Origin of the sequence: Halobacillus sp. K22, from assembly GCF_052246795.1 — a bacterium.
Classification (GTDB): Bacteria; Bacillota; Bacilli; order Bacillales; family Halobacillaceae; genus Halobacillus.
In genome coordinates, this window is sequence record NZ_JBQQCN010000016.1 from 1 (window position 1) to 57,671 (window position 57,671).

Below are 57,671 nucleotides of genomic sequence, written 5' to 3' on the forward strand. Positions count from 1 at the left end.
CTACGACTACTTCACTTGCGCTGGCTGTAATGGTTGTTGTCCCTATAATTGCAAAAGTTGCTGCTATTGAAAGAATGGTTTTTTTCATGATATTTGCCTCCTTATTTGCTAAACAGATCTCGTCTCTGTTTAAAATCACATCTCCTACCTTAACACCTCACAGTTGTATCTCAATAACAGGACGACAACAATCATTTTTCAATGATTACATTTGTTTCACACACATGTAATATTTTCCTTAATTACTAAAAAAATAATACGGCTGTGCCCATAAGGACAGTGCCGTATTATTTCTTTAGTTATTTAGTTTGTTAGTCGATATTATTCATATACGGTTACTTCTACGTCTTTACGACCGAAGTCTAATGCATCATCCTGGTTAGGAATAAATACGTCAATGCGATCATTCTTAATAGCGCCGCCAATATCTCCGGCTACGGCTTTTCCGTATCCTTCAACATACACTTCAGAACCTAGTGGAATAACGTCCGGATCAACAGCGATAACCTTGCGATCTGGATTCGCTCTTAGATCAATGCCTGTATAAGTCGTACCTGAGCACCCTTCACAGAATGCTGTATATGCGGTAGCTTCCATCGTTAGTGTTTTAGCTACGTCATCACCAGAGGACTCTTCAGAGCCAGAGGCTTGTACATCTTCGGATTCTGAATGATCTTCTTCGTTTTCTTCTGTATTATTCTCTGTGTCACCGTTAATTGTAAGCGTCTGGTCCGGGAAAATCAGGTTAGATGATAAATCATTTGCGTCTTTAAGCTGCTCCACAGAAACCCCTTTTTCCTGACCAATGCCCCAGAGGGTGTCACCTTTATCTACGACTACTTCACTTGCGCTGGCTGTAATGGTTGTTGTCCCTATAATTGCAAAAGTTGCTGCTATTGAAAGAATGGTTTTTTTCATGATATTTGCCTCCTTATTTGCTAAACAGATCTCGTCTCTATTTAAAATCACATCTCCTACCTTAACACCTCACAGTTGTATCTCAATAACAGGACGACAACAATCGTTTTTCAATGATTACATTTCTTTCACATGCATGTAATATTTTCCTCGATAATGAAAAACCTAGTTAAACCTCCCTGGTGACTTTCCAGTAAAGCTCCCATTACTGGAAGACTCAGTTTCGAGACTTTTGTTAGAATTAGGTCCTGCGGGGGACGATTCCGCTTTCCGTGGGCATGGGGTAAGCTTCCTCAGGCTTCGCCTTCCGGGATCTTACCGATCATGTTCATCCCACAGGAGTCTACATCGTCCCCCTCCGGACCTTGCGATATATGGAGCTCGAAATCTTGTTCAAAACGCCCGGTATATGATGGAGATAAACTTTTAACAATGAGCGTATACAGTGGATAATCCCCGCTATATAAGCGTTTGAGAGGGCCAAGCACCTTCTAACGCTTATAAAAGGGTCCGTTCGTTTTTCAACCATAGGCTGGCGAAGGGAACGACGAGACTCCCGCGGGAGAAGGAGTTAGGCGAGACCCCACAAGGAGTGGTAACGACTGAGGAGACTTGCCAGTTCCCCCGCAGGAAAGCGAGTTGTTCCCGTAGTCAGCCACTCTCTTTATTAGCAACGGACCTGGAATATCTCGAAATCGAGCCTTCAACTAACCGGCCCTTTAGTTTAAGAAGTTGAAAAATTAACAATAACGTTTAATAGAAACAATTAAAAAAGAAAAAAACGATGCCCAAAAGGACATCGTTGTATTATTTTATTAACTATTCAGTTGTGTGTAGTCATCATTATTCATATACGGTTACTTCAACGTCTTTACGGCCAAACTCAAGAGCGTCGTCCTGGTTAGGAATAAATACGTCAATGCGGTCATTCTTAATAGCGCCGCCAATATCTCCGGCTACGGCTTTTCCGTATCCTTCAACATATACTTCAGAACCTAGTGGAATAACGTCCGGATCAACAGCGATAACCTTACGATCTGGATTCGCTCTTAGATCAATACCTGTATAAGTCGTACCTGAGCACCCTTCACAGAATGCTGTATATGCGGTAGCTTCCATCGTTAGTGTTTTAGCTACATCATCACCAGAAGTTTCATTTGATTTAGAAGTTTCTTCTTTCGTTTCTTCTTTAGCTTCTTCTTCCTCTTCAGAAGATTCAACATTTGTAGAAGCTGCCTGCGTTCCTTCAACAACTAATTCTTGTCCAGGATGAATAAGGTCAGAAGATAGATCGTTCCAGGATTTCAATGAATCTACTTTTACTTCATAATCCTGGCCGATACCCCATAAAGTGTCTCCAGAGTTAACTGTGTATAGTTCATCACTTGATGTTGATTCATTTGATTCATTGCTTTCTTCTTGTCCACTGATTTGAATAGTTTGTCCAGGATGGATCAAGTTAGAAGATAGATCATTGATGTCTTTAATGTCTTCAACAGACACCCCATACTCTTGACCAATGCCCCAAAGTGTATCTCCTCTATCAACCACAGTTTCCTGTGCGCTAGCTGTAATTGTTGTAGATGCCATAATCATTAAGATCGCTGCTATTGAAAATAATGTTTTTTTCATAATTAATGCCTCCCTGAGTTAACAGTCGAATTTTTTCTCTCTGTCTTAAATAACAACTCTAACTTTACCCACCTGGGAGGCAAACAACAATAACAGGACGACAACAATTATATATCAAATGTTACACTTTTTTTACACGGTTGTAATAATTCCGGTTATATTGGCGAAACACCCTATCATAACGGGATTTTTCCACCAAATATTGTAAGCGCTGTCATTGTTGTTTATAATAAATAAAACTATTCTGACAAAGGCGGGGGTTTCATGTTACAAGAAAAGACACGAGCACATAATTACGCAAAACCCTATTCTGAAGATGATATAGGATCTACTTATCTGCACCGTCAGTACCGTACCGATCTACGTCAACTCTCTGAAAAAGACTACAATAAGTTTGTAACTTTAAGTACGGTCAGGGACTGGTCTCAACTGTCCTGGAAGGATGTAGGTAAACCCTATGAAGTAGATGCTTCTGCCAAAGAAAGACAGGAGTGGGAGGCAAAAAACAAGCGAGATATGGATCCTCACACTTCCTGGACGCTATTTAACAAATCCTTTCATGAATGGTTTATTAAAGATGTTCCCAAGGAGATGGGGAATTCTAAACATCATTTCCTAAAAAGCCTCGGTACTTTTAAACCTTCCGAAGTTAAGCAAGCCCTTGGAGAAGTCGTTCAACTTCAACTTTGGAATTATATCCACCGTGTTCAGGATGGAATTTGGGATCCCAGAGGGAAACGTGCACTATTTGAAGGACTTCACTTAAACAGCCCTCGCCTATTATTTTTAGGGGCCGCTGAAGGGTACGAAGCCATGCAGCTTGGAGCGATGTATCCAGGAGCAGAAATTGTAATGGTGGATTACGACGAATATTGCAAGACGACTAGGTTTAAAGAATTTCCTGATAGCTATCCATTTTTAGGTGAGAATCCACGTACAGGACACCCTGCTGTCTATTATAAAGATGACTTAAACATAGAGTATACCGTTGAGGATATTCGCAGGCTTGATTTCAATAAGGAGTTTGACATTGTGCTTTCTGTTGGACTGCTTGAACACTTTCCAGACGAATATAAACATGAGGTTGCTGATTGGCACCGACGTTTCCTTAAGCCAGGTGGTTACGCCATTATGACAACTCCTAGAAATCAAATTCGGTCGCGATTATACTACCGTATAATGGCGGATGTTATGAATCATACGTACCGTGAGCTTATGACAGTAGAGCAAATGGGTTATATATGTACGAAAACGGCTTCGATATTTTAAGGCATGGTTATATAAAAGTTCATAACGGGCTAGTTTGTCAGCCTCGTTAAGCTATACAAAAAAGGACCTTTAGCGGTCCTTTTTTTGTAGCTATTCTTTCACCCTATTGCAGTAGATATACATTGCTCTCTGTAAAAAATCTGCATATCCAGCCTTCATTTGATCGATATTCTTAGTGAACCTCGGGTCACTTACATACATATCCGCAAGGCCCCTGAATATATCTAAGTGACATTCATAGAAATATTTTGATATATGCTTGCGCTTTTCATCTATAAGGCGTTGCACTTCTAAATCGGCTGGCCCTTGGTCCATCCGTGCTATAATTTTCCTGTCAATTTCCGCTCCTTCTTCCTGAATGTTTTTCCAATCCTCTTCCGAGTATGACTTTGTTCTATTTTTAGATTCCTGGTAGGCTTCAGTTTCTCCCCACCGCTTTTTAACTTCTTGCTCGTACATTTTCTCATGTTGTTCAATTTGACTTTTATCAAATGGCTGGAAACGGTCACGGTTTGTCATATGATTTCCTCCTTCCAATGATTGAAGTGTCTGATCTACTGATAAAATGATGCGTTCCAAACGTCTGCTTTTCTCTAATAGGATCTTCTTATGGCGCCTTAAAACCTTTTCCTGATCGAAATCAGGAGCTTCTAAAATTTTTTTGATTTTAGATAATGAAAAGTCCATTTCTCTAAAGAAAAGAACCTGCTGCAGTCGTGCTATATCTTTTTCACTATAATAACGATAACCGTTCGACTTCACTTCCGACGGACTTAAAAGCCCTATATCATGATAGTGGTGCAGAGTACGAACACTAACACCTGCAAGACTTGCTACCTCCTTAACTTTATACATGGTGATCACCTCAATTCAGAGTCTATGGTATGACGCAGCGTAAGGGTCAATGATTTATTTATATATCTTGAGAAAAATTCACGGCCCACATCTTCTCTGTGTCGCGGGCACAAAACTTTGAGGAAGTTTTAAAAAAAGTTATAATAAGTGTAAGTAAACAAATGAGGGCGGGGTATTTATGCAAATCCATAAGGTCATTCAACCAGCTAAATTAAATAGCATCCATATTCACCATACATCCCCGGTTTATAAAGTTTATTATGACTATTTGAAAGAAAAAAGCAGCACCGAAGCAGCAGGTTTCACCAGGGAGTTCTGTCACCACTCCAGGCCTTCCCGCTTGGAAGACCAACTGGCATTGGCAGAATTTCTATACATGAATGATTTCTTCAAGGAACTGGAACATCACTTGAAAGAAAATTATATGCATAAAGACGTTAAAAAGCTCTACCGTATAATTCTAGACCGAAAAAAGCGGCCCTTGACTGTTCACGATATTAAGCCTATGGAAGAGCTTTCTTTCGAACATCCTTCTCTAAAATGCCTTCATCTTTTCCTTCTTGTTTACGCACACTATGATATTAAAAAATATGCTGGAATGGATAAGTTCACAGAAGAAATTCAAACCGCTTTATTTACGATCAATGAACCACTTTTTCACTATTACATGAAACTACGGTTCGATGAACTAGCTTTCCAACATTATTGGAAAGCCAACCACTTGGTTCTGGCAAGGAAATTTGCTTACAAATATATAAATTCCGGGCTTGCTCCAAGAAAAAAAATAATGATGCACCACAATCTAGCTTTATGTTATAGCTTTGAGAATTACGAAGCATCTATGGATTATGCAGAAAAGACGGTAAGTATTGCGAAAACTAATGGTTACCCTCATGCTGCTCAAGTGACTCGTGACCATACCATTCCATTTATCTCTGCGTTTCACCAAAAGTCTGCGCAAATGACTTCCAATGATCCTACCGAGAATGCTCATTTACTACTTTCACGTGGTCAACGAGAGGAAGCTATTAGTATTCTTTCCACATTACCTTCCTTAACCCCTTTCCAACAGTCTTATTTAGGTTTGGCGGAAAGGAATTTACCACTTTTACGTAAAGCAAAAGATAGATTTATTAATGACTACAACGATCATTTCTTTGCCCAATTACCGGATCATTATATGAAACGGGTACTTAAGATCGTATAGAAGCTGAGTGTATCCAGACAGCTTCTTTTTTTATGTAATAAACAATATAGACTATTTATCCTTTAAAGGGATTTATTAGCAGAGTGTAGAATAATTGAAGTTACAATAAATTTACTAAAGAGGTTGGATAATATGAATATGTATTGTCAAAGCGCCTTTCATCAATTAGAAGTAGTCATTGCGTCTATTTCTGAAATAGCTGGACAGTTAACAGAAGAAGAGCTTACTTTAAGGCCAACAGAAGAAAAATATTCAATTGGAGAACTATTGGAACATCTATCGCTCATTCCGGCAGCTGATGGAATGATTGCTGAGAGCGCTTCTGAGGAAGAAATGAACGCCTTCTATCAATCCTATTCTTTACATTCAAAAGAGGAGATTCTTGAAAGATTATTCGATCACTTTTCGCAATTGAAGACACAATATGAGAATTATACTGACGAGGATCTCCATACGGAAAGCGTCTCATGGTGGGGAGTAACTTACACCCGGTATGAATGGCTTCTTCAAATCATTGCCCATATGTATCATCACCGGGGCCAGCTTCATGCTATGCTCGTTCATTCCTACCATAAAGATCCCGAAATCTTGCTATTCGAATAAAGGTATATAATAACACCTCAGCCCATCCAAAATCTGGATGGGCTGAGGTGTTTATTTTTAAGATAAATAAGTAATTGGGAGCTTTTCTTCTATAGCTCTTCCATTTTCATTGTGAACATAGTAGGCTTGCGCGTTTTTTCTGGAACTGATTGCCCTTGTTACATCTGTATCCAAGATATGAAGTGCTGCACCATCATCCAATGCGTATCCCGGTTTTATATTCTTGTTAATAATATTATTTGTATAAGCCTTACGTCGGTTTACTTCTCCATCATAATGAGGACAGCAACTCCCTTCAATAAACCCGAGACAATCCAGTGGTCTAAGTTTGTCTCCATAAGAGTCCGTCAATCCCTGCTGGAACCAGCAGATAGCTCCCGCACTTAATCCGGCCAGGACAACCTGTTGTTCCCAAGCTTCTCTGAGGATTTTCTCCAATTCCCATTCTTTCCAGAGCGCCAGCATATTTTTAGTCGAGCCTCCACCCACGTAGAGAATATCTTTGGTTAATATAAATTCTCTTAGGTTATGTGGAGGATTAAACAATGACAAGTGACTTGGGGTACAATCCTCGTTCTCAAAAAATTGATAAAACTTTTCAATATAATTTTCCGAGTCTCCACTTGCAGTAGGAATAAAACAAATAGAAGGGTTCTTTACTTTGGACTGTCGTAATATGTATTGGTCCAGACCAGGATTATCATCTTCCATAGAAAATCCTCCGCCGCCCATTGCAACGATTTGTTTCATACCTGTCCCACCTTTAACACTTTTATCCACCTCAGGTCATCCAGAATCTGGATGACCTGAGGTGGTGGTTTAATTACTTTCTTCTTTTGTTTTTCGGCTTGCCTAAGGATGTTTGAATATCTTCTTTATAAGCGTAGGAGAACAATAATGACACCAGGATTCCTCCGCCAATTAAGTTACCTATACTTGCTGGTATAAGGTTAAAGAAGATGTATTCATACCATTCATACTTATCAGAAGAGAGGATTCCCACACTAAAGTACCCCATGTTAGCGGCACTGTGCTGGAAGTTACCGGCTACGAATAAAACAACAGGCAGCATGGTTCCCAGAAATTTACCTGTAATATCACGAGCCGCCGTAGTTAGAAAGGCTGCCATACCAATCAGCCAGTTGGCTATAATACCTGAGACTAAAATTTCAAACCATCCCTTGATTCCATGATCCATGAACTTCATCTTTTTATCCAAATACAACGAAAGCTCCGTATAGAATGGATCTGATAATGATGCGGACAATTGAATAAGCCCTGCTACCATAAATGCCCCAAGTATATTCCCTATATAAGCAGAAGCCCAGAATTTATAAATATTGGCTTTCATTAAACCTGCTTTATTAAAAAGATAAGAGGGAAGCAATACGTTGATTTCCGTAAATAATACGGAACCTGAAATGAACACCATCGCATAACCGGCAGCAAACCCCAAACCGGAAAGCAGATGATATACGCCCTGCGTTTCTACCCCCATAGCAAGCAATACTGAAAATATTGCTCCAAATGTCATAAACGATCCTGCTGTGATCGCCAGTAAAAATTGGGCGCGAAATGGTTTATTTAAATGGTCCCGGCCTTTCTCCCCAAACTCATCTACGATTTGAGATGGAATATAAAACTGCCGGCCAGGCCGATCAATTTTGCCATTGGAAGAAGTATCTGTTTCTTTAGTTTCATGTTCTTCTTCTATTTTTTTCTCATTGTTAGCCACATATATCCCTCCAATGATTCTGATATTCCCATTATCTCTCCTAAATAATCCTACTCCGAATAACTTTTATCATAGTGGTGCACATTAAGGTTAAACCATAATTGTGCAAAGGAGTATGGATATGCCGAGAGATCAATTTTGCCTTGCTTGTGATGGAGAAGGTTTGCTCATGGATGATGAAGAGTGGAAATATACATGTAAGGTCTGTGGAGGAAGTGGCTATAGACCTCAAGAGGGATCAGTTTATAATAGAGAACCTGCAGACGTTGACGTAATGAATCGATACCTGGATTAATTGAAAATAGCGCTGGTAATCCAGCGCTATTTTCATGACTGCAGCCATTTATGTTAAATCCATCTTTAGGCTCGTAAGCTAAAAAAGGACAGGCCCTTAATCCCCGTTCTTTTTCAACCATACTTAATAACTTTCAATACTGCTTTCCCCATCTGTAGGTTTCTTTGATTTTCTAACCAGTGCAACAATACCTGCTATCAAGTAAGCTACCCCGGCAAATATACCAAGACCTAATGTTCCAAATGTCATAATAATCGCTGTGACAATTAATATGATGCCTGCCGCTTTTGGTTTCTTATCTCCTTTAAGAAATACAATTGATAAAATCCCTAAAGCAATCGCTACTAGAGCGGCTACCATGACGACTATCGTAAAGGTTCCCATTGCATCAAGCATCTGATTAACATTAATTGCCCCGTTCCCCTCCATTTCAGGGGATGAATTCATAACGTTCTCCAGTTCCTGCCTAAATTGAGGGTTATCTTTATTACTTAAGAAAATACCGCTCAACAGAATAGGAAGACCATATAGTACGATTCCAATAACAGTAAGTACAATTTCAGCTGTTCGTTTCATTTTTTTCTCTCCTTTATTTGGTTAATTGCTTGCCACATCTCTTTTCGTGAAAAAGGTCCAGGCAAGTATAACAAAAATTACGTAGTACACGACTAAAACAGCTACAGAAAATCCTAGTGTTTGTTCATTGAACATAGGATTGCCTTCCAGATACATAGTTAAGTCCGTGTTAGCAAATAGAATGTATTTTGCCCATTCCCTTTCCATTAAAAAGAGCACAATGGAGTTTCCAGCCATCATTAAGAAGATAGCAACACCTATGGCTAATGAACTATTTCTAAAGACCGCAGAGATCATAAAAGCAAAAGTTGCCATTACTAATAAGTTTACAGAACTAAGTAGATACATTGAAACGGTATGCTGAAAAATTGACGCTTGTTGAATCTCTCCTGCCTGGCGAAATAAATAAGTCTGTGAAATGCTGTCAATCCCAAACAGCGCTGCCCCTACAATAAATGAAAGAGCATACAAACAGATAAGCATCGTTCCAGCGAATAAGAGCACAGAAACATATTTAGACAGCAAAATTTTGGTTCTCGAAATAGGTCTAATCAATAACAGCTTTATAGTTCCCCACTTAAACTCATTAGCTATCATGCCGGCTGCAACGATAATTGTAAACAAGCTGATGATTGATATTAAGTTCCGGTTGGTTTGCACGAAATCCCAAACATCATATCCGGAAGGCTTAATGTCGTTTTGAATGCGGTATTCATTCATTTCAATATCTGTGTACCCTGGATATTGAATCTGTTCCCTTTCTTCACCTGGCTCGGGCGGCCCCTGCTGCTCCTCTTTCAACTGCGTATTCTGTTCCTGCAACTCTTGCTTCCAATTTTCCCCTGTAGGACCTTCTCCACTAATCATCGTATTATCAACTTTCATAAGAACACCGAACCCAATAACCAATACCCCGAGAATAATGAGCATAATCCAAGTAGCTATTTGAGAATAAAGCTTCATTTGTTCATTTCGTACTAATTGTAAAAAGTTATTCAATGGAATTCTCTCCTATCAAGTCCAGGAATTTGTCCTCTAATGTCGAACGATTGACATGGACACTATAAATATTCACCCCTTCTTTAACCAGTCCGCTTATAATTCCCGGTATTTCTTCACGTGTACTGTTAAAGGTCACTGTGTTACTATTCAACTGGACAGGCGAGTCCAGCTTTTGTTTCAAGAATTCATAGACCCGGTCCACTGGGGAGGCTTCAAGCGAAACTTCTTTTGTATCTGTTTGCTGAAGAGCATCCTCAACAGACTGGATAGAAATTAATTCTCCATTTTTGATAATTCCAATCCGGTCGCACATCATTTCCATCTCTGAGAGGATGTGACTGGAAACAATAACCGCTACGTCTTCTTCAGCAGCCATGCGACGTATATAAGCTCTAACCTCCCGAATCCCTGCAGGATCTAATCCATTAGTCGGTTCGTCTAAAATAAGAATGGAAGGGCTATGTAAAAGTGCTTGCGCAATGCCGAGACGCTGCCTCATTCCTAAAGAATATTTACCTACTTTGTCCTTGATTCTGTTTTCAAGGCCAACTAGGCGAATGACTTCCTGAATTCGTTCCTTTGTAATTCCGGGAATCATGCGGGAATAGTGTAATAAGTTTTTCCAACCACTCATAAATGGGTACATTTCTGGATTTTCCACTATTCCACCCACGTGGCGTATAGCTTTTTTAAAATCCTTATTTACACTGTGCCCCTGTATGATGACGTCTCCGTTTGTCATATCCATCAAACCAACCATCATTCGAATAGTGGTCGTCTTACCTGCTCCGTTAGGACCCAGGAAACCGAATACTTCTCCGCTGTAAATTTCAAAATCAAGCCCTTTAATAATCTTTTTATTTTTTATTGTTTTACTGACATTCTTCAACTGCATGACAGATTGAGACAAATAAACCCCTCCTTAATTATTCTCACTTTTGTACTACGTAAAAAACAGACAAGTTGTTTCATATTTTTATAATTTATTACAGAAACTCAATGATATTTCCCGGGAAATTTCGAGAATTACTGCAACTCAGGCATCTTTCTTTTACCTCCTGCGCTTACAATTATACGACTTACACCCATTGAATAGACATTCCACTCACTTCCCCTTTCTTCCTTAACAATGGATGGAGTTTCTTATTTTTGATAAACTAGAGATTAACGGAGTATGGAGGGGGAATCGAAATGAAGATTGTATCAATTGAACCAACGCCCAGCCCAAACTCAATGAAAATCAATCTGAATGAGCACTTACCTGACGGTGAAACTCATAACTATAAGAAAGGGGACGACTTGGATGGCGCCCCGGATTTTATAAAAAGATTATTTGAGATTGAGGGGGTAAAAGGCCTTTACCATGTGACTGACTTTATTGCACTTGAGCGAAATGCCAAGATCTCCTGGGAACAGATTCTACCGGAAGTAAGAAATACACTTGGCTCATCTTCAGAAATCGAGACACTAAATGAAAACGCATCGTCAGAGAATCTCGACGATACGTTTGGAGAAGCCAAAGTATTTATTCAAATGTTTCGTGGTATTCCTATGCAAGTTAAGCTTGAAGATGGCGAAGAAGAGAAACGTGTGGGTCTTCCGGAGAGATTTATGGAGGCAGCAATGAAAGCAGCCCCAGCTTCTCCAAATATGATCATGGAACGTAAATGGGCTGAACAAAGCCCCCGTTTTGGAGATACTTCAGAGATTGGCGAGCAAGTAAAAGACGAATTATCAGCAAGTTACGATCAAGAACGACTAGAATCCCTTGTTAAACAAGCGTTTGATCAAGACGCAGATTATGTGGAACCCACTGAGAAAACGTCGAGGATAACGCTGGAAACATTGGATCATGAGGACTGGAAAGTTCGTTATGCTGCTCTCGACCGTATGAACCCCACTGCCGAGGACTACGCCATTTTAGATAAAGCTTTAGATGACAGCAAAGCCTCTATTCGAAGGTTAGCTGCTGCTTACCTTGGGATGATAGAAGAAATAGAAACTCTGCCCTTTCTTTACAAAGCATTGAATGATAAGACCGTCACAGTCAGACGGACAGCAGGGGATTGTATTTCAGATTTAGGTTTTAAAGAAGCCATGCCGCGAATGATTGATTCACTGGCTGACCCTAATAAACTTGTACGATGGCGTGCTGCTATGTTCTTGTATGAACTTGGGGATGAATCTGCACTCCCTGCTTTAAGGAAAGCAAAAGACGATCCTGAGTTTGAAGTGAAAATGCAGATCAATATGGCTATTGAACGAATTGAAGGCGGCGAAGACGCTAAGGGGTCTGTGTGGCACCAAATGACTCAGGCTACAAAACAAAAACCACAATAGGAGGATTACGTATGAATCCATATGAAGCTTATATGAAAGAAATTTCCCAGCCAATGAGAGATGAACTGACCAATGCAGGCTTCACAGAATTAACGACACCAGAAGAAGTAGATGAATTCATTGCATCTACAAAAGGGACATCGCTGGTCGTCATTAATTCCGTCTGCGGGTGTGCCGCAGGTCTTGCTCGCCCAGCAGCAAGAGAATCTCTTCAAAATGATCATAAACCCGATCATTTAGTAACTGTATTTGCTGGTCAAGATCGTGAAGCAACATCACGAATGCGAGAATATTTGGAAGGCTATGAACCATCATCTCCATCTATGGCTTTACTAAAAGACGGGCAAGTACTTCATTTTATCCCGCGTGAAGAAATTGAAGATTATGAAGTAGAAGAGATCGTAGAAAACTTAACAACTTCTTATAATCAATACTGCTAATGCGTAAGGCGGCCATTTAAAAGGCCGCCTTTTTTTAGGTTGGTGTTACTGCAGGATTGCTTGAAGCTGAATTATCATCTTCAGCCTTAATGAATTTCATAACAATTATTATTAACAAGACCCCTATTATGCCCGCACTAATATAACTGATGTTTAATAATTCTTTCATGACCAGTGACATAACCGGGGGACCAGCAGCTACCCCTATAAACCTTGAGGAACTGTAAAAAGAAGTGATCGTCCCTCTTTCTTCCTTTTCAATTCCTTCTGTAATAAGGGCATCTAATGTTGGGAGCATGGCTCCTATGGCAATACCAAGAACGCTGGTGACAATGAGAAGAAGAAAAAGCTGCTTATTTACATAGCCTACAAAGATTACGCTCGCTGATATGCCGGCTAAGGACAGAAGAATGACCTTTTTCATCGTCTTTGTCTCCCCTTTTATTTTCTTTCCAGTTACGAAGGAAGCGATGCAAAGAAAAAATAAAGGGACAGCAAGAACAAAACCTTTCTTTACTCCATATATATCATGAACTTTCTCTAATATATCTGATAAGAAGAAAAGTACACCAAATAAGATAAGCATGGCGTAGATTCCTAATAAGAATACAGGATACAACCATTTCCCTTCCTGTTTGAAAATCTTTTTTGTGTTTTTTAGAAATTCCTTTAACTTTTTAGGCTCCTCCTTTTCACCCTTGGGAACCTTAATGAAAAAGAAAACCAGAAGGATAGATATTAAACTAAAAAAGGAGATAGAAAAGAATGGTAAAAACCATAAGAAAGCAGCAAACGCTGCGCCGAGAATTGGACTTAATACTTTACCAAATGTATTGGACGTTTCAATCAAACCTAGACAGGAACTGGTCTTTTCATCATCATCTTTGTACAAATCACCTACAAGTGGAAGAATAATCGGGGTAGCTCCCGCTGCTCCCATCCCCTGAAGAACTCGTCCGATAATGATCCATATAAATGGGTCACTCATTTTCCATGAGGCAAATCCTGCTATTACTCCTCCTATAAAAGCTAAAATCAAACTAGGTAATATCACAATTTTCCTTCCAAAACGATCCGATAAATAACCAGCAACAGGTATAAGAAAGATAGCGGCTAAAGAATAACTGGTAATGATTGTACTGGATTGAAAAGAAGATATCCCCACCTTTTTTTCAAATATCGGAAGCACTGGTATTAACATTGAATTTCCAAGCGTCATTACTAGTGGAATGGATGCCATACTAATGAGGCACCATCGGCTGACTTTGTTCTCCATAATTACACCTCATTTGAATTCATACTATTAGGGTATCCAAACCAAAAGTAAATATTTGCTCTAACAAATTTACTTTATTTGTAAAAATGAAGCAGAAAAACTTATAAAAATTTACCATTTTTTCATAAATCCTTTATGCACCATTTACTTCCATAGGTTACTTTTTATATGTAGTATATTTTGAAAGGGGATGTTCCTTTTGATTAAAAAATGGATGTTAGCTTTCGGTTTAGTTTCAGTACTTACGTTAGCCGCTTGCGGTGGTGAAGGTGAAGATGGTGAAGATACAGAAGAACAGTCTGAAATGGAAGATGGTTCTGGTTCTGAAGAAAACGAATCTGAAACAGAGACCGAGTCTGACTCTGAAGAGTAATTAATTATAATGCAAACTTAAAAAGGAATACCCTTTTCCGGGTATTCCTTTTTTATTATTATTTCTTCTATATAACGTTGTTATTGGTTAACACAAAAGCGTTCTCCAACTAAAGGGCCGTCATTGAAGACCCAGTTTCAAGGTATTGGTTTGCGTTGAAGGTCCTGCAGAGTACGGTTCGCCCGTCGCCCTACACGATGCCGGAACGCGAGTTAGTTCTCAACCAAGCCTCTTCCCCCTTTCCCTGGAGATGTCTCGAAGCTGAGGATTAATAAATGAAGCTTATCTTTTAAAAAAATCAACCAATAGATAGAACAGAAGTTAATTATTTAATATTCCACCGTGTTTTTTGCGGCTTTATTTTAGTGACATCTTGCTCCAGGTGAGACCCACAATTAGGGCAGATAACTGCTTGAGAGGGTATAGGCGTACAACAATAAGGGCACTCTTTTTTTGTCATGGCATGTAACGGGTGCTGATGAGGTTTTTTCCAGCGATTAATTTGCCTGACTACAAGAAATACAGCAAATAAGACGATCATAAAACGGACCGTTGCCGTAAGGAATAGTCCATAATTGATCGTTACAGCCCCACCTTCTTTAGCCGCAGACAGATTTGGATAGAACCCCCCGCTTAAATTAAGAAACATTTCTTCAAAGTTCATTTTGGCATATAGTAACCCTACAGGAGGAAGCAGGATATCTGTGACAAGCGAATCAATAAATCCGCTGAATGCCGCGCCTAGTACCATCCCTACCCCCATATCCACGGCACTCCCTCTGACTGTGAACTGGCGAAATTCATGGAACAGCCCCATCGTTTCTCCTCCTCTCCCTTCCTTTTTTATCCTATGAGATATCTGGACAAACTATGAGCCCACAAAAAAACCCCGGGCTAGCCGCCCGGGGGTACATTTATAAAATGGCTTTTTGGCATACATTAGGAACGGATCCCAAAAGATCATAGGTAAGGCAGACCGGCCGGTTCGTTCTTGGATCCTGAACGACTTCCGCATCGATTTGGAATACTTCTTCCAGAACTTTTGAATTGATTACCTCTGCAGGTGTTCCTTCCTTGATTATACGCCCTTCTTTTAAAGCTACAATATAGTCAGCAAATCGAGCTGCATGGTTTAAGTCATGGATGACCATTACAATGGTACGTCCCTCTTCCCGATTCAACTGTTCTAATAGCTTAAGGACTTCCAGCTGGTGAGCTAAATCCAAGTATGTTGTCGGCTCATCTAAAATAAGCAATTCTGTCTCTTGTGCCAGGGCCATCGCAATCCACACTCGCTGGCGCTGACCGCCTGAGAGAGCATCAATTGGGCGGTCTGCAAATTCCTCAATACCTGTAATGGATAGAGCCCACTGAATCATTTCTCTATCGTGATCATTTAACTTTCCAAAGGCTTTTTGATGAGGGAACCTTCCGTAAGAAACTAATTCAGAGACAGTCAAACCGCTTGGTGCTTTCGGCGTTTGAGGGAGCACACCCATTTTTTTGGCAATGTTTTTAGTGGATTCCTTTTTAATCGCTTTGCCATCTAAATAGACACTTCCTGAATTTACGGTGTGGATTCTGGCTAAAGCCTTCAGTATTGTGGACTTCCCGCACCCATTCGGACCTATAATGGTCGTTATTTGATTTTCGGGTATATCCAAGTCCAGGTCTTCCACAACATTGTACTCACCATAAGCGATACCGACTTTTTCTGTCATCAGTTTTGCCATGCAAAAAATCCTCCCTCAAATCTATAAACAAACTTTATATATCTATAGTAAATGCTAATAGTGAAAATCATTATCACATATGATTATAAAGATTTTATTAAAAACAAGCAAGTTAACTAAAAGTAGTTCTAATGGGCTATTTCTCTTTTTTAAGCTTGGATTATAATAAGATCATTCTTTTACTTAAGGAGATAGCCATGAAAACCCGTATGATTCACATGAGTCCGCCTCAAACGCTGATCAGCGTGTTTATGCTCTTTATATCCGCTGGCACATTAATGCTCAAACTGCCTTCCGCTACAACCAATGGAATAACTTTCATTGATGCTCTGTTTACAGCAACCTCAGCCATGACGGTTACCGGGTTAGTCGTAATAGATACAGGTACAGCATTCACCTTGTTCGGTCAGGTTATCATTTTAGTTCTGATCCAGGTTGGCGGTTTAGGAATTATGACATTTGCGGTACTGATTTACATAATGCTTGGTAAAAAGATTGGAATTAAAGAGCGATTGTTAATTCAGCAGGCATTAAATCAAACTTCCCTGGGCGGAATTATCCGTCTGGTTCGTAAATTATTTATTTTTTCAATAACTATTGAGACCTTAGCCGTAGTTTTTCTATCTTTACGATGGGTTCCAGAAATGGGAATGGCTAAAGGTATCTATGCAAGTATTTTTCATTCCATTTCAGCTTTCAATAATGCCGGTTTTTCTATCTGGTCCGACAGCCTCTCTGCATATGCAGTCGACCCGCTTGTCAATATTGTCATTACACTGCTTTTCATCATTGGGGGAATAGGATTTACGGTTGTCTTTGACTTGTGGAAAAGTAAAGAATTTTACCACCTTTCCCTTCACACGAAAATCATGCTGGTAGGTACCTTATTTATAAATGTGGTTAGCTTGTTTATGATTTTCATTTTAGAATTCAATAATCCAGCCACCATCGCAGACTTCTCTACATTCGGGAAATTGCAAGCAGCCTATTTTCAGGCAGTAACACCAAGAACAGCAGGATTTAATTCAATTGATATTAGTCAGATGGAAGAGTCTTCTCTCTTTTACATGCTGATGCTTATGTTCATCGGGGGTGGCAGTACCTCCACTGCCGGTGGTATCAAACTATCCACCGCTCTCATCATAGTCCTGGCGACTATTACTTTTTTCAGGCAGAAAGAGCACGTGACCCTATATCGAAGAAGTTTCCACTTTCACCTGATCATGCGTGCCCTTGCTCTCACAGTCGGCAGTGTAGGTGTGATATTTACCGGGGCTTTTATTCTAAACCTATCTGAAGATGCCCCTTTTTTAATGATCGTGTTCGAAACTATATCTGCATTTGGCACTGTTGGTTTATCTATGGGACTTACAAGTAATTTAACTCTAATAGGAAAATTGACGCTGATCTTCATCATGTTGATTGGAAAGTTAGGACCATTGACCTTTGCTTTTGCTTTCGCTCGTTACAAACCGGATCCAGTTAAATATCCGAATGAAGACGTATTAACCGGCTAGTCTGCAAGCCCTCTCCTCTGCCTATTAGAGAGAGGGCTTATTCAGCTTTAATGGAAGGAACTGAATAGCCGGATATTATTTCTTCAAGACACTTCACGAGTCTATGTATATCCCCTCTTGTCTGTTCATGGCTAAAAGACAGACGGATAAAAGATTTCGCCTCATCTTCGTTTATTCCTACAGCCCTAAGGATTGGAGGAGAACCTTCTCTCCTAACTTGACAGGCACTGCCCGTGGAAAAAGCATACCCACGACGATTGGCTTCAAGCATTACCCACTGACCTTCTAGACCATGAATACATACCCCGATAATCGGAACCGAATTCACGGACTCGCATACTACTGTGATCCGCGATCTTATATCTTTAACAGCCATTAAAAACTCACTCTTTAAAGCTTTAATTTTAGATTGGCGGTCCTGAAGCTCTCGAATGGATTTTGAAGCAGCCGTTGTAAAGCCCGCGATCCCTGGAGTGTTTACGGTGCCTGCTCGAACGCCACCTTCATGAGTTCCATTTGGCAGCAGGGGCCGGAAAGAAACAGACGGGCTGATGTACAGGGCTCCCGCTCCTTTAGGTCCATATATCTTATGACTTGAGAGTGAGAAACTGTCCAGGTAAGGCGTAATTGAATTTAGTGGCACTTTACCAAATGATTGAACACAGTCGCTATGTAACAATGCACCCCACTTATCGCAAACCTCTCGAATTCTTTTTATAGGCTGGATTGTCCCAATGTCACCATTTACGTGCTGAATAGATACAAGCACGGTATCTTCACGCATTAGTTTTTCTAATTCGTTTACGTCAACGGTTCCCTCCTTCGACAATGGAAGCAAGCTGACTTCATACCCTTCAGCTTCCATTCTTTTGACTGAATTTTTTACAGAGGAATGTTCGGCAGCTGAAGTAATCATATGGTTTCCTTTACCTGCTTTCATTAGACCTTCTATGGCAAGCAGGTTACTTTCTGTACCTCCACTTGTAAAATAAATCCCTTCTTTTATAACCTCTAGAAAATCCGCAAGTGTCTCGCGGCAATGAGATAGCAGCACTTCAGCTTTTGTTCCCGTGTCGTGCAGACTGCTGGTGTTCCCGTAGAATTCGCGGGAAGCTTTGATATAAGCTTCCAGGGCTTCCTCATCGATTGGGCACGTGGCTGCATAGTCAAAATAGTTAGACATTCCTTTTATCCTCCCTTTTTCAAGTAAACCACTTGTCATAAGTTTAATTCTGTGTAAATATAAGTGTCAATACACCTGTAAACAACCAGGAGGCTGAATATGAAAAAAGCAGACGTGATTATTGTAGGGAGCGGGATTGCCTCCTTACAGTTAGCCAGACACTTAACTAAGGATTTAAATGTGATTGTTCTCACAAAGTCTTTCTTGAAACATAGCAATTCAACTTGTGCTCAAGGAGGAATCGCAGCAGCAATCGGACCTCGCGATAACTCTTATCTTCACTACTTAGATACACTTGAAGCCGGCTGCCACTTAAATCATCCGCAGACTGTGATGCAATTAGCAGAAGAAGCTCCCGCCCTCGTTGCGGAACTCATAAAGGATGGATGTCGGTTTGATACTGATGAAACCGGGGCCCTACTCCTCGGTAAAGAGGGATCTCACAGCCACCGCAGAATCGTTCATGGAGGTGGAGACCAAACCGGAAAGCGGATCGTAGAAGGACTTATTCAACACTTATCAACTAAGATCTCTATCTATGAAAATGAGTTTGTTTTCGAGCTGCTTCTTGATGACCAGGGCCGCTGTTATGGTGTTAAAAGTAAAGATATAGAAAACGCTGTACATACATTCACAGCTCCCTATGTCGTTCTTTCAACTGGCGGCTGTGGCCAGCTCTATTCCTTAACCTCTAACGAGGATACGATTACGGGAGATGGCTTGGCTTTAGCATATATGGCCGGGGCAGAGCTTGCAGACATGGAATTTATTCAATTCCATCCCACTCTTTTATACTCGAACGGAGAAACGAAAGGGCTTGTTTCAGAGGCAGTTAGGGGAGAAGGGGCTATATTAATTAATGAATTGGGTGAAAGAATCATGGAAAATGTTCACCCTTTGAAAGACTTAGCGCCAAGACACATAGTGGCGCAGAACATCTATGATTGTTTAAGGAAAGGACAACGCATTTATTTAGACATAAGCTCCATTACAGATTTTCCTGTTAAATTCCCTACGGTTACCACTCTTTGTGAGAAGCACGGTATTGATTTAAGTAGAGGACGAATACCTGTAGCACCGGGCGCCCACTTTGCTATGGGTGGTGTACAGACCGATTCCATTGGTCGAACCAATGTCCAAGGCCTATATGCTCTTGGAGAAACGGCTTGTACCGGTGTGCATGGTGCAAATCGACTCGCCAGTAATTCGTTGCTCGAAGGACTCATGTTTGGAAAACGACTTGCCCAGCACATTAACTGCTCTCCTGTGAAGCATATGTCTATTCATTCAACCAGTAAAAAGACGACACCCATCTTCCCTGTTTTACCCGAAAAAGAATTAATCCAGCGAACCATGATGGACCGGGTAGGGATTGTGCGCTCAGCTCAAGGACTTACTGAGCAAATAGAGTGGCTGGAATCATTCCAATTAGAAAAGTTTTATGAATCCAGGCTTGATTTGCTCACTATCGAACAAATCACCCGTTTCTTTATGATGCAGACGGCCTGGCTGGTTACACACTCAGCTATAGAACGGGAGGAAAGCCGGGGAGGTCATTATCGCAGTGATTTTCCTGAAGAAAGAACCTACTGGCAGAACAAAAAGATTCTTAAGCAAAGATCATTAGAAAGAAGGTCATTCAATGAACAGATTAAAAGTTAGGCGCCTGCTGGAAGATTTTTTTATGGAAGATATAGGAGATCATGATGTAACCAGTGACTTCCTCTTCCCTGATGATGCGGAAGGTGAGCTGCATTTTGTAAGCAAACAGCCCGGCATTTTTTGTGGTATGGAAATTATTCGAGAGGGTTATCAGCTGCTTGATCCGTCGATTATGATTGAACTTTATACTCACGATGGGACTGAAGTCCGTTCTGGTGATTGCATCGCTGCTATTCAAGGACCGATCGTAAATTTACTGAAAGGTGAACGGGTGATCCTTAATTTAATTCAACGAATGAGCGGAATCGCTACGCTTACTAAACGAGCAGTTGAAACTCTCAATAATCAAGAAACGAAAATTTGTGACACAAGAAAGACCACCCCTGGGCTAAGAATATTTGAAAAATACGCTGTCCGGATGGGAGGGGGAGTAAATCATAGATATGGTTTGTTCGACGCCGTCATGTTGAAAGATAATCATATAGCTTTTGCCGGTTCCATTTTAAAAGCCGTCGACATAGTAAGAGCCAAGCTGGGGCACATGGTCAAAATTGAGGTGGAAACAGAAACGGAATCTCAGGTTAAGGAAGCTATCCAGGCTGGAGCTGACTGCATTATGTTCGATAACCGATCTCCAGAAGAAATCAGCACTTTGGTCAAGTTCGTCCCTTCTCACATTACAACAGAAGCTTCAGGAGGAATTCACTTGAATAATTTAGCCGCATACCGCGAGTCGGGAGTCGATTATATTTCCCTTGGAGCACTTACCCATTCAGCTACTTCTCTTGATATTAGTGCAAATGTTTCGATTAAACAAAGGAGGCCCAACTATGAATCTATTTGAAACGATGGAAAATTCCAGCCCCACTTTACCCGAGCGTTACAAAAATAGGAGGACGGAGGAATTAGAAACGATCATTCGGCGTGTGAAAAAGACAATGGGCGCGCGACTTTTTCTACCTGGTCACCACTATCAGAAAGATGAAGTCATCCAGTTTGCCGATGTACGCGGAGATTCTCTTAAACTAGCTCAACTTTCGGCAAGTCAGCACGAAGCAGAAGCCATCGTTTTTTGCGGAGTACATTTTATGGCAGAAACCGCCGATATTCTTACCCGGGAGGACCAGCATGTGTATCTACCTGATATGAGAGCTGGCTGTTCGATGGCGGATATGGCGAACCTCACGCAAACTGAAAAAGCATGGAAGAAGCTAATGGACATCTTTAACGACACCATACTACCTCTTACTTATGTTAATTCAACTGCGGCCATTAAAGCATTTGTAGGGAAGCATGGCGGAGCCACAGTCACTTCCTCCAATGCAGCGGGCATGATCGAATGGGCTTTATCTCAAAAAGAGCGTATTATGTTTTTGCCGGATCAGCATCTAGGACGGAATACCGCCTACAACCTCGGCATCCCTCTCGAACAAATGGCCATATGGGATCCTATACAAGAAGAGTTGATTCACGAAGTACCCGTAGAAGAAGTGAAAGTGATTTTATGGAAAGGGCACTGTTCGGTTCACGAAAACTTTACTGTGCCAAACGTCAAACAGGTACGAAAAGATTATCCTAATATGAACATCATCGTTCACCCTGAATGCAGCCGTGAAGTAGTAGCTCTATCCGATTATGCTGGATCAACGAATTACATTATTAATCAGATCGAAAATGCTCCTCCTGGCAGTGCATGGGCGATCGGTACGGAAATGAATTTAGTGAACCGAATTATCCACGAACATCCGGAACAGCATATCATTTCCTTAAATCCACGAATGTGTCCTTGTCTTACAATGAATCGAATTGATCTCCCTCACCTCGCCTGGTCCCTGGAATCATTAGCCGAAGGAAAACCTCAAAACCTAATTAAAGTTGATTCTGCCATTGCCGAGGATGCCAAAAAAGCATTGGAACGGATGCTGGAAAGAGCTTAAATTTTGGGCTTTTCGGTAACCAAACAAAGGCGCCTCCCTTAACAGAGAAGCGCCTTTTTGTATGTAGATATTAATTTTTAGTATAAAGCAAAATAGCAATGATCATGAGCGCCATACCAGCTATTCTTTGACCATCCAGCGGGATCTGTTTCATACCAAGCCAGCCGAAGTGATCGATGAGTGAGCTTGCAATGAGCTGAGCAGATATCAGAGTGAAAATCGCCGCCCCCACTCCAATTCTAGGTACAGCTAAAACCATGGTCGAAACGAAGAAAGCTCCCAGTACGCCTCCAAGAAGCTGCCATTTAGGCACCTGAAACACGTTAACTAAATTCCCTTTACCAAAAAACAGCATGACTAAAAATAAAACGACTGTTCCAACTAAGAAGGATGTAAATGCTCCTTCAAATACCCCAATCTTCTGCCCTAGCCCCCCATTTACAGATGATTGGATGGCCACACCAATTCCACCTATGAAAACCAGTAACATTAATAACCACTGCATAGCTTACTTCCCCCTCTATTCTCAATCAATATATAAGCACAATTATTTCAAACTCTATCCAGGAGCTCAACTTATTGATTTCAAACGTTATGAAACCTCTCTCTTATTTAAAACGTACCTATTATCAAGGATTTATATAGAAAGGAGACAAATGCTTCAAATGATTATTGTGTATATGCTTTTATTGTTTCTAGTTTTTGCCCTCCTATTTGTTATCGGTAATTTGATAGCGGTTAATTATAAAATTTCGAACAGTGAGCTTATGCTTACTCGAGTTTTTGGCCGGGAAACGACTCGGCTCCCCATTCAAGAAATAGATACAATTTACGATGCACAGTGGGGTCAATTTCCTAAGGAAGCCATCCAAATTGGTACGGTAGATAGGAGGTATAGCGGGTTGGTGTTTAAAATGAACAGTGGAAGAAAATATTTGGTTCACATTAGAAACTGCGGCAAATTGCTTGGTAAATTGAAAGCTGAAAATCCAACGATTAAAATGGATATTTCCAGAGAGTTCTGGTATTAGATTCTTTTTTGCTGGTCGTTTCTTTTGAGGGCTACCCTGAAAATAATTAAAGGCTTAAGGCCGCATTAAATAAAGGGGATTTTATTGCTTTTTAAAAACCCCTGAATCCCTTTGGTGTTTTATGTCATCACTCATCTAAGCCGACTGTGGCGATAAGTCGACTACAAAACCTAAGCGTTGAAGACTCTTAATGGCTTTTTGTTTTTTGGCTTCTAATGCTTGTTGATTATACTGGTTTGCCCCTCGTTCTTTGTACATTTCTCTTTTCGTTAATAAATGATAAACGATCACAAGTAATGTCCGGGCAATGGCCACTCTCGCTTTTTTAGGTCCACGGCGGAATTTAAGTCTTTCGTATTTGGCATGCAGATACGTGCCTTTCTTGCGAGTGGCGCTGGTAGCTGCTTCTACTAACGCATGACGAAGATATTTATTTCCATCTCTCGTACGTGTATTTCGTTTTTTACCTGCGCTTTCGTTTTGTCCTGGGGCCATACCGGCCCATGAAGTTACGTGGTCTGCCCCTCCATATCGACCCATGTCAGATCCTAGTTCTGCCATCAGATGCTGGGCGGTTGCTCGCCCGATTCCAGGGATGGAATCTAAAAGAGCGATATCTTCTTCAAAAGGGCCATGCGGTTGTCAATTTCTTGAGAAAGATCTTCGATCTGTTTTTCTAAGAATTTAATATGGTCAAGTTGAGTACTAAGCATCTTACGCTGGTGCGGCCCCACCAGGCCGTCCAAAGAACGTTCTAAGAGAGGGAGTTTCTTACGGAGGTTTCCTTTTGAATGTTGGGCCAGTACTTTTGCGTTGGTATTTCCACTAATTAGATCGCGAAGGATCAGCCGCCCTGAAACACCTAAAACATTGGTAGCTACAGACCCCAATTTAATATTGGCGCCTTCCAATACTTTCTGGATTCGATTGGCTTCCCTGGATCTTTCGTCAATTAGACTGCGACGGTATCTTACGAGCTCTCGCAATTCACGCTGTTCTCGATTTGGGATGAAGCTCGGTTTCAGTAACCCATGTTTCAATAGCTCGGCGATCCATTCAGCATCCTTTACATCGGTTTTTCTTCCTGGAACTTGTTTAATATGTTGAGCATTCACGACATAAACTGATAAATTCGCTTCCAGTTCTAACAGATTATAAATGGGCTTCCAGTAGACCCCTGTACTTTCCATCGCCACATGGGTACAGCCATTCTCCCGGATCCAATCAGACAAGATAAGCAAGTCATCCGTCATGGTCCCGAAGGTACGAAGTTCCTTCTGATCAGAAATCAAAAGACAAGCAGTGATACTCTTCTTGTGCACATCCATCCCACACACACGATCACTTATAACGTGCATAAGGGTCCCGCCTCCTTTGGGAAAGTTGTAGCCAGCCACCTCTTTCGGAAACGTTACGTGTAAATCTACCCTACGTGCTTCTCCGAGGAAAGCGACAATCCATGGTACACTTGCTTCCGAAGATCCGTCTCTGTTACGAGTTCTAAGACATCACGCCTTCTCGACCTTTGGTAGAAGTCGCTGACTGTACTATTCTATACCCGTTAGGAAACCATTTTCATATGTCATGGTGCGAAAAATTAGCATGAACGTCTCTGTTAAAGTTTATTGTTGATTTTTCAAAAGAGACTTATTACACAATAGGGCCGGATTGTGGAAGACTCAGTTTCAAGATATCTTGGGTCCATTACGATATGAAGAGCGGGCTGGCGGGGGAATAACTCGCTTTCCTATGGGGGAACGGTGAGCTTCCTCGCTCGCTTCACTCCCTGCGGGATCTCACCTAGTCCCTTCTCCCATGGGAGTCTCGCCATTTCCCCGCCAGCCCAACTTTATTAGACGAACGCCCCCGTCCGAAAGAGAGTATCCTTTCCTCATTACCCTGACTGAAATGCTTATATAACAGGCAATCTCGCATAGTTCCAACATGAAAAAAGTATATAAGCCCATGTGGGTTATTACTTCTCAAGCGGATGAAAGACGAACAAGTTTCGAGTTTCTGATTTGGGCTGGTCCGGAGGGGAACGAGGAGACTCCTGTGGGATAAACATGATCGGTGAGACCCCGGAAGGCGAAGCCTGAGGAGGCTCAGCACATGCCCACGGAAAGCGAGTCGTTCCCCGCAGGACCTAACTTTCTCACTAGATATCTCGAAACTGAGTCTTAAACAAACGGGAGCTTTACGGTTATATGAACACGGAAGTTTAACAGAGCCATTTTGATAAATCCCCATTCTATTAATAAAATCGGGATAAGAAAATTCTTAAATGATATTTGCTCTGAGTTAAAAAGCCTGAGCAATTTGCCCAGGCTTTCATGGTTTATGAACCTACATATGTTTTTTTCTGTTCGAACTCATATACGGCCTCTTCAAATACGGCCAAGCCTTGATCAATCTGCTCTCTGGTAACGATTAGCGGAGGAATCATGCGGATAACCTCCTGGTGCTTCCCGCATAAATAGAACAGAACACCTTTTTCAAGGGAAGTGTCTAATATCTTCATCATTCCAGCTCCATCCGGATTCCCTGTTTCAGGGTGGATAATTTCTATTCCAATCATGAGTCCTATCCCCCGGACCTCACCGATGACTTCATGCCTTTCTCTTATTTCTTTTAACCGTCGTAAGGCATATGCTCCGAGTTCTCTTGAATTATCTATTAGATGTTCCTCTTCCATTACATCCAGGGTAGCAAGCGCTGCTGAACAGGCGATAGGGTTCCCCCCAAATGTAGTACCATGGGTACCCATCGGCCATTTACTCATCAATTCCTTAGAAGCGACCGTAGCACTTAGAGGCATTCCTGAAGCTATCCCTTTGGCAATGGCCATGATGTCAGGTGTAACTTCAAATGTTTGGGCCGCAAACCACTCCCCTGTTCGTCCGAACCCTGTCTGGACTTCGTCAAAAATTAAGAGTATGCCGTGGCGGTCACAAATCTCACGAACTTTTTGCAGCCAGGTTTTAGGGGGGATAATATAGCCGCCTTCTCCAAGTACGGGCTCTACAATTATACAGGCGACTTCTTCTGGCGTTACTTGATGATCAAATAATAGCTCTACTTCTTTTTCAAGTTTTTCCGCACAGTATTCCCCCGCATCCCTTCCTTCTGGACATCCGGAGCTGTCAGCGTATGGAAGCTGATAAGTCAGTCCATTAGGCTGCAAAAATTTTCGATACTTACTTTTTGAAGTACTGACCCCAAGGGCACCCAGCGACCTGCCATGGAAACAGCCAGTGAAGGAAATCGTGTAAGGGCGTTGAGTCGCATATTTAGCTAGTTTTAAAGCTCCCTCTATAGCTTCAGTACCGCTATTTGCAAAAAAGAAACAATCCAGATTTCCAGGTAATTTCTCTTTTAATCGATCAGCAACTCTGAGAATAGAATCATACATGATCACCCCGGAAGGACCATGCATCAGGTTATCTGCACTATCCTTAATGGCCTGAACGACTTTCGGATGACGGTGGCCGGTATTAGCTACCGCAATGCCTGAAGTAAAATCCAAATACTTCTTGCCATCTGTTCCGTAATAGTAACATCCTTCTTCCTTTACAACCGGTAAATTGGGGTGGTCTTTTGCCATACTCGGGGCTAGTAAATCAGACATGCGTCCATATAGATCCTCAAATGATGCATTCATATATTTCTCCTCCTAAAAAATAAAGTGGGCAATTATTACGATAATGGGAAGGGTAATCACTGTTCGCTGTAAGAAAATAATAGCAAGTTCCCCTACTGAAATAGGAATCTTGGATTTGACCAGCAGTATTCCAATCTCAGACATATAAATGAGTTGGGTTAGTGAAATGGCTGCGATGACGAATCGTGTTAATTCGCTTTCTATCCCTGAGCCAATGACAGCTGGAAGGAACATATCAGCAAACCCGACCAGCATAGCCGGAGCCGCCTGAGCCGCTTCTGGTATTTGCATCCATTGAAGTACAGGTACAATCGGTAAAGACAGGTACGTAAAAAATGGTGTGAATTCAGCTATAATCAAAGCCACTGTTCCAAGTGCCATGACCAATGGAATCAATGCAAAATATATATCGAGGACCGTTTGCACTCCTTGTTTGGCTACGTGTTTAACACCCTTAACTTCCGAAGCTTTACTAAGAGCTTTATTTAACCCCCATTGCAGATTGGAGATTCCTTCAGGTGTATCTTCTGATATTCTCCTGCCAGTTCCTTCATAATAGGTATCCGCTTTTCTTGATAATGGAGGGATTCTTGGACAGATGAAGGCAGCAACCAGACCGGCTATAACCACGGTCAAATAGAAAGGTACAAAAAATTCTTCTAAACCTATGAAGCTGATAACCACCAAACTAAAAGCAATCGAGTTAATCGAAAAGTTCGTAGCAATAGTTGCAGCTTCCCGCTTTGTATAATATCCTTCTTCATATTGCTTGGTGGTAATTAAGACACCTACTGTTCCCGCTCCCATCCAGGAGGCTAATGCATCAATAGAAGAACGGCCCGGCAGCTTAAATACTGGCCTCATGACTTTGCGAAGCATTGTCCCTATAAAATCCATTAAGCCAAATTCCATTAATAATGGCATTAAAATTCCCGCAAACAAAAACCAGGCAGCGAGAACAGGAACGAGAGAATAAAGCATAGTGCCACCGGTAACATCAGAAATAATAAACTCCGGTCCAACGGCAAAAAGAGTCATAAGAGCAAATACAGCTCCAATTATTCTCGTGACCATCCAAAACGTGCTTACATCAAATAGTTGTTTTATAAACGGTTGATCGATGATAAATTTTGGCTTCACCGTTTTCGCTACCACTGGAAGGATAGCCGAAATCACTAGAATTCCTGTCATTAAACTCGGAAGAACCGGTTCCAGGTTTGCCTGTACAGCTTCTGCCATAACTCCGACACCAATCGTAATTTTTCCGCCATAAGGAATAGGGAATAAAAACAATAGAACACCTGATAGAGAGGGAACTATAAACCAAAAATAATTCCGCCGGGACTGCTGCTTCCTGTTTCCCAGTTTCTCGTTCCATTCCTCCTGTTGAAAATCTTCTTTTTGCTTAACCTCCATCGCTTCCACTCCTTAAAATTATTTAATAAGGTTACATTGAAAACAACCTAACGTTAAGACAAATCTTTCAGCCACTATCTTTGTACTAGCTGGACGAGCTGATTCCTGGAACACTCCTCCACACAACACCTCGAAAAGGCGCCTTCCACAATCCCCTTTAGTCAAAGAGCACTTGTCAGAGAAGACAGCAAAGACCTATAACAAAAACAAATAAAAAAGGCAAAAGATTATAGTCTCTTACCTTTGTAACATGCAAGTATCGTGCCAATTTATTATTTAATTCTGTATTTTTTGAGTTTTCTAACTACTGTAGGCTGGCTGATGCCTAGAGCTTCTGCTATTTTAGTCGTTGTATGAAATTTTTGTTTCGCTTGTTCCAGTTTTTCTTTTTCTACTTTTTCCATTGTCATAGCCAAGGGTTCCTCAAAATTATTCATTTCTGAATAGGAAGAAATGATCTGCTGATAGGATTCAGGGAGATCGGAAGGAAGAATAATAGTGTCCGGCGAAGTAACGACTAATCTTTCCACCAAATTCATAAGCTCTCTTACATTCCCTTTCCATTCCAATTTGTTCAATTCATGCAGTACATCTCGATCTAACACTTTTTTTCTTTTGTAACGGGTCGTAAAATGCTCGAGAAAGGATTGGAGAAGCGGTGTAATATCTTCTTTTCTTTCCCTTAAAGGAGGAATCGTTAAAGGAACTACATTCAGCCGGAAATAAAGGTCTTCTCTAAACAGCTTTTGCTCTACCGATTCTTTTAAATGCTTATTTGTTGCACTAATCAGGCGGAAATCGGAATGAATTTCTTTACGGCCGCCTACTTTATAGAACTTTTTTTTCTGAATTAATTTTAGTACCTTTACTTGATTGGCCAGGGATAACTCTCCTACCTCGTCCAGAAACAAGGTTCCGCCAGAAGCTAGTTCAGCAAATCCCTTCCTTCCTCCTTTAGTAGCTCCCGTAAAGGAACCGCCTTCATAACCGAACAGTTCTGCTTCAAATAGTGAATCCGGGATCGCTCCGCAGTTTACTTCAATAAAGGGTCCGCTTGAACGCTCGCTTTTGTCATGCATCATTTTTGCTAGCTCTGTCTTGCCTACCCCAGACTCACCTAAGAGAAGAACATTTACGTCTACACCCGCTACCTGACTGGCTGTAGCGAGGACTTTGCGCATTTGCTCACTTTTAGCGATAAACTCTCCCTCATTCTGCTGCTTTAACCGAGTAAGCTCATCTCTCACACGCTCCATCTCAACCGTCATTTCTTCCATCCCAGCCTTAATTTCCATTAATTCTGTTACATCATGAGAGTAGCTGACTATACGCACAAGCTCACCGTCATTATTAAAAACGGGCAAAGCCGTAACCAGCAATTTCTTACCACCCTTAAGGGTTTGAACAAAAGTCGCTCTCTCTTGCGACTCCACCACTTTTGGCGTAGCAAGAGGAGTAAAGAGTCCTTCTTTTTCCAGATCATAGACGGATCTGCCCATCAGCTCATCTGCATTAATATCATAGACTGCCCCTGTGCCTTCGCTGACTTTCACAATGGTCCCGTCCGTTTTTGTGACGAGAATATCTTCCTGAAGCGAATGAAAGATTGTTTTATATTCATCCCACTCTGTCATATCCCACACCACCCTCATTATTCAAATTTGAATATAAATTCAATAGAATCGTATTTACTCCTAGTAAATTGCTTGCAATCGTTATTCATAAGTGAATAATAGTTACTCTAAGGTTAACATAAGACCACCCAGAATGATCGAATACTTTGTAAATTTATCACCCTTTCACTTCTATAAGATGGTAAGCTCGTTTTTGTCCTATTAAAAAGACCTGGCCCGAGGATTACCTCTGAGCCAGGTCTTTTATTTATCCATATTTATTTTTGAAGCGCGACTCTTACTTGACTTTCGCCCACCGTAAAGTCTTTCATGTTATCCGCTTTACCTAGTGTAAGGTTCTTCACGAGTACATTTTCACGAATTAGTGCTTCATTTTGCTGGATAGCTTTCTTCACATCTTCATCGCCATCGAGAGCAATATTGACGCGAAGATCAATTGGAAGATCCTGCTGTTTCCGATCGTCCTGAATGACACGGATTACTTCGCGCGCCAGACCTTCAAGGCGAAGTTCTTCAGTGATCGTTGTATCAAGGATCACGTGGAAGTCCTGGTTGGACCCCATAGACAATCCGGAATCAGCTACGCGTTCTACGTTTAGTAGATCCATCGGTACTTCAACTTCTCCGTCTCCTGTTGGGACCACGACTTTTCCATCGTTAACAACCTTAGCTGCTTCTTCATCTGAAAGCTTTTCGAGATAGCCTTTAACAGCACCTACATTTTTACCAAGGACAGGACCTGCCGCACGGAAATTCAGTTTCACTTCATACCGGACAAGATCATCAGAAGACTGCTTAACGACCACTTCTTTGACGTTAATTTCATCACGGATGATGGAATTGTATCGCTCCAGTGCTTTTCCTTGTTCAGGGTTAACAGGAATGACAACTAATTCAGAAAGCGGCTGCTTCGTCTTAATCGCTTCGGTATTACGTACACCGCGAGCCAGTTCAACTACTTGTAGGACCGCATCCATATCCTGTTCAAGCTGATTGTCTGCCTGATTGTCATCCACTTTAGGGAAATATGCCAGATGAACACTTTCGCCTGTTAGATTGTGATGGATATCATCCGCTACAAATGGAATGAACGGTGCAAGCAGCTTGCTCAAGTTAACCAGCACTTCGTGCAAGGTATGGTAAGCTGCTTTCTTCGATTCGGTCATACCTTCCTGCCAGAAGCGATCACGGGAACGGCGGATATACCAGTTACTCAATTCATCAACATACTTTTCAAGCGCTTTTGCAGCTTTCGTAAAGTCATAGTTATCAAGAGCCTCGGTAACCGTAGCTGTTACACTATTTAAACGGGCGAGTACCCAGCGGTCCAGAAGTGTTTTTTCTCCTGTTTCCTTCGCATCGAACTCGTAACCATCAATGTTTGCATACAGCGTATAAAAGCCGTGCGTATTTACAAGCGTATCAATTACTTTTGATTTAGCTTCCACAACAACACGTTCAGAGAAACGCTTGTTGTTCCACGGAGCACTATCAGCAAGGAGAGCCCAGCGGAAAGCATCCGCTCCAAATTTATTCACGAGATCCATTGGGTCAAGGGCATTCCCTTTACTCTTCGACATCTTACGGCCTTCTTCATCCAGGATGTGGCCGGTGGAAAGCACACGTTTGTAAGGAGCTTTCCCTGTAAACAAGGTCGAAACAGCAAGCAGGCTGTAAAACCAGCCGCGGGTTTGGTCAATTCCTTCACAGATCACATCTGCTGGGAATTGCTTCTCAAACTGCTCTTTATTTTCAAATGGATAGTGCTGCTGTGCAAATGGCATGGAGCCGCTGTCGAACCAAACGTCGATGACTTCAGGTACACGGTTCATCGTTCCTTCACAATGATCACATTTCAACTGAACGCGATCGACATAAGGCTTATGAAGCTCTACATCTCCAATATTACCGATCGCTTTTTCCTGAAGGTCCGCCTGACTGTGCGGCGCATACTGGTGATTACAAGAGTCACAGATCCAGATTGGTAACGGCGTACCCCAGAAACGATTACGTCCAATATTCCAATCGACCATATTTTCAAGGAAGTTACCAAAGCGGCCATCCTTAATATGGTCTGGATACCACTCCACTTGCTGGTTATTTTTCAGAAATTGATCTTTCAGTTCTGTCGTTTTTATAAACCAGCTTTCGATTGCGTAGTAAAGCAACGGAGAGTCACAGCGCCAGCAGTGAGGATAACTGTGTTCGTACTTTTCTTTATGGAAAAGAAGTCCTTCATTTGCCAGATACTTCACAATATCGACATCACAGTCTTTTACGAATCGTCCTGCAAATGGAGGAATGTCCTCAGTATAGCGGCCTTGCCCATCTACAACGTTAAAGAATGACAGATTGTGTTCTTTTACTAAAGCATAGTCATCTTCACCATAAGCAGGCGCAATGTGTACAACACCCGTACCGCTTTCCGCGTTAACGAAGCCTGCTTCTACCACAAAGTGGCCGCGCTCTGGTTTAACAAATGGGAATGGCGCATCATATTCTACTCCGGTAAACTCACTGCCTTTATGAGTGGATAGCACTTCGTAGTCTTCACCCATGTTTTTCTCAGCCAGCGCTTCAGCAACGATATAAACTTCACCATTCTGCTTCGCTTTTACATAAGTAAGCTCAGGGTGTACCGCAAGCGTTACGTTAGCAGGCAGGGTCCATGGAGTTGTCGTCCATCCCAGGAAGAACTCATTTTCAGAACCCTTCACTTTGAATTTCGCCGTGGCTGATAGATCTTTTACATCTTCATATCCTTGAGCAACTTCGTGCGAGCTAAGTGTGGTCTGACAGCTTGGGCAGTAAGGCGTGACACGGTGCCCTTTGCTTAATAAGTCACGTTTGTGAAGGTCACTCAGGATATACCAGACACTTTCAATATATCGGTTCTGAAGTGTTACATACGGGTCATCCATATCCAGCCAGTAGCCTATGGACTCCGTAAACTCTCTCCACTGCTTCTCATAGTTAAAGACGCTTTTTTTACATTCTTCAATAAACTTCTCCACGCCGTACTCTTCAATTTCCTGCTTCCCGGAAATTCCAAGTTGTTTTTCTACTTCAAGTTCAACAGGCAGGCCATGAGTATCCCAGCCGCCCTTACGAAGCACCTGATAGCCTCCCATTGTTTTATAGCGAGCTACAAAGTCCTTAATGACGCGACCTAGCACGTGACCAGCGTGCGGAAGTCCGTTGGCTGTTGGAGGACCTTCGTAGAATACAAACGTTTCCGAACCCTCTCGTTCATCCATTGAACGATTGAATACATTCTCAGCGTTCCAATAGTCCTTGACGCGATTTTCGCGGTCTACTGCTGCTTCTTTCGTATTAACACTGCGCATTCGTTCCACCTCTTACCCTTTTATTTTTATCTAAATAAACTTATAAATCATAGACTCAAGGGAAAAAAACCTTTTTAAATATAAAAAATCCGCCCCTGCTTAAAATAACAGGGACGGATGTAGATCCGCGGTACCACCCATATTCCGTGCAGCAATTGCACGGCTCTCGGTTCATAAAACGGATAACGGTCGTCTGCCGGTTTCACCTACTCTTACTTCATTTCAGCGAACCTTCTCAGAGATGATCTTCAGCTCTAACCTGTCATCGCCTTGCAGCAAACAGCGACTCTCTGGGGACAGCATTTACAGCCTACTCTTCTCGTCAACGAAAAAATACGTAGTTTCTCCATATCGTACATGGAAATCCTTGAATTGTCAAAGGTTCTTCACCCAACATACTGCCCATCTTTATGGGAATTTATTCGGTCCATAAGCAGTCTGGGTTTCTTTGATTACTTTTACTTATCAAATTGGATTAATAACTAGTATTATCGCTTCCACCTTCCAGGGAGTAAACTAATGACAAACCTAATAATCAGAAAGCAGGTGGCGAAATGTCTGAGGAAATGAAAAAGAGGATACAATCTACCTTTTCCAAAAACAAGGAATCCTATGTCAGCAGTACTACCCACAATAACCAGAAAGATTTAGATTTAATTACAGCGTGGCTGAAGCCTGAACCGGTTTGGAAGGGGCTCGATCTGGCAACTGGCGGAGGGCATGTAGCCCGGGAAATGAGCCGATGGATGGAGCATGTTGTGGCAAGCGACCTCACCAAAGAGATGCTGCAAAACACAGCCCGGCACCTGGATGATATAAAAAACCTTTCCTATATTGTTGCGGATGTATCCAGCCTCCCTTTTCTTGATGAAAGCTTTGATGTAGTCTGCTGCCGAATTGCTCCTCATCACTTTACAGAACCAGAGAAATTTATAGAAGAAGCTTATCGGGTACTAAAACCCAGGGGATTATTTATGATGATCGACAACACGGCCCCTGAGGATGACGATCTTGACCTTTTCTACAACACGTTCGAACAAATGCGTGATTCGAGCCATTACCGGGCTTGGAAAGTGTCAGAATGGAAAGCGATGATTCAGCCTGCAGGATTTCAGCTAAAAAATGAAATTAAACGCAAAAAAAAGCTGCCTTTCCGCGATTGGCTGGAACGCACACTCCATGAGAAAACCAGCCAACAGCTTGTGGAAGAATATTTTCTACAAGCGGGCACTGAAGCTTCTTCCTATTTCTCATTCATCCTTAAAGAAGGTCGAATGGATTCATTTTCTATTGATGAATGGATGGTTCTCTACCAAAAGAAAGACACTCACTGAACTTAGTGGGTGTCTTTCTTTGTTCTGCCGATCGAAATTACCTCTTTTTGTATATAAATAGATATTAAGGAAATAAATGATTGATAGTTATAGGAGGTTGAATATTTCATGGATATCGTTGTTATGGCCAGGGTATTGTTTGGTTCTTCCTTAGGCTTTCATATTATATATGCCACAATCGGGGTGGGACTGCCAGTGATGATTATCATCGCTGAAGTTCTGCATTATATAAAAAAAGATTCCGATTACGCACTGATGGCGAGAAGGTGGACGAAGGGGTTTGCCATCATACTTGCGGTTTCAATTGCTTCCGGGACGATTGTCGGTGTTCTTATATCATTGCTTTTCCCTAATTTCATGGAAATTGTCGGACAAGTCATTGCATTGCCTTTCCAGATGGAAATATTTGCATTCTTAATAGAGGCTGTTTTTATGTCGATCTACTTATATGCAGCAGACCGGCTGCCGCCTGTTTTAAGATTTATCAGTATTATTTCGGTTGCGCTCGGGGCTACGGCTTCGGCGATTTTAATAACAGATGTACATGCATGGATGAATACACCAGCAGGGTTTACCATCACCCCTGACGGAAGCGTTACGGATGTAGATACATGGGCTGCTTTCTTTAATCCAAGCTTTGGTGTGACAGCCATCCATGTAACTTTATCTGCTTATATGACAGTTGCTTTTATCATTGCTTCCATTGCTGCTATCCGTTTAATGAGAAGAGGTCTCTCAAGCAAAGAACGCAACTATCATAAAAAAGCTCTGACTATTGCCTTGTACTTCGGGGCCATCATGTCCCTGGCTACTGCGATAAATGGACACGAAACGGCTCAAATGCTACATGAATATAACCCGCGTAAACTGGCTGCCGCTGAAGGTTTATTCGAAACCACACGCTATGCTCCTTTGTCCATTGGAGGCTATACATCGCTTGAAGACCAGCGCGTAAAATACGCCGTGGAGATTCCTTATGCCCTGAGTTTTTTGGCCGGTGACCGCTTGGATACTGAAGTTCTCGGTCTGAATGAATTTCCAGAGGAGCTGTGGCCTCCTCTTTATGTACACGTGTTATTTAACGTCATGGTCGGTATTGGCTCGCTGTTAATTGTCGTCGCTTTTTTTGCTTTATTTTGGAAACATGTACTTAAAAAAGAGTTTCCCGGATGGCTTCTGGCTATTCTCGCGGTCAGTGGACCGCTCGCAATGATTGCTATTGAAACCGGGTGGTGCTTCAGTTGTATTGGAAGACAGCCGTGGACCATAACGGATGTACTTCGAACAGGTGAAGCAGCAACTAAATCAAGCAGCGTGGGATTTTTACTTGGATTATTTTTAACGCTGTATATTACTTTATTATTCATCACTGGTTTTGTCTTGCGATCCTATTTCAAGCGGAACCCTGTAAGCGAAGACCTGGATGCAGCGCATTAAATCCCCGTTACCTATGAAGGAGCTGATTCATTATGGAAGCATCGACGCTCGCCATTACGATATTATGGAGCTTACTCTTTATCTACTCCATCCTTGGATCCCTCGATTTTGGAGCAGGATTCTGGGGAATGATTTACGGTAAAAACGATCAGACAAGTGCTTCACAAATTGCGAACCGCTTTTTGTCGCCTACCTGGGAAGTTACAAATGTCTTTTTAGTCATCTTTGTGGTTTCTGTTGTTACGTTCTTCCCATTTGCCACAACTTTGCTCGGCAGCATTTTGCTTGTACCCGTTGGAATCGGGTTACTTTTGCTGACCATTCGAACTACGTTTATGGTATTTGAACATCACACTCATAAGTACCGGGAACTTATGCGGCTGACCTCAGGATTTACTGGGTTAATTATTCCCGCTCTTCTTGTGAGTATTCTACCAATTACGCTTGGAGGTTTCGTGGATTTTGAAAACGATCTGCCGGTCCTCCATTACGCTGAGCTGCTCACTCACCCTACCTTGTATATGCACATTGCATTCGGTCTTTCCACGGAGCTTTTTATTTCAGCAGTTTTCCTTATGGATTATTCCAAGGAAGCTGATGACTGGTCGGCGTATCAGACATTTCGCAAGCATGCGATCTGGCTCGGCCCCGTGTCCATTGCCATTGCTATGTTAACGATTGGTACGTTCCCGACCGAAGCAAATTGGATCGTAGAGAATATCCAGGATAACTGGCTGTGGTTTGGGTTCTCTGTATTCTTTTTTATCATCGGATATGCTTTATTATTTATCAAAAAACGGGACGGAGTTCGCGGCTGGTCAAGGCTAGCTGTCACGGCGATCATTCTCCAATATGGAATTGCTATCTATGCTTATGGTTCGGCACACCTTCCTTATCTTGTCTATCCGCATCTTACAATTGCAGAGGGATTTACGAATCCATCAACCTTCTATCCCATGCTAATTGTTTACGGGGTTGGATTCGGAATTTTGATCCCGGCCTTTTATCTATTCTGGCGCCTGTTCCTTAAAGATAGACGCTACCTTAAACAACCTTAACCCACGAATAAGAACAGGAAATAAAAGGAACCTCAGGTCATCCAGAATTTGGATGACCTGAGGTTCCTTTTATTTCCTGTTTTTTACATGGTTGAGTATTTGGAGGGAGATAAGCGGTTTATCCTTTCCATTTAAGAGGGAACTAGGTAGAGATGAATAATAGATAAGGAGAGAACTAAATGCAGAAACTCACGGAAGAATACCTGGAGGATGCTATCGAAGACAGCAAACCCTACGCTTCCTCAGGGCATGTAAACATGGACATCCCCAATTTTGACGAAACGATGAAAGACCTGCTTGGCGTTACCATCATAACCAATGAAGGGGAATCTCTATCAGCAGGTCATCATCATCAATATATCCCAATGCAGAGTACATCTAAAATCATCGGGTTAATGCTCGCGCTTCAAGATTTTGGAAAAGATCGTGTTTTCCAGACGGTGGGTATGGAACCGATGGGTGACTTTTTTAATTCCATTAGTCAACTTGAATCTTACGATACCAGCAAACCCTTTAATCCGATGATTAATGCCGGCGCCATTGCTACTGCTGCATTAATCAAAGGGAAAAGTGTAGAAAACCGGTTTAACCGCTATTTTGATTTCCTTAAAAAAATAACAAATAATAACGAATTACAAATGAGTGAGGAAGTGTACCAGGCAGAACGTGCCAATAGCGCTCGCAACCGGTCTCTAGCTTATTTTATGCAAAGTACCGGAACGCTCGTTACTAGTGTAGATGATGCGCTGGAGTTATATTTTCGAATGAACTCAGTCATGATGTGTTCGGAAGATTTTGCCCGCGTAGGCGCATTCCTGGCTAGAGATGGAATGACTTCTGAAAGTAACGAACGATTAATTCCCCCTCACCACCTTCGCACCGTCAAAGCCATTATGATGACTTCCGGCATGTATAACTCCTCCGGTCACTATGCTGTAGAAGCAGGATTTCCATGTAAAAGCGGAGTCTCAGGCAGTATCATAGGAGCTATCCCAGGTCGAATGGGCATAGGGGTCATTGGACCAGCCATTAGTCCCAAAGGCAACAGCACAGCAGGCGGGGCTCTTATAAAAAAACTGTCTCAGGATCTCGAGTTAAATATGTTTGGCATTGAGAATACCTAATTAAGGAGAGATTGTTTTGTCATTCGATTATTCGACCGATTTTAAAAATACAGATTTCCGCAAAAATCCGGACAAATATAGAGTGGGACGAGGAGAGCAAGGGGTCCTGCTTGTCGAACCTTATAAAGGTGAGATCCTGCCTCACTGGCGCTTTAAAACTCCTGAAATAGCCAGGGAATCATCGGATAAAATCTATCAAATGTTCTTAGAATACAAAAAAAATGAGGACTTCGTCGGCATGGACATGGCCCGGAAATTTCTACAGATGGGATATACCCGCTCCCGCCGCTATGCGAATTATAAAGGCGGTAAAAAGTACGATAAAAACGGTGAGATTAATGAACGGGATATTGATGAAGAAAAAGCAAAATCAGCCAAGATTTTCGAAGAAAAGTGGATCCAGGCAAGGGAAGATGAAGAATATCTGAAAAAGAAAAAAGAACACCAAAAATCATACGGTTAATATTGACTTTTCGAGCGGGGAAACATAAGATGTCATTAACCCGACCCACAGGGTCGGAATAATGACGTAAAGGAGAGAAACGAATGAAAACACTCTCCCTTTGGATGAGCCTTTTCTTTATGCTCATTTCTTGGACCTTAGGGTTTTATTTTATCTCCATCTTATATACGCCAACTATTATTATCCCCTTACCTAATAATTTTCTATGGACAAACGAATACAAAGGATTGTTAGGATTAACTACTATCATAACGATTCTTACGGTCCCTTTTATAACTTATTATTTTAGAAAGCGTAAATCCTATGTTCATTCTCGAAAATGGTCTGCAGCATTTATAATTAACCTTACAGCCTGGCTTATCACAATTGCTGCACAATTGAAGATCGTCGCCTATAATCTGGGCATCTGCCATTAATTTTTTTCCACTAAAAAGCCCAAAATGAGAGATTACACAGGAACAAGTTCCTCTCATTTTGGGCTTTTATTTGGGCTAATCTTTCGCATGCTTATAAATAACCGTACTATACACCTGCGCTTTTGCCTTAGGATTTATATGCATAGCTGCACTATTCACAGCCGTCATCGCTTCTGAAAATCCGGAAGCAATTAACATCGTCTTACTTGGATAAATAGCTGCATCCCCTGCCGCAAACATCCCATCAATAGATGTGCACATATCAGTGCCGACCGGGATCCTTCCTTTTTCTGTTTCAAGCCCCCAACTGGCATACAGGCTTTTCTCAATATTTAACCCTTCATAGACTAAAATGTGCTCAACATCCAACTCGGTTCCATCCTGAAGAGTAACCCCAGTAAGTACTTGCCCTTCCCCTTTTAAAGCTTCCACTTGCTGATTCTTGTGAACGTGGACCGTTGACTGTTCGAGAGTTTCTACGTCCTGTTCATATACAGCTTTAAATTCCTCACCGCAGTTAATCAAATGGACTTCCTCTGCTACTTTCTCAAGAGCAAGCGACCAGTCGATTCCGACCCGGCTTTGAGAGATAACGGCAACTTTTTTTCCAGCGTATTGATTCACATTCTGAATGGTATAATGAATGGACCGGCCTTCATACTTAGCACTTCCCTTTACCTGAAGAGGCTCCATTTCAAATGTACCCATGCCTGAAGCCACAATAACCGTTTTTGAGAAATGCTGCTCCCCATCGGCCGTTGTCAGGATAAAAGTTCCATCCTCCTGTTTATCAATCGTTCGAATCTGCTCGCCTGTAATGATGGCAGGCTGGACGCTTAACGCCTGATTTTCTACGTCGGTCACGAGATCTTCTCCTCGCACCCCAAGAAAACCTCCCACATCATAAATCTTTTTTTCAGGGTAGAAGAAAGCTACTTTTCCACCCAGACCCTGATGATATTCAATGACTTTGGTCTTTAAACCGCGCATGCCACTGTAAAATGAAGTATATAAACCTGTTGTTCCTCCACCAATAATAGTTACATCAAACATTTCGTACATAATTGGTCTCCTCTTTTAATGGGTTTTCATCAATAAATATATAAAGTAAGGGGTGCTCACGATGGTCACAACAATACCAACCGGTATTTCGGCGGGAGCGATCAGGTTCTTTCCTACCGTATCCGCCGCAAGGAGAATCAGCGCTCCTATTAAAGCAGTGACTGGAATTAACGACTCATGCTTTGGTCCCATTAATCTTCGAGCCAAGTGAGGGGCTACCAAACCAAGAAAAGCAATGCCGCCTCCCGCAGCTACGCATAAACCGGCAAGCGCAACAGCAAGCGCCAACAAAAGCCTGCGCTCCTTCTCAACAGCCGCCCCCAGGCCTGTAGAAATCTGGTCTCCAAGATTTAAGATATTCAGGACCGAAGCTTTGGACATTGCGTAAACGATCAACAGAATGATCCAGGGAGCCAAAGCGATAACAAAGTCCCAGTTACCGCCCCATATATCCCCTGCGAGCCATACCATAGCCTGAGTGAAATCTTGAGGGTTCATCTTCACTTGAAAAATAATCAAGGCTGCACTAAACCCTGAATTCACACCGATACCAACGAGAATTAAACGAACAGGACTGATCCCCTTTTTCCAGGCTAATAGGTAAATTAAGAAAGCAGCCAGAAAAGCACCTGCCAGGGCAAAAAGGGGCATAGCGTAAATCCCAAGCCCACTTAACTTGGACATCGAGTCCTGGAAAAAGAAAATGTACACAATGATAGCAAAACCGGCTCCTGTATTGATCCCAAGAATTCCCGGGTCCGCGAGGTCATTACGGGATACCCCTTGGAGAATGGATCCTGAAACTCCAAGCCCTGCTCCGATCAGAAGTGCAAGCACCATTCTCGGCAGCCGGATATCAAATAATACCATCTCCTGCTTACTGCTCCCGTTCCCAAGCAGCGTATGAATAACTTCTAATGGAGCGATGTTTACCACGCCCAAATTTAAGCTGAATAAAAATAGTATTAACGTGCTAATTCCTAATATAAAAACAATCCACCCAAAACGTCTCTGCTTTTGGTTCATTCCATTCCCCTCCCTTCTCCTCGAGCAAGGTAAAGGAAAAATGGAACGCCAATACAAGCAGTGATGGCTCCGACCGGGGTTTCAAAAGGAGCATTTACGAGACGTGCCCCAATATCAGCAAGCACGAGAAGCAATCCTCCGAGCACGGCCGATACTGGAATGATCAGCCGATAATCCGTCCCAACTAAAGCCCGGGTCATGTGAGGAATAACTAAACCAATAAATCCAACCGTGCCAGCAACTGAAACTGCTGCTCCGGTTAATAGAAAAACAACTACAACTCCCAGAGACTTTACAACGAAGGTATTTTGCCCAAGTCCTTTGGACACGTCCTCTCCTAAACTCAGGATCGTTACAGCCCTTGATAGGAATATGGCAAGTGTTAAACCCGCCATTCCCACGACTAATAGAATTTTCACAGACAGCCAGTCGGTCGCCGTCAAACCTCCGGCATACCAAAAGCTCATTTGTTTGGCCACCTGAAAATGAAGAGAAATGGCGGAAGATAGAGAACTCAACATCCCCCCAACAGCCACACCCGCGAGGGCAAGTTTTACAGGGGTCAACCCGCCTTTCGAAAAAGACCCTACACCGAATACAATAAGTACAGCGAGACCCGCGCCTGCGAAGGCTGAAATCGTCATCCCAAGATTTGTCATAGCCGGAAAAAAGACAAGCGCAATAATAAGAGCAAAAGCAGCCCCGTGGGTGACACCCATAATTGATGGAGAAGCTAGCGGGTTTCTAGTTAACCCTTGCATGACAGCACCTGAAACAGCAAGAAAGCTGCCCACCAGAGCAGCGGCAAATGCCCGTGGCAAACGCAATTCACGTATGACCTGATGATTTGTAACACCCGGATCAAAAGCAAATATGGAATCCCATACCGTCTTTAATTGTACATCTGTTACCCCTAAAGAAACGGACAAACCAAGAGACAAAATTAATCCAGCAATAGCTAGAACAAAAACAAGCCCTGCCTGGAAGAACTTTGAGGTTAATCCTTCTATATCTTTTTTATTATTTTTAGTCTGTTCAACCTCTTTGCCCACAGCAGTAAACCCTCTCTATCTCTAGCTATCAGTTTATGTATCTATAATAATTAAAATTGAGAATCATTATCATTATATCGATTATATTCTAGTAGTTCAAGTCAGGTGCGGCAGGTGATAGCTTGACATTTCCAATGAAAATGATTATCATTTTCGAAGCGAATATAATTTTCTTAGGAGGAAAGTCATGCTTAAACAAAAGTACTTTTTGTTCTTCACCCTATTGATCATCCTTACCTTGGTAACGGCATGTAATAATAATGAGGACACTACTTCTTCTGAAGACAATTCTTCAGACCAAAGCCAAAGTGAAACAGCCAACGAAGAGCGCACTCTGAATCACGAGATGGGAGAAGTAACCATCCCTTCCAACCCTGAACGCATTCTCGCTCCTTACTTAGAAGATCCTTTAGTAGCACTTGGTGAACAACCTGTGGCCCAGTGGTCCATTGGCGACACTGTCCTTGACTATCTGCAGCCTCAATTAGAAGGTGTCCCAAAAATAGCGTGGGATCTTCCATTAGAACAAACCATTAACCAAAATCCTGGTTTAATCATATTCAGCGGTCCATCCGCCCTGCAAAATGGTACGTATGAAGAGTACAGTGATATTGCTCCCACTTACGTATTTAGCGAAGAAGCGAGTTCCGACTGGCGCAAACAATTAACCCAAATGGGTGAAATTCTAGGCAAACAAAAAGAAGCTGAACAGGCACTCTCTGATTTTGACCAGAAAGCACAGGAAGCTAAGGCAAGTCTGAAAGAGTCCATTGGTGATGAGTCCGTTGCATTTGTATGGGCTTCAGGTGAGCAATTCTACGTTTTTGAAAACACTCGTTATGGTGCAGAAATTTTATATAACGACCTTGGAGTTACGCAGCCTGAGTTTATTAAAAACCTGCCGGAAGCCGAAGCGCAGTGGAACCCAATTGCACTAGAAAAACTAGGTCAAATGGATGCTGACCATGTCTTTTTAATTGCACAAGAGGGAGAAGCCGGTTTGGAAATTCTTAATGATAGTTCCGTATGGCAAAGCACCCCCGCCGTTAAAAATGATCAAGTCTATCAAATGAACGAACCTAGTCATTGGACCATTGATGGCGTGATCGCCCACGGGATGACTATTGATAAAGTTACAGAAACGCTAACTCAATAGATGATGAAAGAAGTGTAAACTTTAACGTTTACACTTTTTTTGGCTCTAATAAAGTTTTTAATATTCATACTGAGGTTATTCCACTAACGGGCCGTATAGTCGAAGACTCGAACTCGAGATATATTGGGTCCGTTATGATATGAGGAGAGGGCCGGTGGGGAAATGACTCGTCTTGTTTCATCACCCAGACACTCGAGACATAAGCCGTTCATCAACGGCTGGAAAAACCACCATCCTTTTGGTGCTCGGCTTATGCTGTTCGTGTCTATCGGGGTGATTCCACATTTGAACACTTTCCTATGGCCCTAAACGACGTAGGGTCGATCGATGTTGCCACAGGACGTGGCGATCTTAGTCGATCCTCCTTTTACCATGAGCTTCCTCGGGCTACGCCCTGTGGGATCTCGCCTACTCCCTTCTCACATTCTTAAACTCAGGATAGATGGAGTCATAAGCCAATGCCTAAACGATATGTGGTGCTATCCAGCTCCAGCACCTAGCGTCTAGTGAGACTTCCCTCACTTCTGTACGATAAGGCAACATCGAATCGCTCCGCTCTTCGTGTTTTCTTTATCTCCGCCAGCTCAGTCTAGTTTCGGTGCCTAGCCTCTCGAGGTCTTAAGTCCAACCATGATAGGAAGAAGGGCACTTCCTTTCATGGTCGTTCTTAAGCTTGTCGAGGCTGAGCAAGGCACCTCCACATTTGAACGTCCAGTCCATATGACGCTGACCAAGGTGCTTCCGCTTTCAAACTGTGAGTCTCGCCATTTCCCCATCAACCCAGCCATATCTCATGAACGGACTCTTTTATATGAGAATGGAGCTGACAGTATCAGCCATAAATGCTTTTATAGCAAGTTTCAAATACCTGTACTTGCTAGAAATCTAGCCGTGCTTAAGGTTTATCTTTCCTTATAAAGCTAGGCCAACCGCAGAGGATTGAATAATTTCAACTTTCGCAAGGTTCGAGGGGTTAAGCGTGCCTTCACTATCTGGTGATAGGTAAAAAACCACTTTTTTTGATAAGCCTCCGTTGATTCCACGATGAGCGGTCGGTGGTGACGCCTGCGGGAACAACGCGAGCCGAAGATCCACTTGGTCAAGTGGTCTTCTTGACCAAGTTAGCTGAGGCCGTGCCCGCGGCAAACATCCACCGACAAGCGATTCGTGAGAATCAACACCAATCGTTAACAGCTCTTTCAGATGGAAAAGGGGTTAAAGCGAAATCGTCCCCCGCAGGACTTAATTCTCTCAAAAGTCTCGAAACTGAGTCTTCCAGTAACGGGAACATATCTTAAAGATTAACATAGTGATTTACAGAACCTTTTTACTACGTTCTGTACTCTCGATTTTAGTTTTTTACTCTGAGTGAATAAGCCCGTCTGTGCCTAGGGTTGAACCGTGATTATATCAAATCCTTACATCTATTCAATTGTATAAATAAGGTATCCAACCGTGACTTTAGACCCTTTTTACAATAGAGGACAGAATAAATAAGCTACTAAAGCAGGAGGTTCGTTGCAGAAGTCGAACAATATCATAATATGACGAATATGGAGGTTATAAAATGGCTGAAGAACAAACCAGATATTCTCGCCTTGCGCAAATTACCAAGCTTATTAATACAAAGCTTGATTTGCATGATGTTTTAGAGCACGTCGTAACAGCCATATCCGAAGAAATCACCCGCTGTGATTCCGTTGGGATTTACCTGCCACAAGAAGATGGCACCTATAGAGGCTACGTCGGAAAACCGGCTCTTATAAATGGAATGTCTCTTGATATGCACATTGTAGATCCAGAATACGATCAGCTGGCAAAAGAAGTCATTGAAACGAAGAAAACCATTTATATACCTGATACCTCAAAAGACAATCGACCGGATTCTCGTGCGGTTAATGCTTTCAAAATTAAGTCCTTACTTGTAGCCCCCATTTTCTATGAGAATGAGCTCTATGGATTAGTTTTTTTATTTGACTATGGAATTCCCATGGATTTGACCGATGATGAAATAGAGTCCATCAAAGCTTATGTAAATATGGCTGCCGTGGCTATTCGAAATGCCACTAATTTAACCCGTAAAGAAGATTTGATTGAAGAGAAACAGCTATTACTGGATGTGACCCGTGAACTGTCTCTTTGTTCTTCTCTTCAAGAAGCGATTGACAAATGTTTTTACTACTTAAGTAAAGTATTAAAAAACAATAACATTGGCGCCCATTTTCTTGACCCTGCAGCTGAGCTTCAGATGAAACCAGCCAGCCTGAGTAAAAGCAGTGACTGGACAGAAGATGATTGGAAGAACACCCATCGGCAGCTTAAAGTCAATTTCAAAAAAGATGCTGTTTTCCGCGAAGTCGTAGATAAGAAACACTCCATCATGATTCCCGACGTCACCACCGATCCCAGACCAAATCACGAGGCATGCAGGAGGTTTGGTATCCAAGGATTATACATGATCCCCCTGGTAGCTGTAGGAGAAGTGCTTGGGACCATAGCGATTGTAAATTTACAGGAAAAAGGCTATACATATCCGCGCTATGTCCGCCAGCTGGCTGAATCTATAGTGGATGCCACAGCGCCTGTTCTTTTTAATCTCATTTATATGGAAAAACAAGAATGGATTATTAATAAACGCACCTCTGAATTAACGCAAAAGAATAAAGAACTTGAAGAAGCCATAACAGACTTGAAAAAAACCAGTAATGAGAAAGAGCTTATATTAAATTCAGCTGGAGAAGGGATTTTTGGCCTTGATTTAGACGGAAAAATCACCTTTGCCAACCCTTCTGCAATTGAACTTCTCGGTTATCCCCATGAAGATGGAATCATGGGACTTTCTTACAAGAAAATATTCTATCAAGTCAACCAAGCCAACCATTTCAGTGAATTTGTGGAGTTGGATAATGCTGTTGAAAACAACGGCCATTCTGATAGTTATTTTCAAAAGAAAAATGGTTCTTATTTTCCTGTCGAATATGTTATTACACCTCAAAGACAAGATGAACAGATTGTAGGTTATGTTATTACATTTAAAGATGTAACCTCACGAAAACAAATGGAAGAGAAGATAAAATATCATGCCTATTACGATGTAGTGACCAATATACCCAACCGTGTGTTATTCCAGGACAGGTTGAACCAGGCTCTGACTTACGCAGAGCTCCACAACCGTTCATTAGCCATTCTGTTCCTGGACTTAGACCGATTTAAAAAGATTAATGATACCTTCGGCCATGGATTTGGAGACACGGTGCTTCAGAAAGCTGCACAGCGCCTGAAAGATGCTATGCCTAAAGATGCCACCGTTTCAAGACAAGGTGGAGACGAATTCATCATCCTCCTTCCAAGTGTGAAGGAAGAGCAAGATGCAGTCATTTGCGCGAACCAGATCCTCCAAGCCTTCGAGCAGCTATTCACAATAAACAACCAGGAAATAGCCATTAAAACCAGTATCGGCATAAGTCTTTACCCATCTGACGGTTCAAGTTCCGAAGAGCTCATTAAGCATGCGTACCTCGCTATGTATAAAGCCAAAGAGCTATCAGGAAACCAGTTCCAGTTCTATTCTTCAGACATTGATAATCGCTCTTTAGAAATTATAAAACTGGAGAATGATCTTTACAAAGCCTTAAACGAAGAAAACTCTTTCACGTTACATTATCAACCTAAAATTAATCTAGAAACCAAAGAAATGATTGGCATGGAAGCGCTGATTCGCTGGAATCATCCCGACTTAGGACTCGTACCACCACATACCTTTATCTCTCTCGCTGAAGAAACAGGGTTAATCACGAGACTCGGAGAATGGGTGATAAAAGAAGCTTGTAAGCAGATGATGCAATGGTACGCAGAGGGTTACAGAGAATGGACAGTTTCTGTCAATTTATCTCCTCAGCAATTCAACCAGAACACTCTTGCGGACGTTGTACAGCGTGCCCTTAATGAGACTCGTCTACCAGCAGAGAACTTGGAATTGGAATTGACAGAAAATCTTATCATACACAATACTTGCCAGACCACCACCACTATTAAACAACTGAAGAACCTGGGGGTTAAAATTTCAATTGATGATTTCGGCACAGGTTATTCTTCTCTGGGTTACTTGAAAAACTTTCCTGTAGATACCCTTAAAATCGATAAATCCTTCATCGATGACATTACAACTAACAAAAATAATGCAGCGATTACCGATACCATAATTACTTTAGCGAACAGTCTTAAACTAAACGTAATTGCTGAAGGCGTTGAGACACAGGACCAAATCGATTTCCTTAAAAGCCGTGGGTGCCATTTAATCCAAGGATTTTATTTCAGCCGTCCTCTGCCACCCGATCAATTGATTGAAGAATTTGTAAACAAACATTCTGCAAAGGGGTTAAAAAAATGAAATCCGTTCGAGCTGTACTGGATTACCTAGTCTCAGGAAATGTATCCAAAATCTTTGGAATTCCAGCTGGTTCTGTTAATGCTTTTTTTGACGAACTTTATGATACACCTACCATCACACCTATTATTGCTAAACACGAAGGCGCTGCCGCTTATATGGCCGCTTCTTATGCTAAATATTCTCAATCTCTCGGAGTGTGTATCGGAAGCAGCGGTCCCGGGAGTACTAATTTAGTTACGGGCGCTGCAAATGCTATGCGGGAACACTTACCTGTGTTGTTTCTAACGGGTGCCGTACCCGTAAACACAGTAGGGCTTAATGCTTCCCAGGAGCTTCAAGCGGATCCGCTTTATCAATCTGTCACTAAATACAGTAAGCGGGTGGACAAGGCTGAAGACCTTCTCCATGAAATTCATAAAGCCGTAGAAATTGCGCTCACGGGAGTACCAGGTCCCGTTCATATTGCAATGCCGATCGATGTACAGCTGCATGATATTCCGGTACCACGGATTCCAGCTTTTCCATCTCGTACACCATTACTGCCGGATGACCAATTAATCCAAGAAACAGTTGATAAAATGACTGAATTCAAAAGCGGTTACATACTTGTCGGTCAAGGAATCCGGGGAGCGGTTAATGATGTGCTTGAATTAGCTGAAACTCTTCACTGGCCGATTGTTACTACCCCGCAGGCCAAGGGATTAATTCCCGATGATCATCCACTGCTGGTTGGAGTGTTTGGATTTGCAGGTCATCAAAAAGCATCCCAGCTTATTAATGATGACACAAAGGAAGCGGTTCTTATTTTAGGGTCCAGTCTTGGAGAAACCGCCACTAACAATTGGAACCCTCATATTAATAAAGATAAATGGACCATACAGGTAGATTTCGATGCTTCTGTATTCAACCGAAAATATATCGTTGATACAGCAATTCACGGTGAGGTTCACTTAACTGTTTCTTCCATGATTACGGAATTAAATGCACGGGGGATGAAAAAAAATTCATATCCTATTGAAGAAAGAACTATGGTTCCTTTGACGGAAGAGTATAACACTTCCAATGTCCTGCTTAAGTTACAGTCCGTTTTACCCTCTTCGTCGAGATATACAATCGATATAGGAGAATTTATGGCCTACGTCATTAACCATATGAACGTATTTAATGAAGACTCCTTTGATATAAATGTGCACTTTGGGGCTATGGGGAGTGGAATTGGCAGTGCTATTGGCGCCAAGCTTGCTGAGCCGGAACGTTCTACGATTAGTATCACAGGAGATGGCTGCTTTTTTATGCATGGAATGGAGATCCTTACGGCAAAAGAATACGATATTCCTGTCCTGTTTGTAGTCATGAACAATTCCCGTCTCGGAATGGTCCATCATGGACACTCCCTTCAATATAAACGAGCCCATGAACGATTTTCCCAAGATCCGGTAGATATTTCTCAAATGGCCGCTTCCTTAGGTGTTCCTTGCGCTCGGATAGACAATTTAGAAGAACTTACTGAAGAAAAGATTCAAAACTTGCTTCAAACCACAGGACCCGCCTTACTAGAAGTATCCCTGGTAGACGATACAGTCCCGCCAATGGGAGACCGAGTCAAATTCCTTTCATCATTTGGAAAATAATGTGTCTAAACTAGCAATATCCAGCCTCACCTATTGAAACTTCCCTACCCACTATATATGATGAATTCATTAGCAATTATAAAGTGGGGGATCTTGTGAAAATTATATTATCAATCCTATTATCCTTGCTTCTAATCAGTGGATTGGCTGGCTGCGGCAGTTCGTCTAATCCTTCCTCAGAGGAGGAGCACCAAGCCACGCACGAAGAAGATTCAATCGATCAAGTAAATGGTGACATTCGAGAAACGACCAAGAATCAGGACGAGCTCCCTGCCTTCCTGGACAATAAACAGGAAAACATGCAGATGCTATATACCGCAGCTGCCAAAAATAAAGAGCTGCTAGAACAAATGCCATGCTACTGCGGTTGTGGCGAGAGTGTGGGTCACCGTAATAACTATGACTGCTTTATTCACGAAGATAAAGCAGAGGGGAGCGTTACCTGGGATGATCATGCGACCAAATGTGGCGTTTGCCTTGAAATTGCAGCAAAAGCCATCGTTGATTATGAAGAAGGAAAGTCTATAAAAGAAATACGTGAATCCATTGATCAGACTTATGAAAAGAATTATGCTGAACCCACCCCAACTCCAGAGGTTTAAGGATAAAGATTCAAGTCATTTCAGCTCGCTTTTGCGGGCTGTTTTTTTTAGTATCGTCTTTCGTATGAGCCCCGCCTCTTTTGAATAATTATGGAAAGAAGGCAAAGACAAGGGGTGGAATAGTGAAAAACTTTCAAGAAACTGCTGAATTTGAGCATCAGTTCTGGCTGCAAATATTGGGAGACCACGCCAGATTTATAAGAGATTCGTTATACCCTTCAGAAAAAGAAACGATCGAATCAGCTAAATCCTATGTGCAGCTTTGGGATGATTACCTTCATCAAGCCAGAAATGGATCCATGCAGGATTGGTTGACTTTTACCATTCAAGTGGGAGAGAAAGTCCGGGAGTTTCACCGGTTTAAACTTGATTTGATCGAACGTTCTCTTTTTGGTCAAGTCAAGATCCACCTTCCTCCTACTTTTATTAATCACATGGTAAATGAACTGGAAGAGTATATGCTGGTTATTGGCTATTTAGGAAAAAAAGAAATCCCGCCTCTCTTTCATGAACTGCATCATCATCTCCTTTGGCTAATGGACGCTTCAGGACACGCAGGAGCCATTAATGATGAGCTTGATGGTGTGGAAAAACGATTGAAAGAGAAAAGTCATATGTTTACAAAGCATTTTGAACAGTTTTACTTAAAAGCAGTAGAAATGAAAGGGTACCTACGCACGAACCGTCAGTCCTTTCCAGCATTAAGACGTTTTAATGATGAAGTAGCCCTTGAAATGAAGATTTTTAAAACCTTTCTAAGAGAACTCGAAGAAATGGAGATGAACGCCGAACTACTAGGTACATTTTCTACTTTAATGGCAGATCATATGGCTCGGGAAGAATGCTATTATTTATATAAAATAGCTGAGTCTACCCAGGGGGAATATCCTTCATGTGACCCTACAAAGCCACGTACAGAATAACAAAAGCACCCGATGAGGGTGCTTTTGTTATTCTGGCAAATTCTCATTTGGAAGCCTGTAGAATTCACGGATATAACTATAATCTCCGGCCATACGCCCCACAGGTTTTAACTTATAAGGATCAATTTTATCCGTATCCATATATACCTCATCCTTAACATGGTAACCAATAACCTTGCCAAGGATTAGCTGATTGATACCTAAATCGATAATCCTGTCGAGTTCACACTCCATACTTACAGGCGAATCGGTAACTAATGGAGCTTCTACGAACGCTGCTCGTTCTGTTTTTGTGCCTGCCTTTATGAATTCATCCGTTTCTCTCGGGTGAGCTTTGCTGCTTTCGTACATCTGATTAGCCAGCGACTCAGATACGACATTCACTACAAACTGTCCAGTCTCTTTAATATTAGTGAGTGTATCTTTCTCTCTATCTACACTTCCCACTGAAAAACATAATGTAATAGGATCCATAGAAGCTACTGTGAAAAAGCTGAAAGGTGCTAAATTACGTACACCTTCTGCGCTTTCTGTAGAAACCCACGCAATCGGCCTCGGTACCACCGCCCCTTTAATCAACTTACTCATATTGTGATCTTTAAACTGCTCCTTATGGATTAACAAACCTTATCCCTCCTGAAAACATTTATATCCATCATACGCGAACCGCTTTCCTTTCTCATCTCTCTTGCTCAACAGTGTTTAATTACAATATTTTAGGGAATATATGGATTAATTCACACAAAATTTACAATTTTTAAAAGGAGGCCCTTTAATTGGGACAATTATGGAGCAGTATAGAAGAAGGGATTGCTTCTCTTTCCTCTTTTCTATGGACGTATCCACTTGCTATTATATTAATTGCAGGAGGTATTTTCCTCACCATAAGAATCAAATTCTTTCAATTTCGCTTCTTTGGACACGTTCTCCACCAAACCATCGGACAAATCTTCAAGAAGACTGACAAGAAAGGGACAATCACCCCATTTCAAGCATTCACCTCTGCCTTAGCCTCAACAGCAGGAGCCACTAATATCGTTGGTGTCCCGATTGCCATCTCCTTGGGGGGACCCGGAGCATTATTCTGGATGTGGGTTATTGCTCTGATTGGAATGGCCACTAAGTACTCTGAAATCCTGCTGGGTATGAAGTACAGGGAAACAAATGAAAAGAACGTATGGGTCGGGGGCCCGCAGTACTACATAAAAAAAGCCCTTGGCTGGAAATGGCTTTCCTCAGCCTTTGCATTTTTCCTTATGCTTGAATTGATCCCAAGTACAATGGTACAGTCCAACTCCATCGCCACACAGGCAGAAGGAGCATTTGGCTGGCCCGTTTATATTACAGGTGCTGTAGTATGTATTGCTATAGCTGCTGTTGTATTTGGAGGTATTCAGCGTATTGCTAAGGTAACCGATAAGTTAGTGCCGGGTATGGTACTTATTTATTTGGCCGTCTGCCTGTATGTCATCTTTGCCAATGCCGGACAGTTGCCAGAAGTATTTAGTTTAATTTTCACTCATGCTTTCACCCCGGTTTCTGCAACAGGCGGGTTCGCTGGAGCAGGTGTAGCTCAAGCTTTACGCTGGGGTATTGCCCGCGGTCTGTATTCCAATGAGGCAGGACTTGGAACGGCTCCTATCGCACACGCTGCAGCTAAAACAGATCACCCCTCCAGACAAGGTCTCTGGGGAATCTTCAGTGTCTTTATTGACACGATTGTGATTTGTAGCGTTTCCGGTATAACTGTACTGGTCACAGGCGCCTGGAAAGAGGTTGGAGGCACGGATGCTTCCAACATGATTAACATTGCCATTGGAACTGAGTTTGGGGATGCTTTTGGAAGTACATTTATTTCCATTTTTCTATTATTCTTTGTCATGACAACCATTGGAATTTTGGTATTCTATGGTGAAAAACAAGCGGAGTATCTATATAATCTTAAATTTGCCCGCGTTATGAGAATCGTTTATATCCTGGCTGTGTTTGTCGGGGCCATCGGCGGGCTGAAGTTTGTATGGCAATTCCTTGATTTGCTGCTCGCTTTTGTATTACTTACCAACATTATTCCGCTCCTGTTCCTGCATAAAGAAATTGCAGCCCTTACGGACGATTATGTGAACAGAGTATATAAGAAACGTCAGAAAAAACAAGAAGTGCAGCTATTTGATGAAGAAGAAGCTGGTTAACTGAATAACCTGAAGAAATATAAAAAGCAAGCATGGCGAACCATGCTTGCTTTTTGCATGTTAACGTAAGAACACGTGATTACCGATAACAGTGGTTACTTCTTTACTGCTAAGGTAACTGCTTGATGCTTTCGCAGGGTTATAGAAGAAAAGAGACTCTCTATCATATCCCTGATAAGCTACAGCTTCCTCTACAGCCTGTTTGGATTCCTGACTGGCTGGTTGATGAATTGTGCCATTCAATACCGGTGAAAATTGAATTCCATCGTAAATCACTCCATAGATGGAATCTGGAAATTTTTCACTTTCTACACGGTTTAATACTACGGTCGCCACGCCAACTTTACCTGCATAACTTTCCCCTTTAGCTTCCGCCTCAACTAAGCGTGCAAGTAGATCTTTCTCCCACTCTTCCGGCAGTACAGGCATTTGCAGCTGTTCACCCGGATAAATCATGGCAGACCGTTTATCATTGACTGCCTTCAGCTGATGGGAAGAAATTCCGTAGTTTGATGCAATACTATATAAGGAATCGCCCTTTTGGACGGTATAAGTTTCTTCAGCACCTTCCGCCTGCGCAGAGAAGGTAAATGTGAAAACACTGGCAAGTGTCAGTAATGAGATCATTAAACGAGTAAACATATGCAATCAACCTCCCTGAAATATTCTATTTCACACAGTAACATGGGAGGTTAAAACTTTTCACTATTAATTCTTTCCAGTGTTACCAGCTGTTCACTTTGATTTAGAAGGAACTAAATTATTTTTACGAAGCGATAGAAAAGGGTAAAATGAGAGAAAAAGAGAAAAGCAGGTGTAAGGAATGCTAGACACACACGCCAGAAAATACGTACAGCCATCCATAGAAAAGACCGCTTCTTTTTTGTTAAAAAGAGGAAGAACCCCCAATCAGATAACGATCCTCGCTCTTATTATTGGTCTCTCCACCAGTGTTTTGTACTTAAGTGGTTACCCGATCATCGGTGTAATCGTATTATGGATATCAGGTTTTTTAGACGCTGTGGACGGAACCATGGCTCGTCATACTAAATCATCGCCTTTTGGAACCGTTATGGACGTTACATTCGATCGAATTGTAGAAGTGGCTATGATTTTAGCGATAGCCTATGTACACCCCGAGGTCATGTGGCCGTTATTGCTGTTAAGCGTTTCTATTATTATTTCCATGACCGTCTTTTTAGTAGTAGGGGCAGTCTCTGAAAAGGCAGGAATCAAGTCATTTTATTATCAGGCGGGGGCTGCTGAACGATCTGAGGGCTTTATTTTTTTTAGTATCATGCTTCTATTTCCTGACTTCCTCCTCTGGTCTACTCTTCTCTTCTTTGGTATAGAATTGTTTACAGGAATTCAAAGGTTCATAGAAGCTAAACGAATCCTGCAGTAAAAGAAGACGATACTTAATACTTGATTTTATCGTCTTTCTTCTCCCACTTCTTAAACGGAAGCGCTTCATCCTGAACTGGAATCCGGCGGAAAGGCAGAGAACGCTCATGCGGATCCTTTGAAACCTCTTTATAGATAAGGTCATCGTCAAAACCCGCCTGTGCTGCATCATCTCTTCCTGCCGCAAAGTAAACACGATCAGGACGTGCCCAATAAATAGCTCCCACACACATAGGACAAGGTTCACAGCTTACATAGAGCGTACATCCCTTCAACTCAAAATCGTTCAGAACTTCGCACGCTCTTCGAATCGCCTGGATTTCCGCATGCGCTGTTGGATCCATCTGCTCTGTCACTCTGTTACCTGCCTCAGCAATAATCCCACCGTCTTTTACTACGATCGCAGCGAAGGGACCTCCATTACTAGCCACGTTCTCAGCGGCTAATTGAATCGTGTACTCCATGTATTCTTCGTTAGACATTTCTTACACCTCTTCTTACAAGATTTCATTATTCAACTTGTGCTTCCATTCCATGTTAAAAATCCAGCTCTGCCCCTTTTAATCGCTTCACACCTCGTTGAGCAGCCAGCTCATCTACCAGCTTTAAAAGAGCGCGATCTTTTTCTTTGGCCTCAATCATGACATCAATCGGCTGCCCCGTTTGTTTCACTAACTTTAAAAAAGGGGTTACGAACGCTTCATCTACGTAATCTGCATGACTTCGGTAAGCATCTTCACTCTTTGGAGAAGACAAGTGAACTTTAGGTGGGATTCCGTATCCGGACCATGTTTCGTAAAATCTTGGCAATAGTTCTGCTAGGTCTTCTTCAGCGGTGTGATTAGCCACGTAATGATGGTAGTCAAACATCATGGGAATCCCTTCTTCTTCGCATACTTCCAAGGTTTCTGTGGTGGTGTAGGTTTTATCGTCATTCTCTAAGGTCATCTGCTTTTTAATCGGATCTGGAAGTTTCTTTAAGTTTTCATGAAAGCGGTCAAGCGCAGCTGATTTATCTCCATAGGCACCTCCGATATGAAGATTGATATGAGATTCATCGTGGAGCCCCATCGCCTTCAGTAAGGCATAATGATACTCCATATCTTTAAGCGCGTTTTCTGTTACATGTGTTTTATCACTCGTGAAAAGGGTGAATTGATTGGGGTGAAAGCTCGTTCTTATTTGGTGTTTCTTTACGAGCGCCCCAATTTCCTCATACAGATCCTTGAACGGTGCAATGTAATCCCACTCCACTTCCTCATGAGTAGCTAATGGAACAAGTGCAGAAGAAAATCGATATAGGGGTATTTCATGTGCAATATTGTAATGGATAGCTCTCAGCGTATGTTGTAAATTAAGCCGGGTAATCCTTTGCAATTCAGAGATCCGCTCTTCTTCCTTTAATTTCTTATACCTCGAAAAGGTCATCGTTTTTGCCGGGGTAGCTTCCCATAGAGAAAGCGCATGGGCCACATAGCCAAATCTTATGATCATTTAAATAAACTCCTTTACGGCTGTTAAAATGTGTATAGATATATTCCCCTTTTCACGGGTGTTTAATATCCACCCAGCAAGTTTTCAACCATAATTTTAAGTACTATTAAGTAAACAAAAAAGAATCTTCTTAAAGAAGATTCTCAAGGTAAACCGTTCATTTTCAGAGATCATGCTCTTTTAAACATTTATCACAGGTTTCTGTTCCGCACATGACGTTTGAGAAAAAGAGCATTCTCTCGAAATAAACGAATGACCGGGCTGTTACAAGCAAACATTGCTTCTTTAGTAAATATAAAGGGTGAGCAAAGACACAATAATCCCTATAAACCCACACAATAAGGTATACGGAAGGTTTTTTAAAACGATTTGATAAGGATTGACGCCTAATCCCACAGACGTAATGGTTACAATGAGACCATAAGGGGCTGAAGGAACCGTAGCAATCGCACAGCTTGCTAACAAAATCGTCAAGGTTACCGAAGGCAGCGCTTCTGCTAACAAACCACTTACACCCCCAAAGATCCCCATCGTAGCAATCGGATGCACGCCAAGCAGCGTTAAAACAAGAAATGCCGCTTGAATAAACAACATAATGAGAATAGGACTGCCTTCCAAAGCAACAATAGGATCCTGTAAATATTGCAAAAATGGAGAAGCATTCAATGCTTCCGTAAAAAACGATAACGACAATAATAACACGATGAAATTATTTAAGTTGTTCGTCTGTCTTTTCCATGTCGGCCAGCCAATCTGCAGGAAACTGGTTTTTCTTTTTTTCACCACTGCCCATATAAAAGCAAATGGGAAGATAGCAATGGTGACGGCAAATAGAAAGTCAAACTGCACGACATTTGCCAGGAAAACAACCACCACTAAAAATAGAACAAGAGCAGCTATAAATTCCACCAGTTTCTTTTTTTGGAACTGGGGAGGACTTGATGTCAGTAATTTACTTCCTATATCATGTTTTCGAAAAATGAGCTTTCCAATAGTCGAGTCCAATGTAATTCCAAGAATGGCTACGAGCAGCATCCAGGGCAGCACTTCCAAGTAATTCGCGCCTGTAATGAAGATGGATGTAGCCAATAATATTTCGAGTGGACTCCACAGTAATGCAAGAGAATACCCTCTAAGCGTCGCCATGGCTATGAAGCTATTTCTGACTTTTGTTTTAGCTTCTTTTAACTGCTCTTTCAGCAAGTCTTGCGAGATTGTAGCTGATGATAAATTCAAAAAAGCTGCCAGCGAGACCATCGTTACTTCAC

Annotated in this window: 52 protein-coding genes, 1 pseudogene and 1 other annotated feature (1 of these 54 running past the window's edge); of the genes and pseudogenes, 27 read left to right on the forward strand and 26 right to left on the reverse strand. The window is 41.9% G+C overall.

Translation table 11 applies throughout. From position 1 onward, the window contains the following. Nucleotides 1–321 precede the first annotated feature (321 nt). Nucleotides 322–918 carry a 3D domain-containing protein gene (locus ACTWPM_RS12325; protein ID WP_443133338.1) on the reverse strand — a complete coding sequence of 199 codons (597 nt, stop codon included), beginning with the start codon at nucleotides 916–918 and terminating at the stop codon, nucleotides 322–324. A gap of 843 nt (nucleotides 919–1,761) precedes the next feature. Then, nucleotides 1,762–2,550, reverse strand: coding sequence for a LysM peptidoglycan-binding domain-containing protein (locus ACTWPM_RS12330; RefSeq protein WP_443133339.1), 789 nt, complete (start codon nucleotides 2,548–2,550; stop codon nucleotides 1,762–1,764). Nucleotides 2,551–2,814: 264 nt separating this feature from the next. Between ACTWPM_RS12330 and ACTWPM_RS12335 the strand changes: the two genes are divergently transcribed. Further along, nucleotides 2,815–3,819: a class I SAM-dependent methyltransferase gene (locus ACTWPM_RS12335; protein ID WP_443133340.1), complete on the forward strand. Its 1,005-nt coding sequence runs from the start codon at nucleotides 2,815–2,817 to the stop codon at nucleotides 3,817–3,819. A gap of 90 nt (nucleotides 3,820–3,909) precedes the next feature. On the opposite strand, the gene ACTWPM_RS12340 is transcribed toward ACTWPM_RS12335, so the two are convergent. After that, nucleotides 3,910–4,674, reverse strand: coding sequence for a MerR family transcriptional regulator (locus ACTWPM_RS12340; RefSeq protein WP_443133341.1), 765 nt, complete (start codon nucleotides 4,672–4,674; stop codon nucleotides 3,910–3,912). Nucleotides 4,675–4,852: 178 nt separating this feature from the next. Between ACTWPM_RS12340 and ACTWPM_RS12345 the strand changes: the two genes are divergently transcribed. Then, nucleotides 4,853–5,881, forward strand: coding sequence for an AimR family lysis-lysogeny pheromone receptor (locus ACTWPM_RS12345; RefSeq protein ID WP_443133342.1), 1,029 nt, complete (start codon nucleotides 4,853–4,855; stop codon nucleotides 5,879–5,881). Between the two features lie 132 nt (nucleotides 5,882–6,013). Beyond that, nucleotides 6,014–6,484, forward strand: coding sequence for a DinB family protein (locus tag ACTWPM_RS12350; protein ID WP_443133343.1), 471 nt, complete (start codon nucleotides 6,014–6,016; stop codon nucleotides 6,482–6,484). A 57-nt stretch (nucleotides 6,485–6,541) separates the two neighbouring features. Here the strand turns inward: ACTWPM_RS12350 and ACTWPM_RS12355 are convergent, their stop codons facing one another. Beyond that, nucleotides 6,542–7,234, reverse strand: coding sequence for a Type 1 glutamine amidotransferase-like domain-containing protein (locus ACTWPM_RS12355; protein ID WP_443133344.1), 693 nt, complete (start codon nucleotides 7,232–7,234; stop codon nucleotides 6,542–6,544). Between the two features lie 73 nt (nucleotides 7,235–7,307). Further along, nucleotides 7,308–8,219, reverse strand: coding sequence for a formate/nitrite transporter family protein (locus tag ACTWPM_RS12360; protein ID WP_443133345.1), 912 nt, complete (start codon nucleotides 8,217–8,219; stop codon nucleotides 7,308–7,310). A 121-nt stretch (nucleotides 8,220–8,340) separates the two neighbouring features. On the opposite strand from ACTWPM_RS12360, the gene ACTWPM_RS12365 reads away from it, so the two are divergent. Beyond that, a complete protein-coding gene (locus ACTWPM_RS12365) occupies nucleotides 8,341–8,514 on the forward strand; it encodes a hypothetical protein (protein WP_443133346.1) in 174 nt (57 codons plus the stop codon). A gap of 123 nt (nucleotides 8,515–8,637) precedes the next feature. On the opposite strand, the gene ACTWPM_RS12370 is transcribed toward ACTWPM_RS12365, so the two are convergent. From ACTWPM_RS12370 to ACTWPM_RS12380, 3 genes are read right to left on the reverse strand one after another with little or no spacing between them, the layout of a single operon-like run. Continuing rightward, complete coding sequence (locus ACTWPM_RS12370; RefSeq protein WP_443133347.1) at nucleotides 8,638–9,090, reverse strand: DUF4064 domain-containing protein; 453 nt, start codon at nucleotides 9,088–9,090, stop codon at nucleotides 8,638–8,640. A gap of 21 nt (nucleotides 9,091–9,111) precedes the next feature. Then, nucleotides 9,112–10,089 (reverse strand): ABC transporter permease, encoded by a 978-nt coding sequence (locus ACTWPM_RS12375; RefSeq protein WP_443133348.1) that lies wholly within the window; start codon nucleotides 10,087–10,089, stop codon nucleotides 9,112–9,114. Beyond that, a complete protein-coding gene (locus ACTWPM_RS12380; RefSeq protein WP_443133349.1) occupies nucleotides 10,082–11,002 on the reverse strand; it encodes an ABC transporter ATP-binding protein in 921 nt (306 codons plus the stop codon). Before ACTWPM_RS12380 ends, ACTWPM_RS12375 begins: the two co-directional genes overlap by 8 nt. A 281-nt stretch (nucleotides 11,003–11,283) precedes the next feature. On the opposite strand from ACTWPM_RS12380, the gene ACTWPM_RS12385 reads away from it, so the two are divergent. Together ACTWPM_RS12385 and ACTWPM_RS12390 are read left to right on the forward strand one after the other, a co-directional pair. Further along, nucleotides 11,284–12,432 (forward strand): conserved virulence factor C family protein, encoded by a 1,149-nt coding sequence (locus ACTWPM_RS12385; RefSeq protein WP_443133350.1) that lies wholly within the window; start codon nucleotides 11,284–11,286, stop codon nucleotides 12,430–12,432. Nucleotides 12,433–12,443: 11 nt separating this feature from the next. After that, nucleotides 12,444–12,872: a BrxA/BrxB family bacilliredoxin gene (locus ACTWPM_RS12390; RefSeq protein ID WP_443133351.1), complete on the forward strand. Its 429-nt coding sequence runs from the start codon at nucleotides 12,444–12,446 to the stop codon at nucleotides 12,870–12,872. A 34-nt stretch (nucleotides 12,873–12,906) separates the two neighbouring features. Here ACTWPM_RS12390 and ACTWPM_RS12395 read toward each other — a convergent pair whose 3' ends face one another. Beyond that, the gene (locus ACTWPM_RS12395; protein WP_443133352.1) at nucleotides 12,907–14,148 is read right to left on the reverse strand and encodes an MFS transporter; all 1,242 of its coding nucleotides are present in this window, start codon (nucleotides 14,146–14,148) and stop codon (nucleotides 12,907–12,909) included. A 199-nt stretch (nucleotides 14,149–14,347) separates the two neighbouring features. Between ACTWPM_RS12395 and ACTWPM_RS12400 the strand changes: the two genes are divergently transcribed. Continuing rightward, entirely contained in the window at nucleotides 14,348–14,521 is a 174-nt protein-coding gene (locus tag ACTWPM_RS12400; RefSeq protein WP_443133353.1) for a hypothetical protein, read from the forward strand. Between the two features lie 325 nt (nucleotides 14,522–14,846). Here the strand turns inward: ACTWPM_RS12400 and mscL are convergent, their stop codons facing one another. Together mscL and ACTWPM_RS12410 are read right to left on the reverse strand one after the other, a co-directional pair. Next, nucleotides 14,847–15,338, reverse strand: coding sequence for a large conductance mechanosensitive channel protein MscL (gene mscL, locus ACTWPM_RS12405; RefSeq protein WP_443133354.1), 492 nt, complete (start codon nucleotides 15,336–15,338; stop codon nucleotides 14,847–14,849). A 97-nt stretch (nucleotides 15,339–15,435) separates the two neighbouring features. Beyond that, on the reverse strand, nucleotides 15,436–16,254 hold the full coding sequence (locus ACTWPM_RS12410; RefSeq protein ID WP_443133355.1) for an ABC transporter ATP-binding protein: 819 nt from the start codon (nucleotides 16,252–16,254) through the stop codon (nucleotides 15,436–15,438). Nucleotides 16,255–16,451: 197 nt separating this feature from the next. Between ACTWPM_RS12410 and ACTWPM_RS12415 the strand changes: the two genes are divergently transcribed. Continuing rightward, entirely contained in the window at nucleotides 16,452–17,771 is a 1,320-nt protein-coding gene (locus tag ACTWPM_RS12415) for a TrkH family potassium uptake protein (protein ID WP_443133356.1), read from the forward strand. A gap of 37 nt (nucleotides 17,772–17,808) precedes the next feature. Here ACTWPM_RS12415 and ACTWPM_RS12420 read toward each other — a convergent pair whose 3' ends face one another. Beyond that, nucleotides 17,809–18,954 (reverse strand): IscS subfamily cysteine desulfurase, encoded by a 1,146-nt coding sequence (locus ACTWPM_RS12420; protein WP_443133357.1) that lies wholly within the window; start codon nucleotides 18,952–18,954, stop codon nucleotides 17,809–17,811. Nucleotides 18,955–19,053: 99 nt separating this feature from the next. Between ACTWPM_RS12420 and nadB the strand changes: the two genes are divergently transcribed. The 3 genes from nadB to nadA are packed head-to-tail and all read left to right on the forward strand — an operon-like array spanning nucleotide 19,054 to nucleotide 22,553. Next, entirely contained in the window at nucleotides 19,054–20,616 is a 1,563-nt protein-coding gene (gene nadB / locus ACTWPM_RS12425; protein WP_443133358.1) for an L-aspartate oxidase, read from the forward strand. After that, nucleotides 20,597–21,460, forward strand: a complete 864-nt coding sequence (gene nadC / locus ACTWPM_RS12430) for a carboxylating nicotinate-nucleotide diphosphorylase (protein ID WP_443133359.1) — start codon at nucleotides 20,597–20,599, stop codon at nucleotides 21,458–21,460. Before nadB ends, nadC begins: the two co-directional genes overlap by 20 nt. Next, nucleotides 21,447–22,553: a quinolinate synthase NadA gene (gene nadA / locus ACTWPM_RS12435; protein WP_443133360.1), complete on the forward strand. Its 1,107-nt coding sequence runs from the start codon at nucleotides 21,447–21,449 to the stop codon at nucleotides 22,551–22,553. Before nadC ends, nadA begins: the two co-directional genes overlap by 14 nt. Nucleotides 22,554–22,623: 70 nt before the next feature. On the opposite strand, the gene ACTWPM_RS12440 is transcribed toward nadA, so the two are convergent. After that, entirely contained in the window at nucleotides 22,624–23,058 is a 435-nt protein-coding gene (locus tag ACTWPM_RS12440; protein WP_443133361.1) for a DMT family transporter, read from the reverse strand. 160 nt (nucleotides 23,059–23,218) lie between these two features. On the opposite strand from ACTWPM_RS12440, the gene ACTWPM_RS12445 reads away from it, so the two are divergent. Continuing rightward, nucleotides 23,219–23,584: a hypothetical protein gene (locus ACTWPM_RS12445; protein ID WP_443133362.1), complete on the forward strand. Its 366-nt coding sequence runs from the start codon at nucleotides 23,219–23,221 to the stop codon at nucleotides 23,582–23,584. Nucleotides 23,585–23,719: 135 nt separating this feature from the next. Here ACTWPM_RS12445 and ACTWPM_RS12450 read toward each other — a convergent pair. The 5 genes and pseudogenes from ACTWPM_RS12450 to ileS all read right to left on the reverse strand — a co-directional run bounded on the left by ACTWPM_RS12450 (nucleotide 23,720) and on the right by ileS (nucleotide 33,642). Continuing rightward, a pseudogene (locus ACTWPM_RS12450) lies at nucleotides 23,720–24,942 on the reverse strand (IS110 family transposase). Nucleotides 24,943–25,922: 980 nt separating this feature from the next. Further along, on the reverse strand, nucleotides 25,923–27,245 hold the full coding sequence (locus tag ACTWPM_RS12455; RefSeq protein ID WP_443133363.1) for an aspartate aminotransferase family protein: 1,323 nt from the start codon (nucleotides 27,243–27,245) through the stop codon (nucleotides 25,923–25,925). Between the two features lie 12 nt (nucleotides 27,246–27,257). Then, a complete protein-coding gene (locus ACTWPM_RS12460; RefSeq protein WP_443133364.1) occupies nucleotides 27,258–28,661 on the reverse strand; it encodes a YjiH family protein in 1,404 nt (467 codons plus the stop codon). A gap of 272 nt (nucleotides 28,662–28,933) precedes the next feature. Next, on the reverse strand, nucleotides 28,934–30,295 hold the full coding sequence (locus ACTWPM_RS12465; protein WP_443133365.1) for a sigma-54 interaction domain-containing protein: 1,362 nt from the start codon (nucleotides 30,293–30,295) through the stop codon (nucleotides 28,934–28,936). 257 nt (nucleotides 30,296–30,552) lie between these two features. Beyond that, the gene (gene ileS / locus ACTWPM_RS12470; protein ID WP_443133366.1) at nucleotides 30,553–33,642 is read right to left on the reverse strand and encodes an isoleucine--tRNA ligase; all 3,090 of its coding nucleotides are present in this window, start codon (nucleotides 33,640–33,642) and stop codon (nucleotides 30,553–30,555) included. Between the two features lie 106 nt (nucleotides 33,643–33,748). After that, nucleotides 33,749–33,977: a binding site (T-box leader), on the reverse strand. Between the two features lie 219 nt (nucleotides 33,978–34,196). Here ileS and ACTWPM_RS12475 point away from each other — a divergent pair. The 6 genes from ACTWPM_RS12475 to ACTWPM_RS12500 all read left to right on the forward strand — a co-directional run bounded on the left by ACTWPM_RS12475 (nucleotide 34,197) and on the right by ACTWPM_RS12500 (nucleotide 39,474). Next, the gene (locus tag ACTWPM_RS12475; RefSeq protein ID WP_443133367.1) at nucleotides 34,197–34,976 is read left to right on the forward strand and encodes a class I SAM-dependent methyltransferase; all 780 of its coding nucleotides are present in this window, start codon (nucleotides 34,197–34,199) and stop codon (nucleotides 34,974–34,976) included. A gap of 108 nt (nucleotides 34,977–35,084) precedes the next feature. Beyond that, nucleotides 35,085–36,413, forward strand: coding sequence for a cytochrome ubiquinol oxidase subunit I (locus tag ACTWPM_RS12480; protein ID WP_443133368.1), 1,329 nt, complete (start codon nucleotides 35,085–35,087; stop codon nucleotides 36,411–36,413). A 32-nt stretch (nucleotides 36,414–36,445) separates the two neighbouring features. Beyond that, nucleotides 36,446–37,471 (forward strand): cytochrome d ubiquinol oxidase subunit II, encoded by a 1,026-nt coding sequence (locus tag ACTWPM_RS12485; protein WP_443133369.1) that lies wholly within the window; start codon nucleotides 36,446–36,448, stop codon nucleotides 37,469–37,471. Between the two features lie 179 nt (nucleotides 37,472–37,650). Further along, on the forward strand, nucleotides 37,651–38,595 hold the full coding sequence (gene glsA / locus ACTWPM_RS12490) for a glutaminase A (protein WP_443133370.1): 945 nt from the start codon (nucleotides 37,651–37,653) through the stop codon (nucleotides 38,593–38,595). 16 nt (nucleotides 38,596–38,611) lie between these two features. After that, nucleotides 38,612–39,058, forward strand: a complete 447-nt coding sequence (locus ACTWPM_RS12495) for a DUF4385 domain-containing protein (protein WP_443133371.1) — start codon at nucleotides 38,612–38,614, stop codon at nucleotides 39,056–39,058. 83 nt (nucleotides 39,059–39,141) lie between these two features. After that, entirely contained in the window at nucleotides 39,142–39,474 is a 333-nt protein-coding gene (locus ACTWPM_RS12500; protein ID WP_443133372.1) for a hypothetical protein, read from the forward strand. 75 nt (nucleotides 39,475–39,549) lie between these two features. On the opposite strand, the gene ACTWPM_RS12505 is transcribed toward ACTWPM_RS12500, so the two are convergent. The 3 genes from ACTWPM_RS12505 to ACTWPM_RS12515 are packed head-to-tail and all read right to left on the reverse strand — an operon-like array spanning nucleotide 39,550 to nucleotide 42,614. Then, entirely contained in the window at nucleotides 39,550–40,536 is a 987-nt protein-coding gene (locus tag ACTWPM_RS12505; RefSeq protein ID WP_443133373.1) for an NAD(P)/FAD-dependent oxidoreductase, read from the reverse strand. Nucleotides 40,537–40,551: 15 nt separating this feature from the next. Further along, the gene (locus tag ACTWPM_RS12510; protein WP_443133374.1) at nucleotides 40,552–41,562 is read right to left on the reverse strand and encodes a FecCD family ABC transporter permease; all 1,011 of its coding nucleotides are present in this window, start codon (nucleotides 41,560–41,562) and stop codon (nucleotides 40,552–40,554) included. Continuing rightward, nucleotides 41,559–42,614, reverse strand: coding sequence for a FecCD family ABC transporter permease (locus ACTWPM_RS12515; RefSeq protein ID WP_443133375.1), 1,056 nt, complete (start codon nucleotides 42,612–42,614; stop codon nucleotides 41,559–41,561). Before ACTWPM_RS12515 ends, ACTWPM_RS12510 begins: the two co-directional genes overlap by 4 nt. A 187-nt stretch (nucleotides 42,615–42,801) precedes the next feature. On the opposite strand from ACTWPM_RS12515, the gene ACTWPM_RS12520 reads away from it, so the two are divergent. From ACTWPM_RS12520 to ACTWPM_RS12550, 7 genes are all read left to right on the forward strand, one after another. After that, nucleotides 42,802–43,770 carry an iron-hydroxamate ABC transporter substrate-binding protein gene (locus tag ACTWPM_RS12520; RefSeq protein ID WP_443133376.1) on the forward strand — a complete coding sequence of 323 codons (969 nt, stop codon included), beginning with the start codon at nucleotides 42,802–42,804 and terminating at the stop codon, nucleotides 43,768–43,770. 657 nt (nucleotides 43,771–44,427) lie between these two features. Then, entirely contained in the window at nucleotides 44,428–44,688 is a 261-nt protein-coding gene (locus ACTWPM_RS12525; protein WP_443133377.1) for a hypothetical protein, read from the forward strand. Between the two features lie 137 nt (nucleotides 44,689–44,825). Then, nucleotides 44,826–45,068: a hypothetical protein gene (locus tag ACTWPM_RS12530; protein WP_443133378.1), complete on the forward strand. Its 243-nt coding sequence runs from the start codon at nucleotides 44,826–44,828 to the stop codon at nucleotides 45,066–45,068. 269 nt (nucleotides 45,069–45,337) lie between these two features. After that, nucleotides 45,338–48,160, forward strand: coding sequence for an EAL domain-containing protein (locus ACTWPM_RS12535; protein WP_443133379.1), 2,823 nt, complete (start codon nucleotides 45,338–45,340; stop codon nucleotides 48,158–48,160). Beyond that, nucleotides 48,157–49,791, forward strand: coding sequence for a thiamine pyrophosphate-binding protein (locus tag ACTWPM_RS12540; RefSeq protein WP_443133380.1), 1,635 nt, complete (start codon nucleotides 48,157–48,159; stop codon nucleotides 49,789–49,791). The genes ACTWPM_RS12535 and ACTWPM_RS12540 overlap by 4 nt, the downstream gene beginning before the upstream one ends. A gap of 101 nt (nucleotides 49,792–49,892) precedes the next feature. Then, nucleotides 49,893–50,393, forward strand: a complete 501-nt coding sequence (locus ACTWPM_RS12545) for a PCYCGC motif-containing (lipo)protein (protein WP_443133427.1) — start codon at nucleotides 49,893–49,895, stop codon at nucleotides 50,391–50,393. A gap of 122 nt (nucleotides 50,394–50,515) precedes the next feature. Next, complete coding sequence (locus ACTWPM_RS12550) at nucleotides 50,516–51,316, forward strand: DUF2935 domain-containing protein (protein WP_443133381.1); 801 nt, start codon at nucleotides 50,516–50,518, stop codon at nucleotides 51,314–51,316. A gap of 27 nt (nucleotides 51,317–51,343) precedes the next feature. On the opposite strand, the gene ACTWPM_RS12555 is transcribed toward ACTWPM_RS12550, so the two are convergent. Then, on the reverse strand, nucleotides 51,344–51,940 hold the full coding sequence (locus ACTWPM_RS12555; protein WP_443133382.1) for a flavin reductase family protein: 597 nt from the start codon (nucleotides 51,938–51,940) through the stop codon (nucleotides 51,344–51,346). Between the two features lie 152 nt (nucleotides 51,941–52,092). Here ACTWPM_RS12555 and ACTWPM_RS12560 point away from each other — a divergent pair, with 152 nt between their 5' ends. Further along, nucleotides 52,093–53,505 carry an alanine/glycine:cation symporter family protein gene (locus ACTWPM_RS12560; RefSeq protein ID WP_443133383.1) on the forward strand — a complete coding sequence of 471 codons (1,413 nt, stop codon included), beginning with the start codon at nucleotides 52,093–52,095 and terminating at the stop codon, nucleotides 53,503–53,505. A 60-nt stretch (nucleotides 53,506–53,565) separates the two neighbouring features. Here ACTWPM_RS12560 and ACTWPM_RS12565 read toward each other — a convergent pair whose 3' ends face one another. Then, a complete protein-coding gene (locus ACTWPM_RS12565) occupies nucleotides 53,566–54,147 on the reverse strand; it encodes a cell wall hydrolase (RefSeq protein ID WP_443133384.1) in 582 nt (193 codons plus the stop codon). Between the two features lie 181 nt (nucleotides 54,148–54,328). Between ACTWPM_RS12565 and ACTWPM_RS12570 the strand changes: the two genes are divergently transcribed. Continuing rightward, a complete protein-coding gene (locus ACTWPM_RS12570; RefSeq protein WP_443133385.1) occupies nucleotides 54,329–54,910 on the forward strand; it encodes a CDP-alcohol phosphatidyltransferase family protein in 582 nt (193 codons plus the stop codon). A gap of 13 nt (nucleotides 54,911–54,923) precedes the next feature. Here the strand turns inward: ACTWPM_RS12570 and ACTWPM_RS12575 are convergent, their stop codons facing one another. The 3 genes from ACTWPM_RS12575 to ACTWPM_RS12585 form a co-directional block, all read right to left on the reverse strand. Beyond that, nucleotides 54,924–55,391 carry a nucleoside deaminase gene (locus tag ACTWPM_RS12575; protein ID WP_443133386.1) on the reverse strand — a complete coding sequence of 156 codons (468 nt, stop codon included), beginning with the start codon at nucleotides 55,389–55,391 and terminating at the stop codon, nucleotides 54,924–54,926. Between the two features lie 55 nt (nucleotides 55,392–55,446). After that, complete coding sequence (gene uvsE, locus ACTWPM_RS12580) at nucleotides 55,447–56,403, reverse strand: UV DNA damage repair endonuclease UvsE (RefSeq protein ID WP_443133387.1); 957 nt, start codon at nucleotides 56,401–56,403, stop codon at nucleotides 55,447–55,449. A gap of 285 nt (nucleotides 56,404–56,688) precedes the next feature. Then, on the reverse strand, nucleotides 56,689–57,671 hold the 3' portion of the coding sequence (locus ACTWPM_RS12585) for a hypothetical protein (RefSeq protein ID WP_443133388.1). It continues 391 nt past the right edge of the window; only the last 983 of its 1,374 coding nucleotides appear in the window; its start codon lies off the right edge, out of view; it ends in the stop codon at nucleotides 56,689–56,691.

What these genes read in the sequence shown, in the direction of transcription:
- ACTWPM_RS12485 (WP_443133369.1), top strand. Translation starts at nt 36,446, where the DNA reads ATGGAAGCATCGACGCTCGCCATTACGATATTATGGAGCTTACTCTTT.
- ACTWPM_RS12330 (WP_443133339.1), bottom strand. Translation starts at nt 2,550, where the DNA reads ATGAAAAAAACATTATTTTCAATAGCAGCGATCTTAATGATTATGGCA.
- ACTWPM_RS12565 (WP_443133384.1), bottom strand. Translation starts at nt 54,147, where the DNA reads ATGTTTACTCGTTTAATGATCTCATTACTGACACTTGCCAGTGTTTTC.
- ACTWPM_RS12365 (WP_443133346.1), top strand. Translation starts at nt 8,341, where the DNA reads ATGCCGAGAGATCAATTTTGCCTTGCTTGTGATGGAGAAGGTTTGCTC.
- ACTWPM_RS12445 (WP_443133362.1), top strand. Translation starts at nt 23,219, where the DNA reads ATGATTATTGTGTATATGCTTTTATTGTTTCTAGTTTTTGCCCTCCTA.
- ACTWPM_RS12520 (WP_443133376.1), top strand. Translation starts at nt 42,802, where the DNA reads ATGCTTAAACAAAAGTACTTTTTGTTCTTCACCCTATTGATCATCCTT.
- ACTWPM_RS12480 (WP_443133368.1), top strand. Translation starts at nt 35,085, where the DNA reads ATGGATATCGTTGTTATGGCCAGGGTATTGTTTGGTTCTTCCTTAGGC.
- ACTWPM_RS12390 (WP_443133351.1), top strand. Translation starts at nt 12,444, where the DNA reads ATGAATCCATATGAAGCTTATATGAAAGAAATTTCCCAGCCAATGAGA.
- ACTWPM_RS12505 (WP_443133373.1), bottom strand. Translation starts at nt 40,536, where the DNA reads ATGTACGAAATGTTTGATGTAACTATTATTGGTGGAGGAACAACAGGT.
- ACTWPM_RS12345 (WP_443133342.1), top strand. Translation starts at nt 4,853, where the DNA reads ATGCAAATCCATAAGGTCATTCAACCAGCTAAATTAAATAGCATCCAT.
- ACTWPM_RS12525 (WP_443133377.1), top strand. Translation starts at nt 44,428, where the DNA reads ATGGTCGTTCTTAAGCTTGTCGAGGCTGAGCAAGGCACCTCCACATTT.
- ACTWPM_RS12465 (WP_443133365.1), bottom strand. Translation starts at nt 30,295, where the DNA reads ATGACAGAGTGGGATGAATATAAAACAATCTTTCATTCGCTTCAGGAA.
- ACTWPM_RS12325 (WP_443133338.1), bottom strand. Translation starts at nt 918, where the DNA reads ATGAAAAAAACCATTCTTTCAATAGCAGCAACTTTTGCAATTATAGGG.
- ACTWPM_RS12460 (WP_443133364.1), bottom strand. Translation starts at nt 28,661, where the DNA reads ATGGAGGTTAAGCAAAAAGAAGATTTTCAACAGGAGGAATGGAACGAG.
- ACTWPM_RS12385 (WP_443133350.1), top strand. Translation starts at nt 11,284, where the DNA reads ATGAAGATTGTATCAATTGAACCAACGCCCAGCCCAAACTCAATGAAA.
- glsA (WP_443133370.1), top strand. Translation starts at nt 37,651, where the DNA reads ATGCAGAAACTCACGGAAGAATACCTGGAGGATGCTATCGAAGACAGC.
- ACTWPM_RS12500 (WP_443133372.1), top strand. Translation starts at nt 39,142, where the DNA reads ATGAAAACACTCTCCCTTTGGATGAGCCTTTTCTTTATGCTCATTTCT.
- ACTWPM_RS12570 (WP_443133385.1), top strand. Translation starts at nt 54,329, where the DNA reads ATGCTAGACACACACGCCAGAAAATACGTACAGCCATCCATAGAAAAG.
- ACTWPM_RS12370 (WP_443133347.1), bottom strand. Translation starts at nt 9,090, where the DNA reads ATGAAACGAACAGCTGAAATTGTACTTACTGTTATTGGAATCGTACTA.
- ACTWPM_RS12575 (WP_443133386.1), bottom strand. Translation starts at nt 55,391, where the DNA reads ATGTCTAACGAAGAATACATGGAGTACACGATTCAATTAGCCGCTGAG.
- ileS (WP_443133366.1), bottom strand. Translation starts at nt 33,642, where the DNA reads ATGCGCAGTGTTAATACGAAAGAAGCAGCAGTAGACCGCGAAAATCGC.
- ACTWPM_RS12355 (WP_443133344.1), bottom strand. Translation starts at nt 7,234, where the DNA reads ATGAAACAAATCGTTGCAATGGGCGGCGGAGGATTTTCTATGGAAGAT.
- nadC (WP_443133359.1), top strand. Translation starts at nt 20,597, where the DNA reads ATGAACAGATTAAAAGTTAGGCGCCTGCTGGAAGATTTTTTTATGGAA.
- ACTWPM_RS12410 (WP_443133355.1), bottom strand. Translation starts at nt 16,254, where the DNA reads ATGGCAAAACTGATGACAGAAAAAGTCGGTATCGCTTATGGTGAGTAC.
- ACTWPM_RS12415 (WP_443133356.1), top strand. Translation starts at nt 16,452, where the DNA reads ATGAAAACCCGTATGATTCACATGAGTCCGCCTCAAACGCTGATCAGC.
- ACTWPM_RS12340 (WP_443133341.1), bottom strand. Translation starts at nt 4,674, where the DNA reads ATGTATAAAGTTAAGGAGGTAGCAAGTCTTGCAGGTGTTAGTGTTCGT.
- ACTWPM_RS12335 (WP_443133340.1), top strand. Translation starts at nt 2,815, where the DNA reads ATGTTACAAGAAAAGACACGAGCACATAATTACGCAAAACCCTATTCT.
- mscL (WP_443133354.1), bottom strand. Translation starts at nt 15,338, where the DNA reads ATGGGGCTGTTCCATGAATTTCGCCAGTTCACAGTCAGAGGGAGTGCC.
- ACTWPM_RS12395 (WP_443133352.1), bottom strand. Translation starts at nt 14,148, where the DNA reads ATGGAGAACAAAGTCAGCCGATGGTGCCTCATTAGTATGGCATCCATT.
- ACTWPM_RS12455 (WP_443133363.1), bottom strand. Translation starts at nt 27,245, where the DNA reads ATGAATGCATCATTTGAGGATCTATATGGACGCATGTCTGATTTACTA.
- ACTWPM_RS12440 (WP_443133361.1), bottom strand. Translation starts at nt 23,058, where the DNA reads ATGCAGTGGTTATTAATGTTACTGGTTTTCATAGGTGGAATTGGTGTG.
- ACTWPM_RS12475 (WP_443133367.1), top strand. Translation starts at nt 34,197, where the DNA reads ATGTCTGAGGAAATGAAAAAGAGGATACAATCTACCTTTTCCAAAAAC.
- ACTWPM_RS12535 (WP_443133379.1), top strand. Translation starts at nt 45,338, where the DNA reads ATGGCTGAAGAACAAACCAGATATTCTCGCCTTGCGCAAATTACCAAG.
- ACTWPM_RS12510 (WP_443133374.1), bottom strand. Translation starts at nt 41,562, where the DNA reads ATGAACCAAAAGCAGAGACGTTTTGGGTGGATTGTTTTTATATTAGGA.
- ACTWPM_RS12420 (WP_443133357.1), bottom strand. Translation starts at nt 18,954, where the DNA reads ATGTCTAACTATTTTGACTATGCAGCCACGTGCCCAATCGATGAGGAA.
- ACTWPM_RS12350 (WP_443133343.1), top strand. Translation starts at nt 6,014, where the DNA reads ATGAATATGTATTGTCAAAGCGCCTTTCATCAATTAGAAGTAGTCATT.
- nadB (WP_443133358.1), top strand. Translation starts at nt 19,054, where the DNA reads ATGAAAAAAGCAGACGTGATTATTGTAGGGAGCGGGATTGCCTCCTTA.
- ACTWPM_RS12540 (WP_443133380.1), top strand. Translation starts at nt 48,157, where the DNA reads ATGAAATCCGTTCGAGCTGTACTGGATTACCTAGTCTCAGGAAATGTA.
- uvsE (WP_443133387.1), bottom strand. Translation starts at nt 56,403, where the DNA reads ATGATCATAAGATTTGGCTATGTGGCCCATGCGCTTTCTCTATGGGAA.
- nadA (WP_443133360.1), top strand. Translation starts at nt 21,447, where the DNA reads ATGAATCTATTTGAAACGATGGAAAATTCCAGCCCCACTTTACCCGAG.